Source organism: Massilia sp. 01N417 (assembly GCF_056399645.1).
Genome location: NZ_JBFTRS010000001.1, coordinates 223,165 through 279,959, shown reverse-complemented (window position 1 = coordinate 279,959; position 56,795 = coordinate 223,165). Strand labels below are relative to the sequence as shown.

The 56,795-nt window shown below is 65.9% G+C and carries 48 protein-coding genes (1 of these 48 running past the window's edge); 19 read left to right on the top strand and 29 right to left on the bottom strand.

What is annotated here, in order from left to right:
• From AC1DOQ_RS01290 to AC1DOQ_RS01275, 4 genes are all read right to left on the bottom strand, one after another.
• Positions 1–373, bottom strand: partial view of a VOC family protein gene (locus AC1DOQ_RS01290; protein WP_477359429.1) — the 5' portion only. The gene continues 26 nt to the left of window position 1, outside the view; 373 of the gene's 399 nt are visible here — the first part of the coding sequence; it begins with the start codon at positions 371–373; its stop codon lies beyond the left edge, outside the window.
• A 95-nt stretch (positions 374–468) separates the two neighbouring features.
• Positions 469–1,086, bottom strand: a complete 618-nt coding sequence (locus AC1DOQ_RS01285; RefSeq protein ID WP_477359427.1) for a glutathione S-transferase family protein — start codon at positions 1,084–1,086, stop codon at positions 469–471.
• A gap of 59 nt (positions 1,087–1,145) precedes the next feature.
• Entirely contained in the window at positions 1,146–1,838 is a 693-nt protein-coding gene (locus AC1DOQ_RS01280) for a helix-turn-helix transcriptional regulator (protein ID WP_477359424.1), read from the bottom strand.
• Positions 1,835–1,960 carry a hypothetical protein gene (locus AC1DOQ_RS01275; protein ID WP_477359421.1) on the bottom strand — a complete coding sequence of 42 codons (126 nt, stop codon included), beginning with the start codon at positions 1,958–1,960 and terminating at the stop codon, positions 1,835–1,837. Before AC1DOQ_RS01275 ends, AC1DOQ_RS01280 begins: the two co-directional genes overlap by 4 nt.
• 167 nt (positions 1,961–2,127) lie before the next feature.
• Here AC1DOQ_RS01275 and AC1DOQ_RS01270 point away from each other — a divergent pair, with 167 nt between their 5' ends.
• From AC1DOQ_RS01270 to AC1DOQ_RS01260, 3 genes are read left to right on the top strand one after another with little or no spacing between them, the layout of a single operon-like run.
• Complete coding sequence (locus tag AC1DOQ_RS01270) at positions 2,128–2,382, top strand: hypothetical protein (protein ID WP_477324833.1); 255 nt, start codon at positions 2,128–2,130, stop codon at positions 2,380–2,382.
• An 11-nt stretch (positions 2,383–2,393) separates the two neighbouring features.
• A complete protein-coding gene (locus AC1DOQ_RS01265; RefSeq protein WP_477359418.1) occupies positions 2,394–3,284 on the top strand; it encodes a sensor histidine kinase in 891 nt (296 codons plus the stop codon).
• Positions 3,281–4,081, top strand: coding sequence for a LytR/AlgR family response regulator transcription factor (locus AC1DOQ_RS01260; RefSeq protein ID WP_477359415.1), 801 nt, complete (start codon positions 3,281–3,283; stop codon positions 4,079–4,081). Before AC1DOQ_RS01265 ends, AC1DOQ_RS01260 begins: the two co-directional genes overlap by 4 nt.
• Before the next feature lie 5 nt (positions 4,082–4,086).
• On the opposite strand, the gene AC1DOQ_RS01255 is transcribed toward AC1DOQ_RS01260, so the two are convergent.
• Positions 4,087–4,857 (bottom strand): DUF2076 family protein, encoded by a 771-nt coding sequence (locus AC1DOQ_RS01255; protein WP_477359412.1) that lies wholly within the window; start codon positions 4,855–4,857, stop codon positions 4,087–4,089.
• Between the two features lie 60 nt (positions 4,858–4,917).
• Positions 4,918–6,792, bottom strand: coding sequence for an ABC transporter ATP-binding protein/permease (locus AC1DOQ_RS01250; RefSeq protein WP_477359409.1), 1,875 nt, complete (start codon positions 6,790–6,792; stop codon positions 4,918–4,920).
• 129 nt (positions 6,793–6,921) lie between these two features.
• On the opposite strand from AC1DOQ_RS01250, the gene AC1DOQ_RS01245 reads away from it, so the two are divergent.
• On the top strand, positions 6,922–7,332 hold the full coding sequence (locus tag AC1DOQ_RS01245; RefSeq protein ID WP_477359406.1) for a DUF4259 domain-containing protein: 411 nt from the start codon (positions 6,922–6,924) through the stop codon (positions 7,330–7,332).
• 30 nt (positions 7,333–7,362) lie between these two features.
• Here the strand turns inward: AC1DOQ_RS01245 and AC1DOQ_RS01240 are convergent, their stop codons facing one another.
• The 6 genes from AC1DOQ_RS01240 to xapA form a co-directional block, all read right to left on the bottom strand.
• Positions 7,363–7,767, bottom strand: coding sequence for a cytidine deaminase (locus AC1DOQ_RS01240; RefSeq protein ID WP_477359403.1), 405 nt, complete (start codon positions 7,765–7,767; stop codon positions 7,363–7,365).
• Positions 7,768–7,873: 106 nt separating this feature from the next.
• Positions 7,874–9,196, bottom strand: coding sequence for a thymidine phosphorylase (deoA, locus tag AC1DOQ_RS01235; RefSeq protein ID WP_477359400.1), 1,323 nt, complete (start codon positions 9,194–9,196; stop codon positions 7,874–7,876).
• Between the two features lie 116 nt (positions 9,197–9,312).
• Positions 9,313–11,691, bottom strand: a complete 2,379-nt coding sequence (locus AC1DOQ_RS01230) for an aldehyde dehydrogenase family protein (protein ID WP_477359397.1) — start codon at positions 11,689–11,691, stop codon at positions 9,313–9,315.
• A 15-nt stretch (positions 11,692–11,706) separates the two neighbouring features.
• Positions 11,707–12,675: a deoxyribose-phosphate aldolase gene (gene deoC / locus AC1DOQ_RS01225; RefSeq protein ID WP_477359394.1), complete on the bottom strand. Its 969-nt coding sequence runs from the start codon at positions 12,673–12,675 to the stop codon at positions 11,707–11,709.
• A complete protein-coding gene (locus AC1DOQ_RS01220) occupies positions 12,672–13,865 on the bottom strand; it encodes a phosphopentomutase (protein WP_477359390.1) in 1,194 nt (397 codons plus the stop codon). The genes deoC and AC1DOQ_RS01220 overlap by 4 nt, the downstream gene beginning before the upstream one ends.
• Before the next feature lie 79 nt (positions 13,866–13,944).
• A complete protein-coding gene (gene xapA, locus AC1DOQ_RS01215; protein ID WP_477359387.1) occupies positions 13,945–14,784 on the bottom strand; it encodes a xanthosine phosphorylase in 840 nt (279 codons plus the stop codon).
• A 290-nt stretch (positions 14,785–15,074) separates the two neighbouring features.
• Here xapA and AC1DOQ_RS01210 point away from each other — a divergent pair, with 290 nt between their 5' ends.
• Genes AC1DOQ_RS01210 through AC1DOQ_RS01200 form a run of 3 tightly spaced genes read left to right on the top strand, consistent with a single transcriptional unit; the run spans position 15,075 to position 18,031 of the window.
• Positions 15,075–16,187 (top strand): carbohydrate kinase, encoded by a 1,113-nt coding sequence (locus AC1DOQ_RS01210; RefSeq protein ID WP_477359384.1) that lies wholly within the window; start codon positions 15,075–15,077, stop codon positions 16,185–16,187.
• A gap of 2 nt (positions 16,188–16,189) precedes the next feature.
• The gene (locus tag AC1DOQ_RS01205; protein ID WP_477359381.1) at positions 16,190–17,104 is read left to right on the top strand and encodes a pseudouridine-5'-phosphate glycosidase; all 915 of its coding nucleotides are present in this window, start codon (positions 16,190–16,192) and stop codon (positions 17,102–17,104) included.
• A gap of 21 nt (positions 17,105–17,125) precedes the next feature.
• On the top strand, positions 17,126–18,031 hold the full coding sequence (locus AC1DOQ_RS01200; protein WP_477359378.1) for a LysR family transcriptional regulator: 906 nt from the start codon (positions 17,126–17,128) through the stop codon (positions 18,029–18,031).
• Here AC1DOQ_RS01200 and AC1DOQ_RS01195 read toward each other — a convergent pair whose 3' ends face one another.
• Entirely contained in the window at positions 18,032–18,499 is a 468-nt protein-coding gene (locus AC1DOQ_RS01195; protein WP_477359375.1) for a MarR family winged helix-turn-helix transcriptional regulator, read from the bottom strand. It abuts the gene before it with no gap.
• Positions 18,500–18,642: 143 nt separating this feature from the next.
• Here AC1DOQ_RS01195 and AC1DOQ_RS01190 point away from each other — a divergent pair, with 143 nt between their 5' ends.
• Both AC1DOQ_RS01190 and AC1DOQ_RS01185 read left to right on the top strand, forming a co-directional pair.
• Positions 18,643–19,650 (top strand): alpha/beta fold hydrolase, encoded by a 1,008-nt coding sequence (locus tag AC1DOQ_RS01190; protein WP_477359372.1) that lies wholly within the window; start codon positions 18,643–18,645, stop codon positions 19,648–19,650.
• A gap of 19 nt (positions 19,651–19,669) precedes the next feature.
• A complete protein-coding gene (locus tag AC1DOQ_RS01185; protein WP_477359369.1) occupies positions 19,670–20,770 on the top strand; it encodes a thioredoxin family protein in 1,101 nt (366 codons plus the stop codon).
• A 50-nt stretch (positions 20,771–20,820) separates the two neighbouring features.
• Here AC1DOQ_RS01185 and pcp read toward each other — a convergent pair whose 3' ends face one another.
• From pcp to AC1DOQ_RS01170, 3 genes are read right to left on the bottom strand one after another with little or no spacing between them, the layout of a single operon-like run.
• Positions 20,821–21,465: a pyroglutamyl-peptidase I gene (pcp, locus tag AC1DOQ_RS01180; protein ID WP_477359366.1), complete on the bottom strand. Its 645-nt coding sequence runs from the start codon at positions 21,463–21,465 to the stop codon at positions 20,821–20,823.
• 4 nt (positions 21,466–21,469) lie between these two features.
• A complete protein-coding gene (locus tag AC1DOQ_RS01175; RefSeq protein WP_477359363.1) occupies positions 21,470–22,426 on the bottom strand; it encodes a DUF979 domain-containing protein in 957 nt (318 codons plus the stop codon).
• Positions 22,423–23,154 carry a DUF969 domain-containing protein gene (locus tag AC1DOQ_RS01170; RefSeq protein ID WP_477359360.1) on the bottom strand — a complete coding sequence of 244 codons (732 nt, stop codon included), beginning with the start codon at positions 23,152–23,154 and terminating at the stop codon, positions 22,423–22,425. The genes AC1DOQ_RS01175 and AC1DOQ_RS01170 overlap by 4 nt, the downstream gene beginning before the upstream one ends.
• A gap of 183 nt (positions 23,155–23,337) precedes the next feature.
• On the opposite strand from AC1DOQ_RS01170, the gene AC1DOQ_RS01165 reads away from it, so the two are divergent.
• Positions 23,338–24,489 carry an NHL domain-containing protein gene (locus tag AC1DOQ_RS01165; protein WP_477359357.1) on the top strand — a complete coding sequence of 384 codons (1,152 nt, stop codon included), beginning with the start codon at positions 23,338–23,340 and terminating at the stop codon, positions 24,487–24,489.
• Positions 24,490–24,494: 5 nt separating this feature from the next.
• Here the strand turns inward: AC1DOQ_RS01165 and AC1DOQ_RS01160 are convergent, their stop codons facing one another.
• Positions 24,495–24,797, bottom strand: coding sequence for a YciI-like protein (locus AC1DOQ_RS01160; protein ID WP_477359354.1), 303 nt, complete (start codon positions 24,795–24,797; stop codon positions 24,495–24,497).
• 207 nt (positions 24,798–25,004) lie between these two features.
• Between AC1DOQ_RS01160 and AC1DOQ_RS01155 the strand changes: the two genes are divergently transcribed.
• From AC1DOQ_RS01155 to AC1DOQ_RS01135, 5 genes are all read left to right on the top strand, one after another.
• Entirely contained in the window at positions 25,005–26,051 is a 1,047-nt protein-coding gene (locus AC1DOQ_RS01155) for an alpha/beta hydrolase (RefSeq protein ID WP_477359351.1), read from the top strand.
• Between the two features lie 355 nt (positions 26,052–26,406).
• Positions 26,407–27,408 carry a BMP family lipoprotein gene (locus tag AC1DOQ_RS01150; RefSeq protein WP_477359348.1) on the top strand — a complete coding sequence of 334 codons (1,002 nt, stop codon included), beginning with the start codon at positions 26,407–26,409 and terminating at the stop codon, positions 27,406–27,408.
• A gap of 110 nt (positions 27,409–27,518) precedes the next feature.
• Positions 27,519–29,048 carry an ABC transporter ATP-binding protein gene (locus AC1DOQ_RS01145; RefSeq protein ID WP_477359345.1) on the top strand — a complete coding sequence of 510 codons (1,530 nt, stop codon included), beginning with the start codon at positions 27,519–27,521 and terminating at the stop codon, positions 29,046–29,048.
• Between the two features lie 11 nt (positions 29,049–29,059).
• A complete protein-coding gene (locus AC1DOQ_RS01140) occupies positions 29,060–30,151 on the top strand; it encodes an ABC transporter permease (protein ID WP_477359343.1) in 1,092 nt (363 codons plus the stop codon).
• Positions 30,152–31,117, top strand: a complete 966-nt coding sequence (locus AC1DOQ_RS01135) for an ABC transporter permease (protein WP_477359340.1) — start codon at positions 30,152–30,154, stop codon at positions 31,115–31,117.
• A 78-nt stretch (positions 31,118–31,195) separates the two neighbouring features.
• On the opposite strand, the gene AC1DOQ_RS01130 is transcribed toward AC1DOQ_RS01135, so the two are convergent.
• The 9 genes from AC1DOQ_RS01130 to xdhA all read right to left on the bottom strand — a co-directional run bounded on the left by AC1DOQ_RS01130 (position 31,196) and on the right by xdhA (position 46,889).
• On the bottom strand, positions 31,196–32,038 hold the full coding sequence (locus AC1DOQ_RS01130) for a MipA/OmpV family protein (RefSeq protein WP_477359337.1): 843 nt from the start codon (positions 32,036–32,038) through the stop codon (positions 31,196–31,198).
• A 119-nt stretch (positions 32,039–32,157) separates the two neighbouring features.
• Positions 32,158–33,219, bottom strand: coding sequence for a S1/P1 nuclease (locus AC1DOQ_RS01125; protein WP_477359334.1), 1,062 nt, complete (start codon positions 33,217–33,219; stop codon positions 32,158–32,160).
• A 36-nt stretch (positions 33,220–33,255) separates the two neighbouring features.
• Complete coding sequence (locus AC1DOQ_RS01120) at positions 33,256–34,956, bottom strand: bifunctional metallophosphatase/5'-nucleotidase (protein ID WP_477359331.1); 1,701 nt, start codon at positions 34,954–34,956, stop codon at positions 33,256–33,258.
• A gap of 134 nt (positions 34,957–35,090) precedes the next feature.
• Entirely contained in the window at positions 35,091–38,495 is a 3,405-nt protein-coding gene (locus AC1DOQ_RS01115) for a TonB-dependent receptor (RefSeq protein WP_477359328.1), read from the bottom strand.
• A gap of 688 nt (positions 38,496–39,183) precedes the next feature.
• Positions 39,184–40,683, bottom strand: coding sequence for an adenosine deaminase family protein (locus AC1DOQ_RS01110; protein ID WP_477359325.1), 1,500 nt, complete (start codon positions 40,681–40,683; stop codon positions 39,184–39,186).
• Positions 40,684–40,756: 73 nt separating this feature from the next.
• Positions 40,757–42,058, bottom strand: a complete 1,302-nt coding sequence (gene guaD, locus AC1DOQ_RS01105) for a guanine deaminase (protein ID WP_477359323.1) — start codon at positions 42,056–42,058, stop codon at positions 40,757–40,759.
• Positions 42,058–43,068 carry a xanthine dehydrogenase accessory protein XdhC gene (gene xdhC / locus AC1DOQ_RS01100; RefSeq protein WP_477359320.1) on the bottom strand — a complete coding sequence of 337 codons (1,011 nt, stop codon included), beginning with the start codon at positions 43,066–43,068 and terminating at the stop codon, positions 42,058–42,060. Before xdhC ends, guaD begins: the two co-directional genes overlap by 1 nt.
• A gap of 1 nt (position 43,069) precedes the next feature.
• Positions 43,070–45,418 (bottom strand): xanthine dehydrogenase molybdopterin binding subunit, encoded by a 2,349-nt coding sequence (gene xdhB, locus AC1DOQ_RS01095; protein ID WP_477359317.1) that lies wholly within the window; start codon positions 45,416–45,418, stop codon positions 43,070–43,072.
• Between the two features lie 13 nt (positions 45,419–45,431).
• Positions 45,432–46,889, bottom strand: a complete 1,458-nt coding sequence (gene xdhA, locus AC1DOQ_RS01090) for a xanthine dehydrogenase small subunit (protein WP_477359314.1) — start codon at positions 46,887–46,889, stop codon at positions 45,432–45,434.
• Between the two features lie 205 nt (positions 46,890–47,094).
• Here xdhA and AC1DOQ_RS01085 point away from each other — a divergent pair, with 205 nt between their 5' ends.
• From AC1DOQ_RS01085 to AC1DOQ_RS01070, 4 genes are all read left to right on the top strand, one after another.
• Positions 47,095–47,652, top strand: coding sequence for a ClpP family protease (locus tag AC1DOQ_RS01085; protein WP_477359311.1), 558 nt, complete (start codon positions 47,095–47,097; stop codon positions 47,650–47,652).
• 61 nt (positions 47,653–47,713) lie between these two features.
• On the top strand, positions 47,714–49,012 hold the full coding sequence (locus AC1DOQ_RS01080; protein ID WP_477359308.1) for an HlyC/CorC family transporter: 1,299 nt from the start codon (positions 47,714–47,716) through the stop codon (positions 49,010–49,012).
• Positions 49,013–49,312: 300 nt separating this feature from the next.
• Entirely contained in the window at positions 49,313–51,040 is a 1,728-nt protein-coding gene (gene pilB, locus AC1DOQ_RS01075; RefSeq protein WP_477359305.1) for a type IV-A pilus assembly ATPase PilB, read from the top strand.
• A 21-nt stretch (positions 51,041–51,061) separates the two neighbouring features.
• Entirely contained in the window at positions 51,062–52,297 is a 1,236-nt protein-coding gene (locus tag AC1DOQ_RS01070; protein ID WP_477359302.1) for a type II secretion system F family protein, read from the top strand.
• Here AC1DOQ_RS01070 and AC1DOQ_RS01065 read toward each other — a convergent pair.
• From AC1DOQ_RS01065 to AC1DOQ_RS01055, 3 genes are read right to left on the bottom strand one after another with little or no spacing between them, the layout of a single operon-like run.
• A complete protein-coding gene (locus tag AC1DOQ_RS01065) occupies positions 52,294–52,872 on the bottom strand; it encodes a DUF1648 domain-containing protein (RefSeq protein ID WP_477359299.1) in 579 nt (192 codons plus the stop codon). The genes AC1DOQ_RS01070 and AC1DOQ_RS01065 overlap by 4 nt on opposite strands.
• A gap of 56 nt (positions 52,873–52,928) precedes the next feature.
• Positions 52,929–54,260, bottom strand: a complete 1,332-nt coding sequence (locus tag AC1DOQ_RS01060) for a carbohydrate porin (protein ID WP_477359296.1) — start codon at positions 54,258–54,260, stop codon at positions 52,929–52,931.
• 52 nt (positions 54,261–54,312) lie between these two features.
• Positions 54,313–56,706 (bottom strand): glucose/quinate/shikimate family membrane-bound PQQ-dependent dehydrogenase, encoded by a 2,394-nt coding sequence (locus AC1DOQ_RS01055; protein ID WP_477359293.1) that lies wholly within the window; start codon positions 56,704–56,706, stop codon positions 54,313–54,315.
• Between the last annotated feature and the right edge of the window lie 89 nt (positions 56,707–56,795).

Below are 56,795 nucleotides of genomic sequence, written 5' to 3'. Positions count from 1 at the left end.
GTTCCCAGATGTGGCCGTCCAGGTCTTCGAAGGCGTGGGCGTACATGAAGCCGTGGTCCTGCGGCGCCCGCGGGGTGTGGCCGCCGGCGGCGACGGCCTTCGCCACCAGGCCGTCGACCTCTTCGCGGCTCTCGCAGCTCAGGCAGACCAGCACCTCCGTCGCCTCCTTCGCCTGCACGATCGGCTTGTCGATGAAGGTCTTGAAGAAGGGCTCGGTCAGCAGCATCGCATAGATGCTGCCTTCCGCGATGACCATGCAGGCCCCGCTCTCGTTGGTGAACTGCGGGTTGAAGCTGTAGCCGAGCGCGTTGAAGAAAGCCTTGGACTTGTCCAGGTCCTTGACCGGCAGGTTGACGAAGATCTGCTTGTTCATGACATCCCCATGTTGAAAGGTGAGTAAAAAATCGGCCCTACATTTCGACGACGAACGATGATGAACGAAATCGACAAGCGTTTGAAAATAATTTTTTACCAGACCGCTTCGGTATTGCGCCAGGCCGGCAGGGCCTCCACCCGCTCCAGCCAGGCCAGCAGGTGCGGATAGTCCTCCAGCGGCAGGCGGGCGCGTTCGCGGTACATCAGCGGCGCGGCCACCGCATAGTCGGCCAGGGTCACGCCATCCCACACCAGCCAGCGGCGGCGCGCCAGGTGCTTGTCCAGCACCGCGGCGGTGCGCGCCAGCTCGGCCGCGCCGCGCGCCAGTTCGTTCACGTCCGCGTCGACGCCCGTCACCACCTTTTTCCACACGTTTTCCCACACGATCACGCCGACCGCCGGCGAGAAATGCTGGCTGGACCAGAACATCCAGCGGTTGACGTCGGCGCGCGCCAGCGGATCGGTCGGGTAGACCGTCTGGCCCGGCTTGCTGTCGGCCAGGTACTGCATGATTGCGCAGGATTCCCACAGCACGAAGCCGTCGTCCACCAGCACCGGGATCTTGTTGTTGTCGTTGATTTCCGCGAGGCGGCGGCGGTCGGCCTCGCTCATCAGGTTGACTTCGATGAGGTCGAGCTGGATGCCGAGGTGTTCGGCCGCCATCAGGGCGCGGCGGGCGTTGGACGAATACGGGTGGTAGTAGAGCTGCATTGCCATCTCCTTCAGGTTAAGTATGTGGCAATGTTAGCGACGAGCTATGACAGATCCTGTCAGGAATGATCGGGAATGTCGTACATCGCCCGCCACTGTTTCAGCAGGGCGTGGCGCGGCGTCGGATAGCGTTCGCTGCCCAGCTCGGCGTGCACGATGCGGTCGACGCGGAAATGACGGATGGCGTCGCGCAGCTCGCACCAGGCCGCCATCACGCGGCGCTCCTGGAAGAAGGCGAGCGCGAACGGCCACACCAGGCGCTCCGTGGGCGTGCCCTGCTCGTCGCGGTAGGAAATACGCAACTTGCACTGGCGCCGGATCGCTTCGCGCGCCGGCTGCACGAAGGCGTCCGGCTGGGCACCGGCCGGCGCCACCGGCACCCACAGGCTGGTCTCGGCCATGTGGTCGCGCAGGTCGCGCGGGGTGGCGGTCGCGATCTTCGCCAGCGCGCGCTTGGCGGCCTCGCTCAGGCCGGCATCGCCCTGGTGACTCACCCAGCGCGCGCCCAGCACCAGCGCTTCCAGCTCGTCGGCGTCGAACATCAGCGGCGGCAGGAAGAAGCCGCTGCGCAGCAGGTAGCCGACGCCGGCCGATCCCTCGACCGGGGCGCCGAGCTGGGCCAGGCTCTGGATGTCGCGGTAGATGGTGCGCTCGGACACGCCCAGGCGTTCGGCCAGGGTGGCGGCCGTGACCGGGCGGCGGCTGCCGCGCAGGGCATCCATCAGCTGGAACAGGCGGCCGGTGCGGGTCATGGGTTCGGGAAGCCCGGCGGCGGCAGCTCTTCCTCCGGCAAGACGGCAGCCGCGGCGTACAGCTTGCCGTTCATCCATTGGTTGTACGAAGCCAGTTGAGAAAAATAGGCGTTGGTGGTCATGGCGTGGGGGAAATATTCCAGGTTTGCAATACTACAATATCCTTCCATTTATCTGTCTGCATGACCGGCCATCCCATGTTTCCTGCATTTCGTCGGAGCATGCTGGAACCCTGCCGCCGGCGGGATTACAGTGATTCCATCGAAGTACAACACAGGAGTCCCGAACCATGAAAAGCGCCAACTTCAAAACCTTCTGCGACAGCATGGAAGACGTCGCCCACGACATCGTCCGCGCCTGCCGCCGTGGCGCCCGCACCATCGCCGCCATGCCCTGGCCGGCCATGCTGGTCTGCTGCATCCTGCTGGCTTTCGTGATCAGCATCCTGCCGCTGGCCCTGTTCCTGTTCGTCCTGTTCATGGCCGTCAAGGTCGTGGTCGGCGCCTTCGTGATCGACCGCCGCCGCAGCGTGCGCGAGCAGTAAGGAGAAGTATCATGCGTGCCAGCCAGATCAATTCCGGGCTCGATTTCCTGCGCGATGCCTTCCGCGAAGCCAGCGTGCTGTGGTGGCGCTTCTTCGACTGGCTCGCGGTGGTCGAATGGCGCCAGCTGGCGCTCACCTGGTTCCTCGCCCTGATGGTCTGCGTGCCGCTGAACGTGCCCGAGCCGGCGGTCTGGTACGTCATCGTCTCCTTCGGCGTGAAAGTGCTGGCCGGCGGCAAGAGAAAAGCCGAGCTGGTGGCGAAGGAAGCGACCATGCAGGCCAACGTCGCCACCCTGGAACGGCGCCTGATGGAAGCGCAGATGGCGGCCCTGCAGGCCCAGGTCGAACCCCACTTCCTGTTCAACACCCTGGCCCTGATCGGCCAGCTGATCGAGACCGATCCGCCGGAAGCGGCACGGGTGCACGCCCACCTGATCGAATACCTGCGCTCGACCCTGCCGCAGATGCGCGCCCGCGACGGCGGCACCCTCGGCAAGCAGGTCGAGCTGTCGAAGGCCTACCTGGCCATCATGCAGGCGCGGATGAAGGAGCGGCTGAACGTGCGCTTCGAAGTCCCGATGTTCCTCGGCAGCGCGCCCTTCCCGCCGATGATGCTGCAGACCCTGATCGAGAACTCGATCAAGCACGGCCTGGAACCGAAGATCGCCGGCGGCACCGTGACCGTGCGCGCCTACGTCGATGGCGCCACCCTGCACGTCGAGGTCTGCGACGACGGCGTCGGCATCGACCCGCACGCCGACGACGGCATCGGCCTGGCGAATATCCGCGAACGCCTGCAGTTGCTGTACGGTAGCAGCGCCGAGCTGGTGATCCAGATGCCCCCGAGCGGCGGCGCCTGCGCCGTGATCAAGCTGCCCTACAAGATGATGGAGACCGCATGAGCATCGAGCGCGCGCTGACCGCGATGATTGCCGACGACGAAGCGCCGATGCGCGACCTGCTGCGCGCGCGCCTGGCCGCCGTCTGGCCCGACCTGCGCATCGTCGCCGAAGCGGCCAACGGCGTCGAGGCCGTCGCCCTCGGCGAGCAGCACCAGCCCGACATCGCCTTCCTCGACATCCGCATGCCGGGCATGAGCGGCATCGAGGCGGCGCGCCAGCTGTACCGGCGCTCGCACATCGTGTTCGCCACCGCCTACGACCAGTACGCGCTGGACGCCTTCGAACAAGGCGCCCTCGACTACCTGCTCAAGCCGGTGAGCGCGGAGCGCCTGGCCACCACCTGCGCGCGCCTGCGGGACCGGATCGACAAGCGCCTGCAGGCGCACGTGCCCGCCCAGCCGGACATCGGCCAGCAGCTGGCCAAACTCACCGCGCTGCTCGAAAACAAGGGCTCGCCCCAGCCGAAGAACGGCTACCTGCGCTGGATCCAGGCCCAGGTCGGTTCCAGCCTGCGCATGGTGAGCACGCGCGAAGTGCTGTACTTCCAGTCGGACGAGAAGTACACGCGGGTGCAGACGGCCGGCGCCGAATTCCTGATCCGTAAAACACTGAAGGAACTGGCCGAGGAGCTCGACCCGGACGAGTTCTGGCGCATCCACCGCTCGACCCTGGTGCGCGTGGACGCCATCGGCGAAGTCACGCGCGACCTGCGCGGACGCCATATGCTGAAGCTGCGCGGCCACCCCTTCGAGCTGGAGGTGAGCCGCAATCACACCTACCTGTTCCAGCAGATGTAGAGGGATCAGCCGAACAGGCCCTCGTCGGAACCGTCGCCGTCGAAGAAGCCGCCGTTGTTGTCCAGGCCGCCGCCATCGTCGAGGCCGCTGTCGAACAGGCCTTCCGACGCCACGTCGCCCGAGCCGCTGTCGAGCAGGCGATTGCCCGAGGAACCGACGTCGCCCAGGCCGGCCTGGTCGGCCAGCGAGCTGCCCGACTGGTCGCTGAACAGGTTGTTGCCCGGGTCGTCGCTGTTCAGCAAGTGGTTGCCGCCCTGGCCGTGGTGGCCGAACATGTTCTCGATGCCCTGGAACAGGAAATTACCGGCCGCGACACCCGCCGCCGTGGCCGCGATCGAGCCCAGCAGGCCACCGCCGCCGCCAAGGAAGCCGCCGGCGCGCGATCCGAACATGCCGCCCGACATCGGCGGCTGCTGGTATTGCTGCTGGTATTGCGGCGGCTGATACTCGCGCTGGTACTCGCGCCGCTCCTGCTGCATCGGCGCACTGGCGGGACGCGAGTCGCCGCTATTGCCCCAGGTATTCGCGTCCAGGAAGCGCCGGTCGCCCTGCTGGGCATTACGGAGCTGGTCTTCCATCTGGGCGATCTGCCCCTTGGCATTCTTCAGCGCCTGCTCCAGCAGCAGCGAGCGCTGCACCAGCAGGTAGGCGGCGTCCGGCTGCTGGGCAACCGCGCGCTGGATCAGCGCGTCGGCTTCCGCATCCTTCTGGATCCCGCGCGCCTGGATCAGCTGGCTCAGGAAATCATGCAACATCTGTGAATCTTGCGGGCTCATGGCCTTGCCTCCTCAATGTGATTCCGGATAGCCCCCATGTTGGAGGGTGTGGTCAGGATTTCAAGTCACGACCGCCGCTTCGCGTGCCGGCCGCGCCGCTTGCGGCTTGACCGCGCTGCCGGCAGCATCGCCGGCTTCGTCGGACGCGCCGCCGAACTGGAAACCGTCCGCCTCGTGCACTTCCCAGGCCCCCTCCCCCATCAGGTGCAGCACATGGGTGTGATGGCGCAGCACGGCGGGACGGTGGGCAATGCTGATCAGGGTGGCGCCGCTGTCGCGCAGGCGCCCGTACAGCGAGGCTTCGTTGCCGCTGTCGAGGGCGCTGGTCGCTTCGTCGAGGATCACGATGCGCGGCGCATGCACCAGCACGCGGCCGAAGGCCAGGCGCTGCTGCTCGCCCACCGACAGCAGCTTTTCCCAGTCCTGCACCGCCTCCAGGCCGCCGACGCGTTCGACCAGCTGCGGCAGGTGGACCTGTTCCAGGATCGCCAGCAGCTGCTCGTCGCTCAGCTCGGACTGCGCACTCGGATAGATGAGCTGGCTGCGCAAGCTGCCATGCTGCAGGTAGGGCTGCTGGGGCAGGAAGAAGAACTCTTCCAGCGGCGGATGATGGATGGTGCCGCTGCCGGTATGCCACAGGCCCGCGATCGCACGCAGCAGCGAACTCTTGCCGCAGCCGCTGTCGCCGGTGATGAGCAGCGCGTCGCCCGGCTTCAGCACCAGGCTCAGTTCCTTGATCAGCACGCGCTCGGATTGCGGCGGATGCAAGGTCAGGGATTCCAGCGCGAGCTGCCCGGCCGGATGCCGCTGGATGCGCGGATGCTGGCCGTCGCCGGCAGCGCTGTCGGGCGCCGCACCGGGCAGCACGAGTTCGGACAAGGCCTCCAGGCGGGCGATGCCCGCCACGAACCGGCTCAGGCTCTCGAAGTTGTCGACGATGACGCCGACGGCGCCGAGCACCGCGGTGAAGGCGCCGGCCGCCTGGATCGCCCGCCCGACTTCCAGTTCGCCGGACAGGACGCCGTCGGCCAGGATCACGCCCGGCAGCACCAGGGTGAGCTGGCTGAAGGTGCGCTGGAAAAGGTTGAGGGAGCGCTGCTTCTTGATCAGTCGTCCATAATTCTGGATGACCTTGTCCAGTTTACTGTCGATGTGCACCCGCTCCTGGGATTCGCCGCGGTAGAAGGCGATCGATTCCGCGTTCTCGCGCACGCGCATCAGGCTGAAGCGGAAATCCGCCTCGCGCCTCAGCTGCCAGAAATTCAGGTGGATCAGCGGGGTGCCGAATATCCACAGGGCGATGACGGTGCCGAGCGTCGCATACACGGCCAGCACGCCGACCAGCAGGTGGGAAATCGACCACAGCACGGCGCTGAAGGCCACCAGCTGCATGATCGCCCCCAGGAAGATCAGCAGGAAGTTGATCGACCTTCCCGTGAAGGTATTGATGTCTTCGCTGATGCGCTGGTCGGGATTGTCGATCTCGCTGCTCGAACCCAGTTCGTAATACCTGCGCCCTTTCAGATAGCCGTCGAGGAAGCGCCCGGTCAGCCAGCGCCGCCACTGGTTGGCGAACAGGTCGCGCATGTAGTAATAGAAGGCGTAGATCGGCACCGCGAAGGCCAGCACGAACAGGCACATCTTCACGGACCTCCAGAAACGGCCGCCATCCTTGGCCGCCAGCGCCGAGGTCATCTCGCCGGACTGGTCGTTCAGCATGACGGCGAACTTGGTCTCGGCCAGCATCAGCACGATCAGCAGCGCCAGCAGCAGCCAGGCCTTTCCCTTTTCTTCCCCCAGCCAGTAGGGTTTTGCCACGCGGATGAATTGCTTCCAGGCAGCGAGCGACAAGGGCGCAGCGCGGCGTCGTTTCTTTGGTGCCACCGGCGCATCATCGGTCTTGGCGTCGGTCTTGGCGAAGTTGGGCGTGGTCATTTCCAGGGCATGAACGTGATATCAGCCCCAGCATACGACCAGGAATGAAGCCGTTCGGTGCGGAAACGGACATAGCGGCGATTGATTACAATGAATGAAACCGGTGCCGTACACACAAGGGAGAGCCAAATGGGAGCGTGGTCTCACGAGTCATTCGGAAACGATGACGCATGCGATTGGGCAGCACAGCTCGACGAATACGATGACCTGAGCCTTGTCGAGGCGACGCTCGACACCGTGCTCGAGGCCGGCGACGACGAGCTCGAGGCACCGGAGGCGTCCGAAGCCATTGCGGCGGCTGAAGTGGTGGCTTGGCTGCAGGGCAATCCCGGCACGGCGGAAGACTTGCCGGAAGAACTCGGGGCCTGGGTGGAGCGCATCCAGCTCCTGCCCTCGGCCGACCTGGCGGCGAAGGCGCGCCGAGCACTCGATCGCGTGCTCGCCGCTCCTTCCGAGTTGATGGAACTGTGGGACGAATCCGGAGAAGCGGAGGCGTGGCAGGCCGCGGTGCGGGAGCTCAAGGGCCGCATACGCGTCTGACGACGCGCACGCAGCTCGCGGTGTGACAGCTTACTTCTGCAAATCCCAGCCGCCGAAGGCATTCGGCAGCTGGCCGGCGGCCGTGGTTTCCATCAGGTCGCCCTTCAGGTTGGTCAGCACGACCGGCAGCTCGTTGCCGCCCAGTTCGAGGGTCACCTGGCGGCAGGCGCCGCAGGGGGCGATCGGACCGTCGGTATCGCCGATCACGGCGAGGGCCGTGAAATCGCCCGGCTTGTAACCATGGGCGATGGCCGAGAAGAAAGCGGTACGCTCGGCGCAATTGCACAGGCCGTAGGACGCGTTCTCCACGTTACAGCCGCGGAAGATGCGGCCATCCTTGCACTCGAGCGCGGCGCCGACCTTGAACTTCGAGTACGGGGTGTAGGCCAGTTCGCGCGCGGCGCGGGCTTCTTCGATGAGTTTTTCGTATTTCATGGGGATGTCTCGTTAACTGTAGGGTGGGCACCCTGTGCCCACGATGTGTTTGCAGACCGCATGCGTTCCGTGGGCACGGGGTGCCCACCCTACGGTGCCAGGCGGCTTACGGACGAATCGTCTTGTAGATCATCGGCTGCGCAGCCGGCGCCTCGGCCGCGATGCGGTAAGCCGCCTGCACCTGGCGCACCGCCTGCTCCGCCGCTTCCCTGGAGCGCGCATGCACCAGCGCGATCGGCTGGCCCGCTTCGACCTTGTTACCGAGTTCGATCAGGTCGGTCAGGCCGACGGCGAAGTCGATCGGGTCTTGCGGACGCACGCGGCCGCCGCCCAGCGCCACCACTGCCAGGCCCAGACCGCGGCAGTCGGTCGAGTAAGCGTAGCCCGATTCCAGCGCCGGCACCGGCACCACGATAGGCGCCTTGGCCAGGTGGGCATCCGGCTTGTCCATCAGGTCGGCCGGGCCGCCCAGGGCGGTAACCATGCGTGCGAAGCGTTCGGCGGCTTCGCCCGAATCCAGGGCGTGCTGCAGCTTGGCGTGGGCTTCTTCGCTGGTCGCGGCCAGGCCCGAGATGACGAGCATCTCGGCGCACAGCGCCATCGTCACTTCATGCAGGCGCTTTGGTCTCGACTTGCCGGTCAGGTAGTCGATCGCGACGCGCACTTCGACCGCATTGCCGGCCGCCGGGCACAGCGACTCGTTCATGCCGGTCAGGATGGCCGAAGTGCGGGTGCCGGCGCCATTGCCGACCTTGACGATCGACTCGGCCAGCTCCACCGATTTTTCATAGGTCGGCATGAAGGCGCCGCTGCCCGCCTTGACGTCCATGACCAGGGCGTCCAGGCCCGCCGCCAGCTTCTTCGACAGGATCGAGCCGGTGATCATCGCCACCGATTCCACGGTGGCCGTGGTGTCGCGGATGCTGTAGAAGCGCTTGTCGGCCGGCGCCAGCTGGGCGGTCTGGCCGATGATGGCGACGCCGACTTCCTTCACGACCTTCTTGAACAGCTCGGGATCCGGCACGGTCGAGTAGCCCGGGATCGAATCGAACTTGTCCAGGGTGCCGCCGGTGTGGCCCAGGCCGCGGCCCGAGATCATCGGTACGAAGCCGCCGCAGGCCGCGATCATCGGGCCCAGCATCAGCGAAACGACGTCGCCGACGCCGCCGGTCGAGTGCTTGTCGACCACCGGCCCCGGCAGGTTCAGCGACTTCCACTCCATGACCTGGCCGGAATCGCGCATCGCCAGCGTGAAGGCGACGCGCTCGTCCATGCTCATGTCGTTGAAATAGACGGCCATGGCGAGGGCCGCGATCTGGCCTTCGGTGACTTCACCGTTCGGAATGCCGCGCACGAAGAACTGGATTTCTTCCTTGCTCAGGGTGCCGCCGTCGCGCTTTTTGCGGATGATTTCTTGGGGGAGGAACATAGCGTTATCGCTCTCTATAAAACTCGTAGGGTGGGCACTCCGTGCCCACGCGGATACCGGCATCGCGCCGACGTCACGCGTGGGCACGGGGTGCCCACCCTACATGAAACAAACAATCAAACGCCGTACGGAATCCAGACGTTCTTGACCTGCGACGCATGCTGCAGCACGACTTTGCCGCAAGCCTGCTTGGCATCGAACCAGTCGCGGCCCTTGGCGCCGCCGGTCCAGGTACGCTTCAGCGACTCGCTCGAGAGGCGCTCGACTTCCGCGCAGCCTTCCGCCGAACCGTCGTGGCGCCACACGGCATCGACGTCGAAGTGCGAAGCCAGGGTACGCGCCAGTTCGTCGGCGGAACCGGTGACGATGTTCAGCGCGCCGCCCGGCAGGTCGGAGGTGTCCAGCACCTGGTACAGGTCCAGCGCCGACAGCGGATGCGCTTCCGACGGCACCGCGATCACACGGTTGCCCAGCGCCAGCGCCGGGGCGACCAGCGAGATGAAGCCCAGCAGCGGGTTCTCGTTCGGGCAGATGATACCGATCACGCCGACCGGTTCGTTCAGCGCCACGGTGATGCCGTGCATCGGCGGCTGGTGCGCCAGGCCGTCGTACTTGTCGGCCCAGGCGGCCCAGTAGAACAGGCGCTCGATCGAGGCCTGCACTTCGGCGGCGGCGCTCTTCGAACCGGTTTGCTGGGCGATACGCGAGGCGAATTCGTCGGCGCGCACGGCCAGGTTCTCGGCGATGTAATACAGCACCTGGGCGCGGTTGTGCGCGGTGGCTTTCGACCAGCCGGCCGCCTTGTGCGCGGCTTCGACGGCGTTACGGATGTCCTTGCGGTTGCCTTCGCCGATGTCGGCCAGGAACTGGCCGTTCGCGCCGTTGATCGCGCGGCTGTAGGCGCCGTCCGGGCGGGCCTGCTTGCCGCCGATGTAGAGCTTGGCGGTGCGGTCGACGGCAAACGGGCTGCCCTCGTCGAGCTGCTTCACCTTGCCCTTTTCAGGCGCAAGCGGTGCGGCCGGGCGGCGGTCTTCCGCCAGCGGGGTCAGGTACTCGTACATGCCCTCCTTGCCGCCTTCGCGGCCGAAGCCCGATTCCTTGTAGCCGCCGAAGCCGCAGGCGGCGTCGAACTGGTTGGCGGTGTTGATCCACACGACGCCGGCCTTGATGGCGGGGGCGACGTCCAGCGCCAGGCTGATCGACTCGGTCCACACGCAGGCGGCCAGGCCGTAGACGGTGTTGTTGGCCAGCTGGACCGCTTCGCCCGGGGTGCGGAAGCTCATCGCCACCAGCACCGGGCCGAAGATTTCGGTCTGGGCCACGGAGGCCGAGGTCGAGGCGCCGGTGATCAGGGTCGGCAGGTACCAGGAGCCGGCGGTCGGTGCTTCGCAGGCCGGTTGCCAGACCTCGCAGCCCTCGGCGCGGGCCGATTCGACCAGGCCGTGGATGCGCTGCTGCTGCACCGGATCGACCAGGGCGCCGATGTCGTTCGATTTATCGAGCGGCGAGCCGACGCGCAGGTTCTGCATGCGCGCCTTGACCTTTTCGATGAAGCGCGGGTAGACCGATTCCTGCACCAGCAGGCGCGAACCTGCGCAGCAGACCTGGCCCTGGTTGAACCAGATCGAGTCGACCAGGCCTTCGACGGCGGCGTCCAGGTCCGCGTCTTCGAAGACGATGAAGGGCGACTTGCCGCCCAGTTCCAGCGACAGCTTCTTGCCGGTGCCGGCGGTGGCCTTGCGGATGATGCGGCCGACTTCGGTCGAGCCGGTGAAGGCCAGCTTGTCGATGCCCGGGTGGTTGACGATGGCTTCGCCCACGCGGCCGTCGCCGGTGACGATGTTGACCACGCCGGCCGGCACGCCGGCCTGCTGGCAGATCTCGGCGAACAGCAGGCTTGTGAGCGAGGTGAACTCGGCCGGCTTGAAGACGATGGTGTTACCCGCGGCCAGGGCCGGGGCGATTTTCCACGCCAGCATCAGCAGCGGGAAGTTCCACGGCACGATCTGGCCGACCACGCCGACGGCGCGGTAGTCGGCGAATTCTTCCGACTGCAGCTGGGCCCAGCCGGCGTGATGGTAGAAGTGGCGCGCGGCCAGCGGCAGGTCGGCATCGCGGGTTTCGCGGATGGTCTTGCCGTTGTCCAGGGTCTCGAGCACGGCGAACAGGCGCGAGTGCTTCTGCAGCAGGCGGGCGATCGCGTACAGGATCTTGGCGCGGCCGTGGCCGCCCATGGCGACCCAGGCCGGCTGGGCGCGGCGCGCGGCTTCGACGGCGCGGTTCACGTCGTCGCTCGTCGCTTGCGTGACTTGCGCGAGTTCATTGCCGTCGGCCGGATTGAAGGAGCCGAAGGTCTCGGTGGCTTCAGTCCAGGCGTTGTCGATGAAAAGGCCGAAACGGCGGCCGTGCTGGTCCAGCCACGCTTGCGCTTCCTTGGTGCTTTCGGGTGCGGGACCGTAATCCATAGTTTGCAGAATCTCTTTGATAGTAGGCATGACGAATCCGTGTTCTTAGGGTTGCGCGTGGCGGTGGGCGGCCGAGTAGTAACCGGTCACGTGGTGCTCGAGCTGGCGCTCGATGTCGGTCAGCAGGCTGGATGCGCCGATGCGGAACAGGTGCGGCTGCAGCCATTCATTGCCCAGCTCTTCCTTCATCACGGTCAGGTACTGCAGCGCGGACTTGGCGGTGCTCACGCCGCCCGCCGGCTTGTAGCCGACCTTGAAGCCGGTGCGCTCGTAGTACTCACGGATCGCACGCACCATCACCAGCGACACGGGGATGGTCGCGTTCACGCCTTCCTTGCCGGTCGAGGTCTTGATGAAGTCGGCGCCGGCCATCATGCAGACCCAGGAGGCCTTGGCCACGTTTTCCAGGGTGACCAGGTCGCCGGTCGCCAGGATCGCCTTCACGTGCGCTTCGCCGCAAGCCTGGCGGTAGGCCAGCATCTCGTCGTACAGCGCCTGCCAGTTACCGGTCAGGACGTGCTGGCGGGTGATCACGATGTCGATCTCGGTCGCGCCCGCGGCCACGGAGAGTTCGATCTCGCGCAGCTTGGTTTCCATGCTCGACAGGCCGGCCGGGAAGGCGGTCGACACCGCGGCGATCGGCAGCCGGCCTTTCAGCACCTGCACGGCCGGGGTGATCATCTCGTGGTACACGCAGACGGCGCCGGTGGTCAGCGAATCCAGGCCCAGTGCCTGCATCAGGTCCGCGCGCAGCGGGCGCATCGCCTTCATGCACAGGCGCTCGACGCGGCCCGGGGTGTCGTCGCCGGACAGGGTGGTCAGGTCGATGCATTCGATCGCCTTGACCAGCCAGGCGGCCTGGTAGTCCTTCTTGACCGTGCGGCGGTTCGCCAGGCTGGCGGCGCGGCGGTCGGCGGCGTTGCGGTTGACCTTGAGGTGGTTGATCCAGCCCAGGTCGAGGCCGATGGCCGTGTTACGCGCATTGATCACATTAGAGTCGAGGTTCGGGCTCATAAAAGGGCAGTTCCGTTCGAGAGGGGTTTGACGCCGAGGTGTTTGGCGAGCGTTGCGCCGATATCGGAGAAGGTGTCGGCAATCGGCAGTTCTTTGCTCGGCGCGGCCGGGCCGAAGAACAGCATCGGGATGTGTTCGCGGGTGTGGTCGGAGCCGGGCCAGGTCGGGTCGCAGCCGTGGTCGGCGGTGATCACGACCAGGTCGCCTTCCTTGAGCTTGGCCATGAATTCCGGCAAGCGCGCGTCCAGTTCGTGCAGCGCGTTCGAGTAACCGGCGACGTCGCGGCGGTGGCCGAAGTGCATGTCGAAGTCGACGAAGTTCACGAAGGTCAGCGACTTGTCGCCGGCGGTGTCCACGACTTCCAGCAGGCGGTCGAACAGCGCCATGTTGTCGGCGCCCTTGATCAGCCGGGTCACGCCCTGGCCGGCGAAGATGTCGCTGATCTTGCCGAGCGCGATGACCTCGCCGCCGGCATCCTTGACGTGGTCCAGCAGTGTCGGCGCGACCGGCGGCACCGCATAGTCGTGGCGGTTGCTGGTGCGCTTGTAATCACCGTTGCTGCCGGTGAAGGGGCGCGCGATCACGCGGCCGATGTTGTAGGGCTTGACCAGCTCGTACGCGGCTTCGCAGACCTGGTACAGGCGCTCCAGGCCGAAGTGTTCTTCGTGCGCGGCGATCTGCAGCACCGAGTCGGCCGAGGTATACAGGATCGGCTTGCCGCTGGCGACATGCTCGTCGCCCAGTTCGTTGATGATGGTGGTGCCGGAAGCGTGGCAATTGCCCAGCCAGCCCGGCACGCCGGTCAGCTCCTGCAGCTTGTCCGTCAGCTCTTTCGGGAAGCTCGGCACGGTCTTGGGGAAGTAGCCCCAGTCGAACAGCACCGGGACGCCGGCGATCTCCCAGTGGCCGCTCTGGGTGTCCTTGCCGGTCGACTGCTCGCGGGCGACGCCCCAGGCGCCGCTGAAGCCTTCGCGTTTCTCGAAACCGGCCGGCCATTCGCCGCTGGCTTTATGCGCCGCGGCGCCGAGGCCGATGGTTTCCAGGGTCGGCAGCGACATCGGCTTGCCTTCCCTGGCGGCCCATTCCGCGATGTGGCCGAGGGTGTTGGCGCCAGTGTCGCCGTACTTGCCGGCGTCGGGCAATGCGCCGAGGCCGAAGGAGTCAAGCAGTAGGATGAATGCGCGTGACATATAGTTATCTCACATAAAAATTGCTGGCTCGTCGCCCCCGCGCAAGAATGACGGTTGGTCGCGGGAACGACGGAGCAGGTTAAGCAGCCGTCGCAGTCGAACCCAGACGTTCAATAAACGCATGCATCAACGCCACCAGATCCTTGGCCGCCACCGCAGCATACTTCAGGGTCTGCTCGTGCGACAGCGGGAACGGGGTCAGGCCTTCGGCCAGGTTGGTGATGGCGGACACGCCGGCGACTTTCAGGCCGCAGTGGCGGGCGGCGATCACTTCCGGGACCACCGACATGCCGACCACGTCGGCGCCCATGGTGCGGAAGGCGCGGATCTCTGCCGCCGTTTCGAAATGCGGGCCCGGGGTCGACAGGTAGACGCCTTCGTGCAGGGTGATGCCCTTCTCTGCCGCCACGGTCTTCACCAGTTCGCGGGTTTCATGGTCGTAGGCATTGGCCATGCTGAAGAAGCGCGGGCCGAAGCGGTCGTCGTTCGGGCCGGCCATCGGGCTGCCCGGCAGCAGGTTGATGTGGTCGGTCAGCAGCACGATGCTGCCGGCGTCCACTTCCGGACGCAGCGAGCCGGCCGCGTTGGTCACGAACAGCAGTTCGCAGCCGATCAGTTTCAGGGTGCGGACAGCGGAAGTCATCACGCTGGCGCCGTAGCCTTCATAGAAGTGGCCGCGACCCTTCATGCAGGCGACCGGCACGCCGGCCAGGGTGCCCAGCACCAGTTCGCCGGCATGGCCGTGCACGGTGCTGATCGGGAAGCCAGGCAGGTCGGCGTAGCTGATCGCCACCGCGTCCGTCATCTGCTCGGCCAGCACGCCGAGACCGGAGCCGAGGATGAGCGCCACACGCGGCGTGAAACCGGGCTTGCGGGCGCGGATGACGTCGGCGGCTTCGAATGGGGTGTTGCTGAGCATGGATGGCTTCCTTGTGATATCGCTGGATTGGAGTGTCTTGCTGGATGACCGGAGAGGCTGTTACTGCAGAAGCTGCACAGAAAGCGGGAGCCCGGTGCACCAAATAAACCAAACTATGCATTATCGTGGATTGGTATGGCAAATACCAAATTTTTGCTCGATTTATACTTAGAAGGTATAAATGAACTATGCTGCCTGTTAGCGCCCGGAGACAGCGATCGATTGACGCCGGCCAAACAAATGTTTAAGATCAAAAACAATTGTTTATACCTTCTTGAATCGGAACCACCGTGAGCGAACACTCAAAAAAACAACAGTTGCTTGAGCTGATCCGCGCGAACCCCTTCATTTCGCAGCAGGACCTGGCCGCCAGCCTCGGGCTGTCGCGCTCGGCCGTGGCCGGCTATATCGCCGGCCTGATCCGCGAACGCAAGCTGCTGGGACGCGCCTACGTGCTGCCGGACCGCCGCCCCGTCACCTGCATCGGCGCGGCCAACCTCGACCGCAAGCTGCGCTCGCTGGCCGGCATCGCCATGCACACCTCGAACCCGGCCGTCCAGAGCGAATCCTTTGGCGGCGTCGCCCGCAACATCGCCGAGAACCTCGCGCGCATGGGCACGCCGGCCGCCCTGCTGACCGCGACCGGCAAGGACAGCTCGGGCGCCGCCCTGCTCGCGCATGCGCAAAGCCTGGGCATCGACATCGGCGGCACGCTGCAGCTGCCCGACCTCGCCAGCGGCACCTATACCGCGGTGCTGGACCAGGATGGCGAGATGGTGGTCGCGCTCGCCGACATGGCCCTCTACGACCGCCTCGATCCCGCCTTCATCGACAGTTGCCAGACCCGGCTCGCGACCAGCGCGCTGGTGGTGGCCGACCTCAACCTGCCGCTCGACACGGTCGACGCCGTGATCGCCGAAGCGCGCCGGGCCGAGGTGCCGCTGGTGCTGGTGGCGGTGTCCGAGCCGAAGATGGCGCGCCTGCCGCGCGACCTGTCGGGCGTGCGCCTGTTGATCCTGAACCGCGGCGAACTCGCGGCGCGGGTCGGACGCGAACTCTCCAGCGAGACCGAGCTCGATGCCGCGGTGGCCGAAGTGCGGGCCCAGGGTGCGCGCGACCTGATCGTCACGCGCGGCGCCGACGGCGTACTGTTCACGCGCGGCAGCACCGGTGAAGACCAGATCGTCCGCCTGTACGCGCCCGGCACCGAGGTGGTCGACGTCACCGGCGCCGGCGATGCCTTCGCGGCCGCCGTGTGCTGGTCGCTGGTCCACGACGGCGAAGACCTCGAACTGGCCTGCCGGCGCGGCCTGAAACTGTCGGCGCTGACCCTCGGCGTGACCGAGACGGTGCATCCGCGCCTCGGCCCGGACACTCTTACGAACATGAACCACCAGGACTGACCATGCAAGCCTTTCTCCAGTTTTCTCCCGAAGTGCAGGCCGCCCGCGCCGCCGGCAAACCCGTCGTCGCCCTCGAGTCGACCATCATCTCGCACGGCATGCCCTATCCGCAGAACGTGCAGACCGCGCGCGAAGTCGAACAGGTGATCCGCGACGCCGGCGCGGTGCCGGCCACCATCGCCATCATCGACGGCCGCATCTGCATCGGCCTGTCCGACGACCAGCTCGAGCAGCTGGGCCAGTCGAAAGACGCCATCAAGGTCAGCCGCCGCGACCTGGCCTACGTGCTGGCCACCAGGAAGCTCGGCGCCACCACCGTCGCCGCCACCATGATCTGCGCGAAGCTGGCCGGCATCGAAGTCTTCGTCACCGGCGGCATCGGCGGCGTGCACCGCGGCGCCGAGACCAGCTTCGACATCTCGGCCGACCTGCAGGAACTGGCCCGGACCGGCGTCGCCGTCGTCTGCGCGGGCGTGAAGTCCATCCTCGACATCGGCCTGACCCTCGAGTACCTCGAAACCCACGGCGTGCCGGTGGTGAGCGTGGGCCAGGCGGCCTTCCCCGCCTTCTTCACGCGCGACAGCGGCTTCAAGGCCGACTTCCAGCTCGACACGCCGGAAGAACAGGCGCGCTTCATCCGCACCAAGTGGCAGCTCGGCCTGGAGGGCGGCGTGGTCGTCAGCAATCCGGTGCCGGAAGTCTCGGCGATGAAAGGCGAAGAGATCGACGCCATCATCGCCCAGGCCCTGGGCGAAGCGGACCGGCAGGGCGTGAAGGGCAAGCTGGTGACGCCCTTCCTGCTGGCGCGCATCAAGGAACTGACGGGCGGCCGCAGCCTGGCCACCAACATCGCCCTGGTCAAGCACAATGCCCTGGTCGGCACCAAGCTGGCCGTGGCGCTGCACGCCACCCATTAACGACAGCCTGACGGGTTCTCCATGTCGATCGACCTGAAGCAGTTGAAGTATTTCCTCGCGGTGGCCGAAGAGAAAAGCTTCAGCCGCGCCGCCGAGCGCCTGCACATCTCGCAGCCGCCGCTCTCGCAGCAGATCATGAAGCTGGAGAGCGAGCTGGGGGTGCGCCTGTTCGCACGCACCACCCGCAGCTTCGAACTGACGGTGGCCGGCAAGGCCTTCATGCAGGAAGCCTCGGACCTGCTGGGGCGGATGCGGATGGCGGTCGACACCATCCGCCAGATCGACCGCGGCGAAGTCGGGCGCCTGCGCGTGGGCATCGTCGGCTCGGCGATGTGGGGACCGATCCCCGGCCTGCTGGAGCAGTTCCAGAGCCAGTTCCCGCGCGTGACCTGGACCATCCACGAACTCGGCCCGAACGAGCAGTGGGACGCCCTGCGCGGAAAACAGATCGACGTCGGCTTCTGGCGCGAACCGAAGCGCGACGAGGACGAACTGAAGCACGCCAGCCTGCGCCAGGACCTGTGCTTCCAGGAGAATTACTGCGTGGCGGTGAACGTCCAGCATCCGCTGGCGCGCAAGGACCGCATCGAGCTGACCGACATCGCCGGCGAGCCGCTGCTGATCCTGCACCTGGACCAGTCGGCCGAGCCGCGCTACCTGATCCAGTGCTGCGTGAACGCCGGTTTCCAGCCGACCATCTTCCAGGAAGCGGCCGAGCCGCAGACCCTGCTGGCGATGGTGGGCGCGGGCCTCGGCGTGGCCCTGATGCCGGAGACCACCGGCCGGATCGGCTGGCCGGGCGTGCGCTTCCTGCCGATCAAAAACCATCCGCCGTCGGCGAACCTCTACATCACCTATCCGATCCAGGACGATGCGCCGGTGGTGCGGGCCTTCCTGAAGATCGTCAATCCGGAAGGCGAATCCTGATCACCCCGGCGGGCCGGCCGCATCCACCAGGTTGGTCCGCAGCTTGACGATGGCCTTCTGCAGGGTCCGGAACTCTTCCGGCGTCAAACCCGCGGCCTTGGCCGTGATCTCGCGGTAGTCGAAGGCTTTTTCGCGCAGCTGGCGTCCGGCCTCGGTCAGGGACACCCGGACGCTGCGCTCGTCCTCCGCGTCGCGCTCGCGGCGTACATATCCCATCGCTTCCAGGCGCTTGAGCATCGGCGTGAGCGTGCTCGGCTCCAGGAACAGGTTTTCGCTGAGGCCCTTCACCGTCTGCCGGTCCTGCTCCCAGAGCGCGATGATGGTCACGTACTGGGGATAGGTCAGCCCCAGTTGCTCGAGCACCGGCTTGTAGACGCGCGAATAGGCCAGGTTGGTCGAGTAGATGGCAAAGCACATGAAATCGCCGAGCTTTGCGGCGTTTTTGCGCTTCTGATCGTCCCTGCTCATTTGACATCCCCAAAAATTAATTATCGCGATAACGATTATCGTACTTGAAAAGCGCCGAAGCTTCGTATAAATTTACGATCATAATGATTATCGTCGCAAGTAATTTTCAGCAACTTCTCCTTCAACCGTCATCGGAGTCAAGCATGAGCAAGCACGACAAGCAGTCCGGCATCCGCGTCCTGGCAGCGGCAACCGCCCTGGCCGCCGCATCCTTCGCCCTGCCCTGCGCGGCGCAAGCGGCAACGCCGGCACCGGGCTTCGCCTCGGTCAAGCAGGTGGACGCGGGCGTCCTGAATGTCGGCTACGTGGACGAAGGCCCGGCCACGGCCCCCGTCGTGATCCTCCTGCACGGCTGGCCCTACGACATCCACAGCTACGTCGACGTCGTTCCCCTGCTGACCAGGGCCGGCTATCGCGTGATCGTGCCCCACCTGCGCGGTTATGGCAGCACCCGCTTCCTCGACGCCCATGCCGTGCGCAACGGCGAACCGGCGGCGCTCGCGACCGACGTCGTCGCGCTGATGGATGCGCTGAAGATCGACCGCGCGATCCTGGCCGGCTACGACTGGGGCGCGCGCACGGCGGACATCGTCGCCGCCCTGTGGCCGCAGCGCGTCAAGGGCCTGGTGTCGGTGAGCGGCTACCTGATCGGCAGCCAGGAAGCCGGCAAGCAGCCGCTGCCGCCCGCCGCGGAACAGCAGTGGTGGTACCAGTTCTATTTCGCCACCGAGCGCGGCCGCGCCGGCTACGCAAAGAACCGCCGCGATTTCGCCAAACTGATCTGGCAGACGGCCTCGCCCCGCTGGCACTTCGACGACGCCACCTTCGAACGCAGCGCCGCCTCACTGGACAACCCGGACCACGCCGCCATCACGATCCACAACTACCGCTGGCGGCTCGGCCTGGCGGACGGCGAAGCCAGATATGCGGGGCTGGAAGCCAGCCTCGCCGCATCGCCCGCCATCACGGTCCCGACGATCACCATGGAAGGCGACGCCAACGGCGCGCCGCATCCGGAACCGGCCGCCTACGCCAAGCGCTTCACCGGCAAGTACAAGCATGAACTGATCCGCGGCGGCATCGGCCACAACCTGCCGCAGGAAGCGCCGCGCGCCTTCGCCGACGCCGTGATCGAAGTCGACCATCTCTGAGACGGAAAGGAAACCCGCCATGTTCGCATTCGAACGCATGCTTCGCCATCCGCTGCGCCGGCTGTCCGGCGCCGTCCTTGCGGCGGCCGCGGCCGGCGCCGCCGTCTCGATGATGCCGGCGGCCGGCGCCGCCGGCACCGACTATCGCAGCGACCTGCCGGTACTCGGCACCCTGCCGCCACTGGACGGCGCCGTGACCTGGCTGAACTCCCCTGCCCTCACCGGCAGGCAGCTGCAGGGCAAGGTGGTGCTGGTCGACTTCTGGACCTATTCCTGCATCAACTGCATCCGCACCTTGCCCTACCTGCGCGCCTGGGAACGGAAATACCATGACCAGGGCCTGGTCGTGGTCGGCGTCCACACGCCGGAGTTCGACTTCGAGAAGGACCTCGCGAACGTCAACCAGGCGCTTGCACGCTTCATGATCGACTACCCGGTGGCCGTGGACAGCGACCGCCGCATCTGGACCGCCTTCCGCAACAATGCCTGGCCCGTGTTCTACATTGCCGATGCGCGCGGCCGGCTGCGCGCGCGCGTCGTCGGCGAAGGCAACTACGAGAAGACCGAACGCATCATCCAGTCCCTGCTGGCGGAAGCGGGCAAGGCCGGCGCGCCGGACACCCTCGTCACACCGCGCGCCGCCGGCGAACAGTCCGCCCCCGACCTCGCGCACCTGGGATCCGGCGAAACCTATCTAGGCTATGCGCAGGCCGCCAATTTCGCCGGCGGCAGGCGGCTCGAACGCGATGTGGCGCACGATTACGCGAGGTCGGAGGTCGGATCGAACCAATGGAGCCTCGGCGGCAACTGGACCGTCGGCGCCGAGCGTGCCCGCCTGAACAGCCCGGACGGCAGCATCGCCTACCGCTTCAGCGCGCGCGACCTGCACCTGGTGCTGGGACCGGGCCCCGGCGGCAAGCCGGTGCGCTTCCAGGTCCGCATCGACGGCCGCGCGCCCGGAGCGGATCACGGCTCGGACACCGACGTCGACGGTAACGGCAGCATCGGCGAGACGCGGCTCTACCAGCTCGTCAGGCAGTCCGGCGCGGTGAAGGAACGCCTGTTCGAGATCCGCTTCCTCGACGCCGGCGCCAGCGCCTTCGCGTTCACCTTCGGCTAAGACTTTCGCCCGTCCCCAGCCATCCGCCGAATGGCCGGGGATCGGAAAACTCAATGCGTCGCCCCACCCGCCAGCGCCACGTCGGCATCCACTTCCAGCGCCACCTCGACCGCAAGCCGCAAGCCCGCCACGATCTCCTCCAGTTCCATCGACGGTGTCGGCTCGGGCCAGGCCGCGGCCTGCTCGGGCAGGAAGGGCACGTGGATGAAGCCGGCCTTCACGCCCTGCCCGCGCAGGTGGTGCATCAGTGCATAGAACACGTGATTGCACACGAAGGTGCCGGCGGTCTGGGACACGCCCGCCTTCAGGCCCTGCTCGCGCATCGCCGCCACCATGGCCTTGATCGGCAGGGTCGTGAAATAGGCGGCCGGGCCGTCCTCGACGATCGGCACGTCGATCGGCTGCTGGCCGGCGTTGTCGAGGAAGCGCGCGTCGTCGACGTTGATGGCGATGCGCTCCACCGAGATCTCGGGGCGTCCGCCGGCCTGCCCCACCGCGATCGCGATGTCGGGACGGACGTCGTCGACGAAGCCGAGCAGCGCCTCGGCGGCGCGGCCGAACACGCAGGGCAGCAGGCGCACTTCGACCTTGAAACCATCGCCGGACCAGCCTTCCAGCAGGCGCACGGCTTCCCATGCCGGGTTGATGGATGCGCCGTTGAAGGGCTCGAATCCGGTGAGCAGAACAGTCTTCATGAGATCATCGATACATCAGGAAATAGAGCAGGACGATATTTGCCAGCAGCAGCGGCAGCGCGGTCGGCAGCTGGGCCTTGATCACGGCGTTCTTGTCCGGCAGCTCGAGCAGGGCCGCCGGGACGATGTTGAAGTTGGCGGCCATCGGCGTCATCAGGGTGCCGCAATAGGCGCTGAACATGCCGATCGCCGCCATCACGGCCGGATTCGCATGATACACCCCGACCAGTATCGGAATCCCGATGCCGCCGGCGATGACCGGGAAGGCGGCGAAGCCGTTGCCCATCACGACCGTGAACAGCGCCATGCCGATGCAGAAGGCGGCGCAGGCCACCAGCCGCGAATCCATCGGAATATAGGAGGTCGTGATGTGGGCCACGGCCTTGCCGACGCCGGCTTCCGAAAACAGCAGGCCGAGCACGGCCAGCATGTGCGGCAGCACCACCGCCCAGCCCATCGCGTCGATCAGGCGGCGCGCCTCGCGCACGCCCTGCAGCGGCGTGGCGCGCGTCAGCCAGCAGGCCAGCGCCAGGGCGACGATGGAACCGCAGCCCATGCTCACCAGGGTCAGGTTCTTCGGATCGAGCAAAAAGGCGGCATCGATGCGCACGTCCTTCAGCAGGGTCGAGCCGATCATGGTCACCACCGGAATCGCCAGTGCCGGCACCAGCAGCTTGTGCCCGAGCCGGGCCGCGCTGGCGCGGCGCGCGTCTTCCGGCGGCGGATTCGCCTTCCCTCCCCTCACCAGGCCGACGCCCGCCACCAGCGCCATCGCGACCATGAGCAGGCCGGTGGCGGCCGGCGGCATGCGCCCGCCTGCCAGGTAGAGCAGCGCATACAGGCCCCAGAACAGCGCGCTCGTGAAACGGCGCGGATTGCTGCGGTCGCGCAGGTTCATGATGGCCGTGGCCGCGAACAGCAGGCCGACCACCACGTAGAAATCGTCGAGCGCGAGGATCATTGCGTCACTCCATCGGCCACGCGGCGCGGCGTGTTCGTGCAGCGCAGGATGCGGGCGTCGAGCCGGCGCAGGTTCCAGGCGTGGATGAGGAAGGCCGTGACCGCGGTCGGGATGCCCCACAGCGCCATGTGCAGGGGATCGACTTCGAGCCCTTCGGCGCGCAGGATGGTCTGCATCAGCACGATGGCGCCGAAGGCCACGAACACGTCCTCGCCGAAGAACAGGCCGACGTTGTCGGTGGCGGCGCTCATCGCGCGGATGCGCTGGCGCATCGCTTCGTCGAGGTTCAGGTTTTTCTCGTGATAGCGCGCTTCGGCGGCCGCCTCCGCCATCGGCGCCAGCAGCGGCCTCACCATGTTCGGATGGCCGCCCAGGCTGGTCAGGCCGAAGGCGGCGGCGAGTTCGCGCACCAGCAGGTAGACCGTCAGCAGGCGCCCGGTGGTGGCGGAGCGGATCTTCGCGATGCTGGCCTGGGCGTGTTCGCGCAGCCCGGCGCGCTCGAGCAGGCCGATCGCGGCCAGCGGCAGCAGCAAGATCAGGGGCAGGTTGCGGGTCTTGACGAAGGCGGTGCCGAGCGATTCCAGCAGGTGGACCAGGGACAGGCCGCCGGCCAGCCCGGTCACGCCGCAGGCGGCGATCACGACCAGCACCGGATTGGCGCGCAGCAGGAATCCGGCGACGACAACGGCAATGCCGAGCAGCGGCCACAGATTGACAGCGGTGTGCATGGGTCTCCGTATGGATTTTTTTATCGTGGAGATATTACCTCAGCAGGGGGCGCGTCCAGCGAATGGATGAGATCCGCCATCGCAGCCGGCGCCGGCGTGGCTTTTATATCGGACGCATTGCGTGTGCACATGACAGGCCGGCGCCCACCCGCTATGCTCGGTGGGTCACCCAAGGAGGCAGCCATGAATTCGCTATTGCGCAGGGTCTCGCTGCTGGCCGCGCTTGGCCTCGCCAGTTGCGGCGGCGACGTCGGCTTCGGCATCGGGGTCGTCTGGCACGACGGCCCGGAACACCCCTGGCCCAACCACCCCGACTGGCCCAGCTGGCCCGACCGGCCGCAGGGCGCGACCGGGCTCTTCCCCATTGCCGGGGACGTCTGCGGCGTCTGCAGCGGTTCGAAGGACGGTACCGGCTCGGCGGCCCGCTTCAATGCGCCGGAAGGCATCGCCGCCGACAGCGCCGGCAACCTGTATGTGGCGGAACCGGCCAGCGCGACCGTCCGCAAGCTCACGCCGAAGGGCGTGGTCACGACCCTGGCCGGCAGCCTCGGCGCGGTCGGCTATGCGGACGGCAGCGGCGGCGCGGCGCGCTTCAACGGGCCGAGCCGGCTGGCGGCGGATACCCAGGGCAATGTGTACGTGACCGACACCGGCAATTCCGTGGTGCGCAAGATCACGGCGGCCGGCCTGACCGGCACGGTGGCCGGCAACGGCACCTGCGGCAGCGCCGACGGCCGCACGACGTCGGCCCAGTTCTGCAATCCGAAGGGCATCGCGCTGGACCGCCGCGGCAACCTGTGGATCGCGGACACCGGCAACCACACGGTGCGCCGCATCGACATCGACGGCAAGGTCAGCACCGTGGCCGGATCGCCGGGCGTGTGCGGCAGCGCGGACGGACGCGGCGGTGCGGCCCGCTTCTGCAATCCGCAGGACGTGGGCGTGGACGAATGGGACAACGTCTATGTGGTCGATACCGGCAATTCGACCGTCCGCATGATCAAGTCCGACGGGACGGTATCGACCCTGGCGGGCCAGGCCGGCCAGTGCGGGGCGGTGGACGGCAGCACCACCGTGTCGCGGCTGTGCGCGCCGAGCGGCATCGCGGTCGAGGGCAACGACTTGTATATTGCGGACACCGGCAACGCCACCATCCGCAGGATCAACCTCGACAACGTGACCAGCACGGTGGCGGGCGTGGCCGGCCGCCAGGGCATCCAGCTGGGTGCCCTGCCCGGCGGCCTGGACCGGCCGATGGGGGTGGCGCGCGCACCGGACGGCTCGTTCGCGCTCACGACCCATAACCTGGTCGTGAAGCTGTTGCCGGCGAAGTAGAAAGACTAGTCGGGGTGAACCGGGTTGAAGGCATCCTTGCCCACCACCGTGGTCCAGGGACGCACGCGCCAGCTCGTCACCAGGCCCTGGACGACGTAGGGGTCGGCCTTGGCGAAGCGCTCGGCGACTTCCGGCGCGTCGCCGCTGAACAGCAGGACGGCGGTGTCGGCCGGATCGGCCAGGGCGCCGGCGATCACGAGCTCGCCGCGCTGCTCGGCCTCCCAGGCCAGTTTCAGGTGTTCGTTGCGGCATTCGCCGCGGCGCGCCAGGTAGTCGGGCGCCAGTTCATACATCAGCAGGTAGTGCACGGAGTCTCCCGGAGTGGATTCGACAGGACCGAGGCATCTTAACGCATCCGAATGCGGGCACGGCGGCTGAGTGGGCCCTGCCTGCAGCTTTGCGCCAGCCATGTTATCGTTGCGACATGGCAACGTCGCTTGGGTAAATATTCCGCCTCCATGGCTTTGTACCTCAGCGCACAGAACGTTTCAGGATGGCAGAGGTAGACTAGTAGCATGGACACCAGGAAAAAAGTAGCGGCAGGGATGGCTGGCTTTGCCAGCATGCTGTGGCTGGGCCTCACGGCTGCGGTCGCGGCCAACCAGCGCCGCCTCGTGTTCAATCCTACCGTCGAGCGCGAAGTCAAGAGCCCGCGCAGCAGCGGCCACCGCACCCGTCCCGTGGTGCTGCGCGCCGCCGACGGCACCCGTCTCTGCGGCTGGTTGATGACCCCGCAGATTCCTGGCCCGCATCCCGCCGTCGTCTATTTCGGCGGCCGCTCCGAGGAAGTCTCCTGGGTGGTGCGCGATGCCGGCAAGCTCTTCCCCAACATGGCCGTGCTGGCCGTGAACTACCGCGGCTACGGCGATTCGCACGGCGACCCGGCCGAGATCCACATGATCGAAGACGGCTGCATGCTGTTCGACTGGATGGCCGCGCGCGCCCACGTGGACGCGCGCCGCATTGCCGTGGTCGGCCGCAGCCTGGGTTCCGGCGTCGCCGTGCAGGTGGCCAAGGAGCGTCCGGTGCATTCGGTGGTCCTGATCACGCCCTACGATTCGATCCTGGCGATCGCCAAGCGCAAGTTCCGCGTGATGCCGATCGAGTACATGCTGCGCCACCGCTTCGAGTCGATCAAGTACGCCCCTGCCCTGAAGGCGCCGACTTATGTATTGCGCGCGGAAAGCGACGACGTGGTCCCGCATTCGCATACCGACCAGCTGGTGGCCAAGCTGGCCCAGTTGTGCGGAGACGACATCGTGCCCGGCTCGGACCACATGAACATCCCCTATCTGGAAGGCACCCAGAGCCGCATCGCCGGCTTCCTGAGCGCCCAGTTCGCCAAACCGCTGGAACAGGCCGCGTCGAGCGCGCCGATTCCGGCACCCGGCATCGCCTCCGTCGCCACCGACGGCGCGCCGGCGCCTCTCATTCCCGTCCCCGCCGCGGCGATTCCCGTCGCGGCCGCCCTTCTTCCCGACCCGGCCGACGCCATCCCGCTGCCCGCCCTGGACGCCGGCCCCAGCCTGGCCGCGCTGCCGATCCAGGTCGCCGGAAAGTAAGCGGCAAGCTGGTCCGCAGCGGCCCCGGCAAGCCTTTCGCAGCTGTCAAGACCTGTGGTTTTCTGCAAGAAACCACCGAAAAGTGGCACTATTTATATTTCCAGTAAATAAATTGCGAAGTAAAATCGTATTTGCCACGAATAAACAGACTGATGCATAGTTAAACGTCAAGGACGAATACGAAGCTCAGCTGCGGCCGACTCTCCGGTCTTGCCCGCCTCGGCCAGATTACATAATCGACACCATAGATTCACCAAGGTTTGACACAGTCCGCGAGGAGACCCGCGGATGGCTGGTCCTTGCTTTGCCGCGTAGCGCGCAAGCTTGCAGGTCCTTCCAGATTCAGGAAAAACAGATGAAATTCAAGCAACTCAGTCTGACGATCGCGGCACTTTGCTTCAGCGCCAGCGCATCGGCCGACATCGCCGGCGCCAAGCTGGCCATCGTCTACGACGCTGGCGGCAAGTTCGACAAGTCCTTCAACCAGTCGGCGGCCGAAGGCGTGACGCGCTTCACGAAGGAAACCGGCATCAAGGTGTTCGAAGCCCAGGCAAACTACGACACCCAGGCCGAGCAGGTGCTGCGCGCCCTCGCGCGCAAGAAGCTGAGCCTGATCGTGTCGATCGGTTTTTCCCAGACCCAGCCGGTGCAGAAGATCGCCGCCGAATACCCGAACGTCCATTTCGTCATCATCGACGGCAATGCCCAGGGCAAGAACGTCAACTCCGTGCTGTTCAAGGAACAGGAAGGTTCCTATCTGGTCGGCGTGGCCGCCGCCATGGCGTCCAGGACCAAGACCATCAGCTTCGTCGGCGGCATGGACATCCCGCTGATCCGCGCTTTCGCCTGCGGTTACGTGCAGGGCGCCCGATCGGTCGTCCCGAAGATCCCGGTCCTGCAGAACATGGTCGGCACCACCAGCGCGGCCTGGAACGACCCGGCCAAGGGCGGCGAACTGGCGCGCGCGCAATTCGACCGCGGCTCCGACGTGGTGTTCGCGGTGGCCGGCGGCTCCGGCATGGGCGCCCTCCAGATGGCCAAGGAAAAGGGCAAGCTGGCGATCGGCGTCGACTCGAACCAGAACTACCTGTATCCGGGCACCATGCTGAGCTCGATGGTCAAGCGCGTCGACAACGCCGCCTACGACGCCTTCATGAAGGCGAAGAACGGCCAGTTCACCTCCGGTATTACCTATGAGGGGCTGAAGGAAGGCGGGGTCGACTGGGCGCTCGACAAATACAACCGGGCCCTCATCACGCCCGAGATCGAGAAGCGCGTGCTCGCCGCCAAGGACGACATCATCAGCGGCAAGATCAAGGTGGTCGACTACCGCGCGTCGAATTCGTGCCCGCAATAGGCGAATGCTTGTTTTACGTAGGAAGCGCGCCGCGCCGGCCTGAAACCGGCGCGGCGCGCTTTTGAATGAATGCTTTTCATAATTACTTTGTCTAACGAAAACGGATCGCTATGCAGCCAGCCGTAGAATTCCGCAATATCAGCAAGGCCTTCGGGGCGGTACAGGCGAATGCCGACGTCAGCTTCTCGATCGCCAAGGGTTCGATCCACGGCGTGATCGGTGAAAACGGCGCCGGCAAGTCGACCCTGATGAGCATCCTGTACGGCTACTACAATGCCGACAGCGGCCAGGTCCTGATCGACGGCCAGGCGCAGGATATCCGCACCAGTAACGAAGCGATCGCCCTCGGCATCGGCATGGTGCACCAGCACTTCATGCTGGTCGAGAACATGACGGTGCTCGACAACGTCATGCTCGGCGCCGAAGGCGGCTTCAAGCTGGCCGCGCACCGCGCCGGGGTCGAGGCGAAGCTGCGCGAGATCTGCGAGCGCTACCGCCTCGACGTCGATCCGCTGGCCACCGTCCACGACCTGTCGGTGGGCGCCCAGCAGCGCGTCGAGATCCTCAAGCAGATCTACCGCAGCGCCAACATCCTGATCCTGGACGAGCCCACCGCCGTCCTGACCGCCCAGGAGACCGCCTCGCTGTTCGAGATCCTGCGTCTGTTCAAGGAACAGGGCAAGACCATCATCCTGATCACCCACAAGCTGCAGGAGATCATGGAGATCACCGACGAGGTGACGGTGATGCGCGCCGGCCGCGTGGTCGGCGCCGTCAAGACTCCGGAAACCTCGAAGGAACAGCTGGCCAACATGATGGTCGGCCGTCCGATCCAGAGCGAGCTGCCGCGCGCGCCCTACAATCCGGGTGCCGAAGTGCTGAAGGTCTCGAACGTCCAGCTGAAGGACGCCAACGGCGTCGCGCTGCTGTCGGACATCGACTTCACGCTGCGCGCCGGCGAAGTGGTGGCGATTGCCGGCGTGTCCGGCAACGGCCAGAGCGAGCTGCTCGAGATCCTGTCCGGCATGCGCCTGCCGACGTCCGGCAAGGTCGAATTCCTGGGCAAGGACCTGCCCTACGCCGGCCGCGCGAACGCCGACGGCCTGCCGGCCACCTTCCGCAACCTGGGCATCGGCCACGTGCCGGAAGACCGCCTGCGCGACGGCGTGATCAAGGATTTCTCGGTCATGCAGAACACCGTGTTCGGCTACCAGGACCACGTCAAGAACCGCTGGGGCCTGTTCGACTTCAAGAAGATCGCCCAGCGCTGCGCCGGCCTGATGCAGGCTTTCGACGTCCGTCCGAACAATCCGGACCTGCGCATCGGCCTGCTCTCGGGCGGCAACCAGCAGAAGGTCGTGATCGCGCGCGAAGTCGCGTCCAGGCCGAAGATGATGCTGGTCGGCCAGCCGACCCGCGGCGTCGACATCGGCACCATCGAGAGCATCCACACCCAGCTGCTGCGCCTGCGCGACGAGGGCGTGGCCATCCTGCTGTCCTCGGTGGAACTGGAAGAAGTGCGCGCACTCGCCGACCGCATCCTGGTGATGTCCGGCGGCCGCATCACCGGCATCCTGCCGATCGATGAATTCGACACTACCCGCATCGGCCTGCTGATGGGCGGCTTGCACAAGTCCTGACGGTAAGAGACATGAAAAAGACTGAACTTCCACGCTGGGCCACGGGTTTCGCCCTCCCCATCCTGAACCTGCTGTCGGCGCTGCTGGTGGCGGGCCTGGTCATCCACCTGCTCGGCGAAAGCCCGTCGGAATCGCTGCACATCCTGGTCGACAGCGCGATCCTCGATCCGGAAGGCCTGGGTTACACCCTGTTCTATGCCTCGACCTTCATCTTCGCCGGCCTCGCGGTGTCGATCGCGATGCAGGCCGGCCTCTTCAACATCGGCGCCGAAGGCCAGATGTATGTCGGCGGCCTCGGTCTCACGCTGGCCGTGCTGGCCTTCGATGCCCACCTGCCGGGCTGGCTGATGATCCCGGTCGCGATGATCGGCGCCGCCCTGTTCGGTGCGCTGTGGTCCTTCCTGCCGGGCTACCTGCAGGCCAAGCGCGGCAGCCACGTGGTGGTCACGACCATCATGTTCAACTTCATCGCCGCCAGCCTGATGAACTACGTGATCCTGAAGATGATCCCGGAAGGCCAGCAGAACCCGGCCTCGCGCGTGTTCGCCGACAGCGCCGCCCTGCCGCTGCTGAACAAGATCTTCCCCATGTTCGGCGACACCCCGCTCAACATCAGCTTCCTGCTGGCGATCCTTGCCCTGGTCGTGTACGGCGTGGTCGTCTGGCGCTCGTCGTGGGGCTACAAGCTGCGCGCGACCGGCCTGAATACCCATGCCGCGCACTACGCCGGCGTGCGGATCGACCGCATGATCATCGTCACCATGCTGGCCTCGGGCGCACTGGCCGGCCTGGGCGCGGTCAATTCGGTGATGGGCTCGACGCACTACCTGTCGCTGAACTTCCCGGCCGGCGCCGGCTTCGTCGGCATCGCGATCGCGCTAATGGGACGCCAGCACCCGGTCGGCATCTTCCTGTCGTCGGTGCTGTTCGGCGCCCTGATCCAGGGCGGCTTCGACCTCTCGCTCGAGAAGCCGAACATCCCGCAGGAGACCTTCATCTTCATCCAGGGCCTGATCATCCTGTTCTGCGGTGCGATGGAGAATTTCTACGCGCCGGCGCTCCTGAAACTGATCAACCTGACCCGCACCAGCAAGGAAGCATAAATGGAAGACTTTCACATCGCCAGCATCGTGGTGTCCATGATCCGCAACGCGCCGGTGCTGATGTTCGCCGCGATGGCCGGCCTGTTCGCCGAACGTTCCGGCGTGGTCGACATCGGCCTCGAAGGCAAGATCCTGGCCTCGGCCTTCGTCTCGGCCTCGGTCGCCTACGTCACCCAGAACCCCTGGCTCGGCATCCTGGCCGGCGTCGGCGTCTCGAGCGCCCTGGCCATGGTCCAGGCCTTCGTCTCGATCACCCAGAAGGGCAACCAGCTGGTGTGCGGCATCGCGATCAACATCGCCATGAGCGGCCTGACTTTCGTGCTCGCCCAGTTCTTCTTCCATGAAGGCGGCCGCACCCCGGACCTGCGCGAGGCGCGCCTGTTCGACATCGTCCTGCCGGGTACCGCCGCGCTGGACAACATCCCGTTCATCGGCTGGCTGTACGGCCACCTGATCGGCGGCCAGTCGGTGCTGGTGTACGTGGCCTTCCTGCTGGTGCCGGTCGTGCACTGGGTGATCTACCACAGCCGCTTCGGCCTGCGCCTGCGCGCCTGCGGCGAGAACCCGCACGCGGCCGACGCCGCCGGCGTCTCGGTCGAGCGCACCCGCTACCTGGCGATGCTGGTGGCCGGCGTGCTGTGCTCGTTCTCGGGCGCCTATCTCGCCATCGTCCAGAGCGGCTTCTTCCTGCGCGACATGTCGGCCGGCGCCGGCTACCTGGCCCTGTCGACCCTGGTGTTCGGCAACTGGCGTCCGCTGCATACCGTGCTGGGCTGCCTGATGTTCGGCCTGTTCGGCGCGATCCAGATCCAGCTCGAAGGCGTCGAGCTGCCGGTCGTTGGCAGCATCCCAGGCTCGCTGGTGCAGATGATCCCGTATGTGGTGACCGTGATCGTGCTGGCCGGCCTGATGGCCAAGTCGGTGGCGCCGAAGGCGATCGGCAAGCCGTTCGTCAAGTCGCGTTGATGACGCGTGGGCTCGGAGAGCCCACCCTACGGGAATGCACGTCATCGTAGGGTGGGCACCCCGTGCCCACGAGTGCTTTCATTCGGACGCGCGCGCTCTTTCCGAAGAGCGCGCGAAGGTCCACGCAAATCCGATACCGGCCGATGTGCCGGTATTTTTTTTCATCAGCGGACTGTCCTGGTTCGCCGCGCCCGAGTAGGTTTCGTAGCGGACGAAGCCGAACATCCTCAGGTCCGGGTTCAGGCGATACGTGCCGAACAGCCCCGTGCGCACCAGCAGCAGGCCGGACTCCGCCTTGTAGGCCGGCCGCTCCGCGGTCGCATACTGCGGCTGCACTTCGTAGAAATAACGGTTGATGCGGCCGTCGCCGAACACGGCGCCGAGCTGGGCTTCCATGGTCCAGCGCGCGGCCTCGCCACGCTTTTCCCACACCAGGCGCGGCTCCATGGTCCAGCCCTGGCGCCGCAGTCCGCCCCTGGCCTCGATCACGGCGCGCAGCGGCAGTTCGAATCGCAGCCTGCCGCGCTCGCCCAGGTCGGCAAACTTGACCTTTACGCGCGGGCCGAATTCGACCAGGGTGCCGAGGTCGGGCATGCCGCGCCGCGCCTCGACGTCGTTCGAGTGCGCGGGCAGCGAGCCGGCGAAGCCGACGTCGAATTCGACCTTGTCGGTGTTCACCAGGCGTGCGCCGATGCCGTTCTGGTCGGCGCGGAAGACCTTGCCGCGGTAGATCAGGTAAGGCAGGGCCAGGCCGCGGTTCGAGCGGTCCGATGAACCCGGATAGGCTGGCGTACTGAAGGCGGCGGCGCCGATGCCGGCTTCCCACAGCGGCAGGTTGCGCTCTTGAGGCTGGGCCTGGGCGGCGGCGATGCCGGGCAGGATGGAGGCGGCCGCGAGGGCCAGGAGGGATAGTTTGTGCATGGGCGCCATTTTAGCGGCGCCTGCGAGCGAATGGCGCGGGAAGTTGTATCGTGGGCACCGTGTGCCCACCCTACGTTATCGATGGTTCGTAGGGTGGGCACACCGTGCCCACGCCAACATTATTGGTAGATAGCCTGCAGCACCTGCGCCAGGTGATAACCGCCCTTGATCAGCTGGGTCTTGGCAATCGCGGAGCTCGGCACCGGATAGTTCTGCGGCACTTCCAGGCTCCAGGTGTAGTAGGTCTCGCCCTTCTTGCCGGTCTGCGGCGTGATCTTGCCGACGGTGACGCCGTCGAACACCTGCTTCGACACGGCCAGCGCATCGTCCGCCCATTGATACGGCCAGGTGGCCAGGTCGCCGGTCGAGCGGGCGACGTCCGGCTTGCTGTCGATCGCGGCCTGCGCAAACTTTTCCGGCGTCTTCGTCTGGATGCGGCGGAAGGCGTAGTTGACGGTGGTACTGTCCCAGTAGGAGTGGAAGGGCTTGGTCAGCGCCTTGGGCACGCCTTCCTTGACCGGCCTGGCTTCTTCCGGCGGGATCACGCTGGACAGGTTGGCGACCAGGCCGGCGAGCTTGGCGTCGTCCATCAGCAGGTTGTTGCCGCCGCGCGAATCGAAGATCGCGGTCTCGTCGATCTCGGCCTTGGTCTTCGGCACCACGAACTTGCCGTCCTTGTCGACGAAGGCGGCGCCCACGTGCAGCGGCTGGTGGATGTCGCCGGTCATGTGGGTCAGCAGGATCAGGGCCTGGCGCGGGGTGAACTTGTGCGGATTGGTGGCCGGGGTGTCCTTGCCCTGCAGGACGGCGATCGCCTGCTTCAGGGTCTGCACGATGTCGTCGTCGGCGGTGCCGGCGGCGCCGTCATGGTAGTGGTCCAGCTGGAACGGCACGTCGGTGTAGTGGTACTCGCTGTGCTTCGGGTTGGCGTTCACGTAGTCGACCATGTCCGGGGTCTGCGGACCGCACCAGTTACCCTTCACGCAGTCGGGCCAGGTGGCGATCGATTCCAGTGTCTCGCCCGGCAGCAGGATGGCTTTCACCTGCTGTTCGGCCTTGGTGCCCTTGATCAGCTTGTCGGCGATGGCGCCGACCGCGCGGTGACCGTCGTTGCCCCAGGCGAGGGCGTCGGCCGAAGCGAAGGCGCCGGCCAGCGCGAGTACACAAGCGAGTTTTTTCATGATGGTTCCTTGTCTGGACGTTTCATCGAACGGTGCTCAGCGCACCTTGTTGATTCGGGGCTGGGGCGCGGCCATGCCGGTCGCGCCGATGCCCGGGGTCTGCTTCAGGTAGGCGATCAACGCGTCGAGGTCGCGCATGCCGGTGTCGTGACGGTTGACGCCCTGGGCCAGTGCCGGGAAGTTGTCGCCGCCTTCGGCCAGGAAGTTGTTCGCCACGATGCGGTAGGTCTTGCCCTCTTCGACCGGCTTGCCGTCCACCTTCAGGCTGCCCGGCACCAGGCGCTGGCCGACCGGACGGGTGCTGTCCCACGAATAGGACAGGCCGCGCGAGACCTGCAGCATGTACTGGCTGTTGCCCGGACGGTCCCACTGCTGCTCCAGCATGGCGCGCAGCTGGGCGCCGGTGATGTCCAGCACCACCAGGGTATTCCCGAACGGGAGCACGGCCTGGGCCTGGCCGAAGCTGACCACGCCGCCCTCGCCCGCTTCCAGGTCCTTGCGGATGCCGCCCGGGTTCATGAAGCCGAGCAGCACGCCCTGGTCGCGGGTCGCCGCCACCGCGGCGTCGGCGATCACGTCGCCCAGCGGCGATTCGCCGGCGTCGCTGTCCTTGCGCGACACGCCGGACGCGGAGATGCGCGCGATCGGCCTGGCCAGTTCGGCGGCGCTGCGGGCACGCACGTCCTGCAGGTAGGCCGTCATCTGCGCATCGGGGGTGAACGCGCCCGGCGCCATGACGACGTTGCGGACCTGGATGTCGTCGACCTTGCCGCTGCCCGGCTCGACCGTCATCTTGATGCGCGACAGCACGTGGCCGGCATAGTCGGCCTGCGTCACCACGCGGCCGTCGACCTTGCACAGGTAACCCTTGTGCGAGTGGCCGGTGATGACCAGGCGGATCGCCGGATCGAGCTTCTTGACGATGCCGACGATCGGGCCTTCGAGGCCGTCGCAATAGGTCTTGTCGAAGGGTTCGCCGGTGTGGCCGCCCTCGTGGATCAGGACCACGAATACCTGCGCCCCCTGGGCGCGCATGGCGGGAATGACTTTATTGATGGACTCGGCCTCGTCGAGGAAGGACAGGCCCTTGATCGAGGAAGACACCGTCACCGATGGCGTGTCCTTCAGCACGGCGCCGACCAGGCCGACCTTCACGCCCTTGACGTCGACGACGCGCCAGGCCGGCACCAGGTTCTTGCCGGTGCTTGCGTCGACGACGTTGGCGGCCAGGTAGGTAAAGCCGGCGCCGAGGAAATCCTTCGACAGCCGGCAGGCCTTGTCCGGGCGCGGCGAATCGCAGCCGCCGTGCTGCTGGCGCAGCAGTTCCTTGCTGCCCGGGTCGAACTCGTGGTTGCCGAGCGAGCTGGCGACCAGGCCCATCCGGTTCATCGCCTCGATGGTCGGCTCGTCCGCGAACATCGAGGACACCGCCGGGCTCGCGCCCACCAGGTCGCCGGCGGCGACGAACAGCAAATCCTTGTCTTCCTTGCGGAAGGCGTCCAGCGCCCCCTTCAGCACATCGATGCCGCCGGCGCGGATGTTCTCTTTCTTGTCGCTGCCGGCCGGCGCATAGCTGTAGCGGCTGGGTTCCAGGTTGCCGTGGAAATCGTTGATGGCGACGATATTGAGTTCGATCGGGCCGCGCGGCGCCGTTGCGGGCGCGCTCGCGCAACCCGCCAGCGCCAGGCCGGCTGCCAGCACGGTGAGGCCGGTGCGGAGGGGACGGGAAACGGTCATGAAGTGGTACACCTTATCTTGTTGCGATGGATTGCAAGCCGAAGATTATTGCATGTAATCCAGTCACTGCGGGAAAGAAAAACGGCCGGTGTCGCCACCGGCCGTCTCGATCATCCAGCTACGAATTCAGCAGATCAGAAGTCGTAGTGCAGGGAGATCTGCGCCGACCACTGCGATTCGCCCTTGTTCTGGCGGATGCTGTAGTCGTCGTTCTGGGTGCGCACGGCGTAGACGTAGTGGCCGTTTGCATCCAGGCCGGCGTAGTCGACGAAGCCGCGGGTCTGGCCGCCCGAGGACGAGAACGGCATCTCCATGATGTGGCCCCACTTCTTGTTCAGCAGGTTGCCGACGTTCATGATGTCGAAGTCGATACGGCCCTTGTTGCGTGCGAACAGGCCCGGGATCTCCTGGCTGAACTTCATGTCGACGCTGTTGGTCCACGGTGCGAAGTCGCTGTAGCGGCCCACGACGCCACCGGCGGAATTCTTCAGCGCCTTGTTGGCGTTAACGATGTCCCAGAAGCGCTGCTCGTTGGCATGGCTGGTTGCGGTATCGCCGGCGAACGTGACTTCACCCGAACCGAAGGCTTTCGGGATGTACATCAGGTCGTTGGTCGAGATGCCGTCGCCGTTCATGTCGTTCTTGAAGGTCCAGCTGTACGGCTTGCCCGAACGGCCTTCGTAGAACATGCCGAAGCGGGTCTTGTAGCCGGCCAGGAAGGCCTTCTCGAAGCTCACGTTGGCGTTGATGCGGTTCTTGACCAGGTAAGCCGAGTTCGAGGCGACGTTTTCGTTCGGGTTGAACACCGAGCGCGCGCCGAAGTTGGAGCTCGAGGTCGACGAAGTCAGGTTCGACACTTCGGTTGCGTAGGTGTGGGTCGCGGAAATCTTCCAGCCCAGGCCACGGGTCATCGGATAGGCCAGCGCCACGGTCTCGACACGGCTTTCGCCCTTGTCGGTGCCGGTTGCCATCAGCACGTTACCGTAGTTCAGGTTGCTCAGCGCCTTGTTGGTGGTGGTGCAACCGGTCGCGGTGCTGACCGAGTTGTTACCCACGTTCCAGCAGCGCTGCAGCAGGCCGCCGTTGGCGTTCCAGAACAGCTGGCGGCCGTCGGTGCCGGTGGCGGTCGGGGCGCCGATGTTCAGGTTCTGGTAGAAGATGCCATCCTTGGTCTTGATGTACAGGGCTTCAACACCCGCCACCAGGCCATACCACGGCAGTTCCATGTCGAAGGCCAGGTTGGCCTTCCAGTTGGACGGCTGGCGCAGGCTCGGGCTCAGCAGGTCGACACCGGCGGTCGACGGTGCACCGTTGACGCTCTTCTGGGCGTCAACGTTCGGGGTGAAGGTGCCGTCCGCGTTCGGGCAGCGGGTTGCGCCCGAGCCCGAGCACTGGATCGAGCGGGTGGCGATACCGGCGTTCTGGTACGGGTTGGCCAGCCACACGCTCAGGGCCGCGCCCTGGAACAGGCCGGCGCCGCCGCGCACCTGCATCATGCGCGGGGTGTCGAAGCGGTAGTTGAAGCCGAAGCGCGGCTGGAACAGCTTGGTGCCGTCCGGGGTGTAGTTATTGGCGAGACCAAAGCCGCCGGTCTGGCGGCCGCCGTTGACACCGGCGACGAGCGGGGTCGCGAAGGCGGCGTTGGACGGCGGGGCCTTGTCCACGCCCACCTGGTCGACACGGAAGCCGTAGTTCAGGGTCAGTTGGCGGTTGACGCTCCAGGTGTCCTGCAGGAACAGGCCGGTGTTTGCCATCGAGAACGCCGAGATCGCGTCGTTCAGGGTGTAGCCCGCAGCGGCGGTTTGCAGGGTATACGAGGACGGACGGCCGTGCTGGAAGTTCTCCAGCACTGCAGCTTCGACCTGGGACAGCGACGCGGTGCCGCAGTTGATCGAGCCGAACGAGTACGTGAAGTTGTTGTCGCAGGCAAAGGTGTAGTTGCCGTAGACGTTCTGCAGGAAGGCGTTGTAGATCTTGTTCTTCTGGTAGTCCAGGCCGAACTTGATCTCATGGTCGCCGCGGGTCCAGGTGGCGCCGCCGTAGTAATCCTGGGTGGCGGTACCCAGCACGTTCTGCTGGCGCGAGTTCTCGGTACCGGCGTTCAGGAAGCGGTTGCCGGTGCGGGTGCCGCCCGGCGCGTCCGACGGCAGCGGGCCGCTGAACTGGAAGCCCAGCGTCGGCAGGCGCGCATTGTTCTTCGGCACCGAGTCGTAGTCACGCTTCGAGGCCTTGAACTCGGTCGCGAAGGTCGGCGACCAGTCGGAGAAGACCTGGGCAACCACGGTCTCGATCTGCTTCTTCTGGGTGTACAGGAAGGAGCTCAGCGAGATGCCGGTGTTCGAGAAGCTCGGGTAGATCGGCTCGGACTGCGAGGTACGCTGCAGGCGCAGGTTGGCGCGGTGGATGTCGCTGATGTTCCAGTCGACTTTCAGCATCTGCTCGCGCGAGCTCAGTTCGCTGCCGCCGGCAACCGGGTTGCCGAGGTCCATGCCATAGGTGTTCTTGGCGATGTTCTTGACGCGGTCGATCTCGCTCTGGGTGATGCCGACGGTGGTGCCCAGGCCCTGGCCGATGTAGCCGAAGTCCGGACCGGCCTTGCTGGAGCTGGTTTCTTCGCTCAGGGCGTAGAAGAACAGCTTGTCCTGGATCACCGCGCCGCTGGTCCACACGCCCTTGGTGGTTTCGGTGAACTTCGGCGCATCGCTGTATTCGCCGCTGGAGACGTTCAGGCGCTTGCCCGACAGCTGGTCGTCACGGTAGACGTAGTAGACGCCGCCCTTCCATTTGTTGGTACCGGACTTGGTGACGGCGTTGACGTTACCGCCGATGTAGCCCTTCTGGGTCACGTCGTAGTTGGCGACGTTGACCTGCACCGACTGGATCGCTTCGATCGAGATCGGCTGGCGCGCGGTCGGGCTGCCGCTGGCTTCCAGGCCGAAGGTGTCGCTGACGTTCACGCCGTCGACGGTCATCGTGTTGAAGCGCGAGTTCTGGCCGGCGACGGACATCTCGCCGCGGTCCTTGTCGGTCTGCGAGACGCGCGGATCGGCACGTGCGAAGTCCTGCAGGTTGCGGTTGATCGAGGCCTGGGTCTGCAGGTCGGCGTTGCTGATCGAGGTGCCCGAACCCATGTTGCTGCGGTTGAAGATGTCGGCGCGCGCGCGGCTGCCGGCCACGGTCACGGTCTGCATCGGGGCGCCGATGGTGGCGTCGACGGCAGCGGTTTCGGCCAGCTGCAGGTAGATGCCTTCACGCTTCTCGGTGACGCCGTTCTTCGTGATAATGATCGTGTACGGACCGCCGGTACGCAGGCCGCGTGCGACATAGCGACCTTCGGCGTCGGTAGTGACGTTGCTGACCGAACCCGACTCGGTGTGGATGATTTGCACCGCGGCGCCGGCGGCAGGCTTGCCGTCCGGACTCGTGATGCGACCGCCAACTGCCGAAGTCGTGTTCTGGGCAAGAGCCGGTGCTCCTGCCAGTGCAATCGACAAAGCCAGCGCCAGCTTGGTCAGCTGGATCCGTTTTTGATAGATCATTGGATTAACCCCAAAAAGACTAATTTTATTTATAAGGGAACGTCGTTCCCTCTCTCACAGTACTGCAACCCTTGGAAGCGACCGCTCTTCGCCGTCGTCCAGACATTCTGTACAACCCGCTCCCGCCCTTACCAAACAATCAAGAACAAAGGCGGCGCACGCGATTCTAGCGGTCAAATATTTCCCGGCCGTTACAGCCATTGCTTGCCAGCTTCGTCTTTGCCATTGGTTAATAAAAGACCAATATGCATGAAGGCAAATCTGATAGCAAATACGTTTTCTCTTGGGAATTTATAGCTTGCGCGTATAAGTTGATGAAAAAACGGGCAGGAATTCGCGTGTGGGGCGGCTTTCCCCTAGGAAAAGCGCACGGCGGGATTATAAGGGAGGCATTCTGTAGAAAAATTGTTTCGCTTGTTTTTTGGGCAAAGCAGTGAAGAAAGCGTTATTTTTGTAGCGAGTTGACCACAGCGCCAGCATATACATATGCATTTTTTGGGTAGTTACGTAGACCAAAATACGTCGTCCCCGCGGAGGCGGGGACCCAAGCTCTGCTTATGCCGTCGAAACGCATGCAAACTTGGGTCCCCGCCTTCGCGGGGACGACGGATTTGTCGCGGGGACGACGGATTTGTCGCGGGAACGACGGATATGTCGCGGGGACGACAGTATTCCTGCTAACTGATTATCAGCGCTTCGCCGCAGCCTTATCCAGCCCGGCAATCTCCGCCTCGAACCTCGCGAAGCGCTGGTCCAGCTGTTTGGTCAGGCGCGCCTTGTCGGCCGCATCCAGGAAGGAATAGCGGATGCTGTTGTAGGAAGCCTTCTTGAGCTCGGCGTAGCCCGGCTTGTAGCGGCTGGCGAACAGCACGTATTCGTTGGCCAGGTTGTGGCGGGTCACGCCGGCGTCGTCGGTGGAGATGACGTAGGGGACGCCGTACTTGCGGTACAGGGTGACCGGGTGGTTCTCGCCTTGCACGCCGTTGATGAAGGCGTTCGAGGTCAGGTTGATCTCGACCGGGATGTCCTTCTCGCGCATGCGCTGCATGATGGCGACCGCATTGCTTTCGTGGGCCAGGTCGATGCCGTGGCCGATGCGGTCGGCGCCGGCCAGGTTGACCGCCTGGTCGATGTGGAACTGCAGGTCTTCCGGCGGGACGTCGCCCAGGGCCAGCTCGCCGGCGTGCATCGCCACCTTGACGTTCGGGTAGACCGACTTCAGGAAGCGGAACATCTTCATGTGCAGGGTGTAGTCGCGCATCGACACCATCTGGCTCTCCTGCCCGACGATGTTGACGCCGACGATCTTGCTGTCCTTGCCGGCGGCCTTGAAGCCGGCGAGCATCGAGGAGAACACCTGCGAGGGGTTCAGCAGGCGCAGCACATAGGTCTGGTAGCGCATGGTGAAGCGCTCGTCGTCGATGCCGGCGGCGGCTTCGTCGATCCTGGCCGTGAAGTCGGCGATGGCCTGGTTGAACTTCTGGTCCGCGTCGAGCTGGGTCATCCAGGCGCGCATCTGGGCTTCGAAGGCCTTGTCGTCGTGGGCGTTCTGCCAGGACTGGGCGTCGAAGTCCTTGTTGGCGACGAAGGGCGACATCTTGAACATGGTCTCGATGTAGCTGACGTTCTCGCGGATCGCGCGCTCCTTGATCTCGACCAGGCCTTCGTGGAAGTTGGCGTTCGAGACCGGGCCGAAGTAGCCGAAGGTCTGGAAGAACTGGCGGTCCGGCGGCGCCTGCAGCGCGCCGTGGTTATGGAAATCCTTGCTCGACCAGCGCTGCAGCAGCTCGCGGTAGGTGAAATCGTCGGCATAGACGTCGGCGGTGCCCAGGCAGTTGCGCTCTTTGGCCGGCTTGGCGCGCTCGGCCTCGACCAGCGCCTTGTCGGTCTCGATCCTGTAGGTCTGCTTGTTGACGCAATAGCCCTGCTTGTCGAGGAAGTCGACATAGGTCTCGGCGTAGACGGCGCCGGAATAATGGTGGTGCAGGTCGCCGCCCTTGGGCATCTGGGTGAAGAACATGGTCAGCTCGGCCGTCTTCGGCTCGGCGCCCGCGATCAGGGCCGCGTAATGGCGGGCGGTGGCGGCCTCGTTGGCATTGGCGGCGGTCGGGCGCGCGCCGGCATTGGCGGCCAGGGCCAGGCCCAGTGCGACGGCGAGCGGGAGGCGGCGGCTGAATGTGTTCTGCATAAAGTTCTCGTGGCTGGTCCAGGGGCGAAACGTCTAGTAAACCTCAGGGCAGCGTCCGCTCGTGGACCGCGACTCATGCCACTGGCATGAGTCGCCCAGCCGCGTAGGTGGCGCGGATGGCACGGTCGTCGCCCAGCAGGGCCAGCGCAAACAGGGTTTCCTCGAGCGTATTGCTGTGCGCGGTGCGGCGCTCCAGCAGCGGCGTGGCCTTGGGGTCGAGCACGATGAAATCGGCTTCAAGCCCCGGAACGAAATTCCCGATCGTGCCCTCGAGCTGCATGCTGCGCGCGGCGCCCAGCGTGGCGAGGTAGAACATGCGCAGGGCCGGGAGGTAGCTGCCTTTCAGTCGCGCAACTTTATACGCTTCATTCATGGTTTGCAACATCGAGAAGGAAGTGCCCGCCCCCACGTCGGTGCCCAGCGAGACCAGCGCGCCGGCCTTGTCGGCGCGCGCCATGTCGAACAGGCCGCTGCCCAGGAACAGGTTCGAGGTCGGGCAGTGGGCGATCGCCGAACCGCTTTCGGCCATGCGTGCGACGTCGGCATCGTCCAGCCAGATGCAGTGTCCATACATGGCGCGCTCGCGCATCAGGCCGTAGTGGTCGTACACGTCCAGGTAGCTGCGGCGCTGCGGGAACAGCTCGCCCACCCATTTGCACTCGTCCCTGTTTTCCGAGACGTGGGTCTGGATGAAGGTGTCCGGATAAGCGCGCGCCAGTTCGCCGGTGGCGGCCAGCTGGGCCTCGGTCGAGGTCGGGGCGAAGCGCGGCGTGATCGCGTACATGTTTCTCCCCTGCCCGTGCCAGCGCTTGATCAGTTCCTCGCTCTCGCGCAGGTCGGCGGTGTCCTGCAGGAAGTCCGGGCAGTGGCGGTCCATCAGCACCTTGCCGGCGCCCATGCGCAGCTCGCGCGCCGACGCCGCCTCGAAGAAGGCGTCGACCGACTCACGGTGCACGCTGCAGTAGACCAAGGCCGTGGTGGTGCCGTTCCTGAGCAGCTCGTCGAGGAAGAACTCGGCGGTGGCGCGCGCGTGCACGGGGTCGCCGAACCTGCGCTCGGTCGGGAAGGTATAGGTCTCCAGCCAGGGCAGCAGGCCCGGCGCCGGCGAGGCGATCATGTCGGTCTGCGGGAAATGCAGGTGGGTGTCGATGAAGCCGGGCGTGATGATTTTGCCGCGGTAGTCGGTCACCTCGACGCCGGCCGGCAGGGTCGAGGCCAGCTTCGCGTAGTCGCCGGCCGCCTTGACGCGGCCGTTCTCCACGACCAGCAGGCCGTCCTCGTGCCAGGCATGGGCGGACTCCAGGAAGGCCGGATCCGCGTGAAAGTGCAGCAGGCTCGCGCGGTAGGCCTGCAGGTTCTGGGTGTCGATCGACATTAGATTCTTCCTGTTGAAGCGATTGTGGCGGCGTGGGCTTCCCACACCATCAGCAGTTGGGCGGCGACGGCGGCCGCGATCACGGCGGGCTGCTTGCCTTCGATGCCGGGCACGCCGACCGGGCAGACCATGGCATCCAGGCGACCGGCGTCCACGCCGCGCTCGCGCAGGCGGTGCTCGAACTGCTTGCGTTTGGTATTCGATCCGATCAGCCCGAACCAGTCCTGATCGAAGGACGGGCGTTTCAGGATCGTTTCGGCCAGGCGCTGGTCGAGCGCGTGGCTGTGGGTCATGACGAGGAAACTGGTGCCCGGCGCGGCGCTTTCCGCCAGCGCCTCCGGGATATCGGTGGCTTCGGCGGCGACGTTGGACGGCAGGCTCGCGGGGAACAGGTCCTCGCGCTCGTCGACCCAGGTCACGCGGCAGGGCAGCTCGGCCAGTGCGCGCACGATGGCCGCGCCCACGTGGCCGGCGCCGAACAGCACCAGGCGCGCGCGCGGCGCTTCGACGGCATCCGCCAGCCAGCGGCGGCCGTCCGGCCCGCGCATTATATGGGTAGCGGCGGGGCCGCGTGCAAATTCCGGCGCCGCGCCGCCGTGGACCAGCCGTCCGTGCGCGTCGAACAGGGCCAGGTCCGGCGCGCCGTCCAGCGCCACCAGGCGCCAGCTGTCCTGGTTGGCGCGCGCCGCCAGGGCCGCCAGGTGGCCGGCGTCCGCCAGCTCGAAGGCGAGGTGCACCACGCCGCCGCAGCACTGGCCCAGGCTGGGGCCGAGCGGGAAGCGCTCCAGGCGCCGGGTCTCGCCCGCCGCCAGCATGGCGCGTGCGGTCTCGACGCCGCGCAGCTCCAGGTGGCCGCCGCCGACCGTGCCCCACTGGCGCAGCGCATCGACCAGCATCTTCGCGCCGGGTTCGCGCGGCACCGAGCCTTCGACCGCGGCCACGGTCACCAGGACCTTCGGCGCGGCATCAGGCCCGGCATCGGATGCCGCTGCGGACAGCCAGTCTTCCATCTCAGCCTGCCCGGGTGGCCGCTTCGACGGCAGCGACGGCGTCGAGGATGGCTTCGCAGGTCGCCGGCGCGTTCAAGGGCGGATTGACCTTGTGGCCGCCGACGCTGGAAATCGCATCGCGGATCGCGAAGAACACCGAGAACGGCAGCAGCAGCGGCGGCTCGCCCACGGCCTTCGAGCGGTGGATCGAATCCTCGACGTTGCGGTTCTCGAACAGGCGCACGCGGAAGTCTTCCGGGCAGTCCGACACCGCCGGGATTTTATAGGTCGACGGGGCGTGGGTCATGAGCTTGCCGCCCTCGTTCCACCAGAGTTCTTCGGTGGTCAGCCAGCCCATGCCCTGGATGAAGGCACCCTCGACCTGGCCGATGTCGATCGCCGGATTCAGCGACTTGCCGGCATCGTAGAGCGCATCCGCGCGCAGCAGCTTCCATTCGCCGGTGAGGGTGTCGACGATCACCTCGGACACCGCGGCGCCGTAGGCGAAATAGGAGAAGGGTCGGCCGGTCATGGTCTTCGGATCCCAGGACAGGCCGGGGGTCGCGTAGTAACCGTCCGACCACAGCTGGGTGCGCGCCAGGTAGGCTTTCGCCACCAGCTCGCCGAAGGGGATCTCGGCGCCGTTCGCGAACACCGTGTCGGCCGCGAAGCGCACGTCTGCCGCTGCGCCGCCGTGCTGCTTCGCCGCGAATTCCGCCAGCCGCTCGCGGATCTGGCGCGCCGCATCCTGGGCCGCCTTGCCGTTCAGGTCCGCGCCGGTTGAGGCCGCGGTTGCCGAGGTGTTCGCGACCTTGCTGGTATTGGTGGCGGTGATGCGCACCCGCGACAGGTCCACGCCCAGCTCATGCGCCACCACCTGCATGACCTTGGTGTTGACGCCCTGCCCCATCTCGGTGCCGCCGTGGTTGACGAGGATGGAACCGTCCACGTACACGTGCACCAGCGCGCCGGCCTGGTTCAGGTGGGTGACGTTGAAGGCGATGCCGAACTTGACCGGCGTGAGCGCCAGGCCCTTCTTCAGCACCGGGCTGGTGGCGTTGAAGGCGTCGACGGCGGCGCGGCGGGCGCGGTATTTGCTGCCGGCTTCCAGCTCGTCGACCAGCTCGTGGATCACGTTGTCGACGATGACCTGGCCGTAGGGCGTGACGTTGCGATCCATACCGTCACCACTGCGGCCGTAGAAATTCAGCTTGCGGACGTCGAGGGCGTCGCGGCCGAGATTACGGGCGATCTCGTCGAGGACGTACTCCATCGCGATCGCGCCCTGCGGACCGCCGAAGCCGCGGAAGGCGGTGTTCGACTGCGTATTCGTCTTGCCGCAGGCGGCGCGGATGTCGACGTCGGACAGGTAGTAGCTGTTGTCGAAGTGGCAGACGGCGCGCGTCGCCACCGGGCCGGACAGGTCGGCCGAGAAGCCGGCGCGCGAGACCATGTCGACTTTCGCGCCGATGATGCGGCCTTCGTCGTCGTAGCCGACTTCGTATTCGTAGTGGAAGCAGTGGCGCTTGCCGGTGACGAGCATGTCGTCGTCGCGGTCGGCGCGCAGCTTGACCGGACGGCCGCACAGCCTGGCCGACACGGCCGCCGCCGCCGCCCACAGCGCCGACTGCGATTCCTTGCCGCCGAAGCCGCCGCCCATGCGCCGGCATTCGACCACCACGTGATGCGAGTGCAGGCCCAGCGCGTGCGCGACCACGTGCTGCATCTCGCTCGGGTGCTGGGTCGAGCACAGCACCAGCATGCCATCGTTTTCCTGCGGGATGGCGTAGGCGATCTGGCCTTCGAGGTAGAACTGTTCCTGGCCGCCGGCGTGCAGCTCGCCCTTCACCCGGTGCGGCGCGCGCTCGAAGGCCGCCTGCGCATCGCCGCGCGCCAGCCGCATCGGCGGCAGCACATAGCTTTGCGCGGCGCGCGCGGCCTGCGGCGTCAGGATGGCCGGCAGCTCGTCGTAGGCGACCACGCCTTTCTTCGCGGCGCGGCGCGCGTTGTCATGGCTGTCCGCCACCACCACGAACAGCGGCTGGCCCACGTACTGGACCAGGCCGTCGGCCAGGATGGGGTCGTCGTGGATGATGGGACCGCAATCGTTGGTGCCGGGGATGTCCTGCGCGGTATAGACGGCGACCACGCCGCGGCTGGCACGGACCGGCGCCAGGTCCATCGAGACGATCTTCGCATGCGGCTTGGCGGAGAGACCCAGGGCCGCGTGCAGGGTGCCGCGCACCTCGTCGATATCGTCCGTGTAGTCGGCCTGGCCGAGCACGTGCAGGCGGGCCGATTCGTGGGCCCGCGAAACGCCGACCGCGCTCCACGCCGCCGTGTCCAGTTCCGGTGCGCTCATGTCGTTCATGGTCAGTGTCTCCTTACGCGAATACGTTGACTGCTTCGGCCGGCAGCGGATTCTCGGCCCGCGTTTCGAGCCAGAAGCGGCGCAGCAGATTCTGCGCGCCCCGCATGCGGTAGGTATTCGAGGCGCGCATGTCGGTCAGCGGCGCATAGTCCCTGGCCAGCGCCGCCATCGCATCGGCCAGCGCGGCCTCGTCCCAGGCGCGGCCCTGCAGCAGGGCCTCGGCCGTCGCCGCGCGCTTCGGTGTCGCGGCCATGCCGCCGAAGGCGATCCGCGCCTGCCTGACGGCGCCATCGTCGAGCTCGAAGGCAAAGGCGGCGCACACCGCCGAGATGTCCTGGTCGAAGCGCTTGGCCAGTTTATAAGTGCGGAAAGCGACGCCCTCGCGCGGCAGCGGAATCCGCAGCGCCTGCACGAACTCGCCCGGCTGCAGGTCCTTCTGCTGGTAGCCGAGATAGAAGTCTTCCAGCGCCAGCTCGCGTTCGCCGGCCGGGCCGCGCAGCACCAGGCGGCTGCCGAGGGCGATCAGCCAGGGCATCGAGTCGCCGATCGGCGAACCGTTGGCGACGTTGCCGCCGAGGGTGCCGGCGTTGCGGATCGGCAGGGAAGCGAAACGCTGCCACAGCTCGGACAACTCGGGATAGCGCGCGCAGATCGCCGCATAGGCATCGTTCAGGGATACGCCGGCGCCGATCTCGAGCAGGCCCCCGTGTTCGCGCACGGATTTCAGTTCCTCGACGTGGCCGAGGTAGACGATGTCGGTGAGTTCGCGCATCTGCTTGGTGACCCAGAGGCCGACGTCGGTCGATCCGGCCAGCAGCACGGCTTGCGGATGGGCGGCGCGCGCGGCCACCAGTTCGTCGACGGTGCGCGGGGCGTGGAAGGTCTGGCCCTGTGCGCTGTAGACGGCGCCCGCTTCGCGCTGCAAGCCGCGCAGGGTGGCGGCCAGCGCCTCGCGGTCGAAGTCGACGCGCGGCAGTTCGGTCATGCGGCGGGCGGCGTCGATGATGGGACGGTAGCCGGTGCAGCGGCACAGGTTGCCGGACAGGGTATCGTCGATCTCGCGGCGCGAGGGACAGCCCTGCCCTTCGCTCTTCAGGTACATCCCCCACAGCGACATCGCGAAGCCAGGCGTGCAGAAGCCGCACTGCGAGCCGTGGCACTCGACCAGGGCCTGCTGCACGGGATGCAGGGCGCCGCCGGCCTGCTGCAGGTCTTCGACGGTGAACAGGGCCTTGCCGTCCAGGGTCGGCGTGAACTGGATGCAGGAGTTCACGGCCTTCATCTCGAGCCGGCCGTTTTCCAGCGAACCGATCACCACGGTGCAGGCGCCGCAGTCGCCCTCCGCACAGCCCTCCTTGGTGCCGGTGCAATGCAGGTCTTCCCGCAGGTGCTGGAGGACGGTCTGCGTGGGGGCGGCGCCGTTCACTTCATGGACGGCCCCGCGGTAGAAGAATCGGATCGGTGTGGACATTGTTGCCTCGGATTTAACCCAGCGTGCGAGATTAACATCGGCGGGGGCGCATGATATATCCGATTGATGATTTTGAATATCATCAATATAGAATAGTTCAACCAAAGCTCTCATCCCAGTATATTCCCGGTGCGGGCCCGTCGGCTGAACGAGACGAGGCGAAACGCCGGAACTTGCTATGCTTGAGCCGTCTCGAGGAGGAAGCATGGCGCTGCACATCGTTCATTTCATTGGTCCCATCAACGCCAACTCGGCCTGCACGGTGCGCAACCTTTGCCTGCAAGCCCTGCAGAGCGGCGCCAGCGAAATCGAACTCCATATGTCGACCGAGGGCGGCAACATGACGGCCGGCTTCGCCCTCTATTTCTTCCTCAAGTCCCTGCCGCTGCCCCTCACCACCTGGAATGTCGGCAGCGTCGAATCGGTCGGCGTCGCGATCTTCCTGGCCGGCCAGAAGCGCTACGCCTGCCCCGGCACCCGCTTCCTGATCCACCCGCTGCACTGGGGCTTCGGCAACCTGGTGGCGGCCGATCACGCCCGCATCTCGGAATGGCGCGACTGCCTGGATTTCGACGCCGAGCGCTATGCCTCGATCTTCGAAGACGCCACGCACGGCGCCCGCAAGCCCCAGGACATCCGCGGCTTCCTGACGGGCAGCTCGCGTATCTACACGGCCGAGCAGGCTGCCGAGGCGGGGATCGTCCACGATGCGCGCCAGGCCCGATTGCCGGAGGCGGGTACGACTTCGCATTGGTGGAACTGAACTTGCAGCCCCCACCCCCGTACCTTAGAATCGACCTCTCCCCGATTCTTCACGGTAAACCTTGGAATCCGTACCCCTTTGGGCGCTCGTCCTCGCCCTCGTTCTCCTGATTCTCTGCTCGGCCTTTTTCGCGATGGCGGAAACGGCCCTGATGGCAGCCAATAAATACCGCCTGCGCCACCTGGCCAAGCGCGGCCACCGCGGCGCCGTCACCACCCTGTGGCTGCTGGAGCGTACCGACAAGCTGCTGTCGCTGGTGCTGATCGCGAATACCCTGATCAATGCGATGGCCACCGCCCTGGTGACGGCGATCGCGATCCTGTTCTTCGGCCACGAGGAAAGCGTCATCACGATCGCCACCGCCAGCGTGGCCTTCCTGCTGATCGTGTTCGCCGAGATCGCGCCGAAAGTGATCGGCGCCACTTATCCGGAACGCATCTCGCTGGGCACCAGCCTGGTGCTGCGGCCGCTGATGAAGCTGGCCAAGCCGGCCATCTGGTTCGTCAACCTGTTCGTCTCCGCTCTCTTGCGGCCGCTGGGCATCCGCGGCGGGGCCGACGCCCACCAGCAGCGCCTGTCGCCGGAGGAATTGCGCACCGTCGTGCTGGAGGGCGGCAACTTCATGCCGCAGAAGCACAAGAGCATCCTGCTCAACCTGTTCGACCTGGAGAAGATCTCGGTCGAGGACATCATGACCCCGCGCAGCCAGATCGAAGCCCTGAACCTGGCTTCACCGGTCGAGGACATCGTGGCCGAGCTGACCACTTCCTACCACCGCAAGCTGCTGGTCTATGAAGGCGAGATCAACAAGGTGGTCGGCATCCTGGCGGTCCGCAAGGCGGTCCGGCTGCTGAACGAGGCGGACGAGCTGACGGTCGACCACATCCGGGGATTGCTGAACGAGCCCTACTTCATCCCCCAGGACACGGACGTCTTTACCCAGCTTCAGTATTTCCAGGAAAACAAGGAAAGGCTGGGCATCATCGTCGACGAATACGGCGAAGTGCAGGGCCTGGTCACGCTCGAGGACATCATCGAGGAAATGATCGGCGACTTCACCACCTCGACCCCGAGCAATGCGCGCGCCGACGCCATGGCCTGGAACACGAAAGGCGAATGCCTGCTCGAAGGCAGCACACCTCTGCGCGACATCAACAAGAAGCTGGGCCTGGAATTGCCGCTGGACGGGCCGAAGACGGTCAACGGCCTGCTGCTGGAACTGCTGCAGGAAATTCCCGAGTTTCCGATTGCGCTGAAGGTGGGCCAGTGCGTGATCGAAGTGGTGCAGGTGCAGAATCAGTCAATCAAGATCGTGAAACTGTTGCGGCCGGCTGCCGTCAAACGGTGGCTGGCGGCCTGAAAAGCCGCCACGTCGCCCCCGCGAAGGCGGGGGCCCAGGTTTGTATGCGTTTCCTTAGCTCAAGCAAACTTGGATTCCCGCCTCCGCGGGAACGACGATGTGCTTTTGCCCACCCAGGAGCCGCAATGACCCCAGCCACCAGCTTGTCACCTCAGCAATACCATTCCGTCTACGTGGTATGCACGCCTCTCTCCCGACGCCAATCTCTTTACAAATTTGATGCCTGCGGGCATGATCCCAAGCAGCCGCCGGGCATCACCGTCCAGCCCGGCCCCTTGTCGCCACTCCGTCCCTGATCCTATGGCAGCAGTCCTCCCCAACACGACCGCAGGCACCGCATTGCCCGGGTTGGCGCGCGCCCTGGTCCAGGCGGGGCGATTGACGCTACCGCAGGCGGACGGCCTCCAAAAGAAGGCCGTCGCCGACAAGGCTGGTTTCATCGACACCTTGCTCGGCGCCGGAATCATCGATGCGCGGGGCCTGGCGGTATTCTGCGCCGAGACCTTCGGCTATCCCCTGCTCGACCTGTCCACCTTCAGCGTAGACTCCCTGCCCACCAACGCCATCGACGCCCGCCTGATGCAGGGCCAGCGCGTGGTGGCGCTGTCCAAGCGCGGCAACAAGCTGTCGGTGGCGCTGTCCGATCCGACCAATTCCCAGGCCCTGGACCAGATCAAGTTCCAGAGCGAAGCCTCGGTCGAGCCGGTGATCGTCGCCCACGACGTCCTGCTGGCCCTGCTGGCCGGCCTGTCGAAGAACGCCGAACAGAGCATCAGCGAGCTGGTCGGCGACGATGCCGAGATCGAATTCGCCGACGACGAACCGCAGGCCGCGGCGGTCGAAGCCGCCGCCACCGAAGTCGAGGACGCGCCCATCGTGCGCTTCCTGAACAAGGTGCTGATGGACGCGATCACGCTGGGCGCCTCGGACATCCACTTCGAGCCCTACGAAAAGCAGTACCGGATCCGCCTGCGCGTGGACGGCGTGCTGCGCGACCACCTGGCGCCGCCGCTGTCGATCCGCGACAAGCTGGTCTCGCGCATCAAGGTGCTGGCCAAGCTCGACATCTCCGAAAAGCGCGTGCCGCAGGACGGCCGCATGCGCCTGGTGCTGTCGCCGACCAAGTCGATCGACTTCCGCGTCAGCACCCTGCCGACCCTGTTCGGCGAAAAGACGGTCATGCGTATCCTCGACGCCACCCAGGCGCAGATGGGCATCGACTCGCTGGGCTACGACCCGGACCAGAAGGCGCTGCTGATCGACGCCATCACCCGCCCGTACGGCATGGTGCTGGTGACGGGGCCGACCGGCTCCGGTAAAACCGTGTCGCTATATAGCTGCCTGAACCTGCTGAACAAGCCGGGCATCAACATCTCGACGGCCGAAGACCCGGCCGAGATCAACCTGCCCGGCGTGAACCAGGTCAACGTCAACGAAAAGGCCGGACTCACCTTCCCGGTCGCCCTGAAAGCCTTCCTGCGCCAGGATCCGGACATCATCATGGTCGGCGAGATCCGCGACCTCGAAACCGCCGACATCGCCATCAAGGCCGCCCAGACCGGCCACATGGTGTTCTCGACGCTGCACACGAACGACGCGCCGTCGACGCTGACGCGCCTCATGAACATGGGCGTGGCGCCCTTCAACATCGCCTCCTCGGTGATCCTGATCACGGCCCAGCGCCTGGCGCGCCGCCTGTGCACCTGCAAGCAGCCGCTCGACATCGAACGCGACGTGCTGAAGGCGGCCGGCTTCCGCGACAGCGACCTGGACGGCGAATGGAAGCCCTACGGCCCGGTCGGCTGCGAACGCTGCCTGGGTTCCGGCTACAAGGGCCGGGTCGGCATCTACCAGATCATGCCGATCAGCCCAAGCATCGAAGCGCTGATCCTCGCCAACGGCAACTCGATGGAGATTGCCGCCCAGGCCGAAAGCGAAGGCGTGAACTCGCTGCGCCGCTCCGGCCTGATGAAGGTGAAACAGGGGCTGACCAGCCTCGAAGAAGTGCTCGGCTGCACCAACGAGTAGTAACTCAATACGGGAAAACACATGGCAACTTCGGCCCAAGTCCGCACCGCTGGCGGCGCCCAGATCAAGGAGCATGTCTACGCCTGGGAAGGCAAGGACAAGACCGGCAAGACCGTGCGCGGCGAGATGCGCGCCGGCGGCGAAACCATCGTCAACGTGACCCTGCGCCGCCAGGGCATCATGGTCACCAAGGTCAAGAAGAAAGCCTATCGCAGCGGCAAGAAGATCGTCGACAAGGACCTGACCCTGTTCACGCGACAGCTCGCCACCATGATGAAGGCCGGCGTGCCGCTGCTGCAATCCTTCGACATCGTCGGCAAGGGCCACGCGAACCCGTCGATGTCCAAGCTGATCATGGACTTGCGCGCCGACATCGAGACCGGCACCAGCCTGAACAACGCCTTCCGCAAATACCCGCTCTACTTCGACCCGCTGTTCTGCAACCTGGTGGGCGCCGGCGAACAGGCCGGTATCCTGGAAGACCTGTTGACGCGCCTGGCGATCTACAAGGAAAAGACCCTGGCCCTGAAGGGCAAGATCAAGTCGGCCCTGATGTACCCGATCTCGATCCTGGCGATCGCCTTCATCGTCACCGCCGTGATCATGATCTGGGTGGTGCCGGCCTTCAAGGAAGTGTTCACCACCTTCGGCGCCGACCTCCCGACCCCGACCCTGGTGGTGATGGCGATGTCCGACTTCGTGGTGAAGTGGTGGTACATCATCTTCGGTTCGCTGTTCGGCGCCATCTACTTCTTCTTCCAGTCCTGGCGCCGCTCGCTGAAGATGCAGCAGGCTATGGACCGCCTGATGCTGCGCCTGCCGGTCTTCGGCGACGTGATCCGCAAGGCGACCATCGCCCGCTGGACCCGCACCCTGGCCACCATGTTCGCGGCCGGCGTGCCGCTGGTCGAAGCCCTCGACTCCGTCGGCGGCGCCTCCGGCAACGCGGTCTACCTGGACGCGACGAGAAAGATCCAGACCGAAGTCAGCACCGGCACCAGCCTGACGGCGGCCATGCAGAACGCCAACGTGTTCCCGAACATGGTCACCCAGATGGTCGCCATCGGCGAAGAATCCGGCGCCCTCGACGGCATGCTGGGCAAGGTTGCCGATTTCTACGAAGAGGAAGTCGACGAGGCGGTGAGCGCGCTGTCTTCGTTGATGGAACCGATGATCATGGTGATCCTGGGGGTGCTGATCGGCGGCCTCGTGGTGGCGATGTATCTGCCTATCTTCAAGCTGGGGTCGGTGGTTTAAGGCCTGCCGCGACTCACGAAGCGAGAATGGAGCACCGCCACCAACGGTGCTCCAAACGCCAGCACGAACACCCCCAGCACCTTGTCCCCCCGCTCCAGCCCGAAGGCGGCAACCAGCATCCCAAGCCCGCTCAAAACAAAAATCCAGCGCCCGGCCTTGCGCGATTTGTCGAGTGCCCCGATCGCGATATAGAGCATGCCCAGCGCAAGGGCAATATAGTTGCTGGTATCGACCTCACGCCCCAGCGCATGAATCGCGATGACGGCCTGGATTGCAAGCTGGACGAACAGCAGCCGCGAAAACACGGTGCGCCGGACCCGTGCCGGCGGGACCGACTCTCCCGACGACGAAAAGCCCTGCGGCGAGACGGACATCAGGAACCACACCACACAGGCGACGATCGGAATGATGAAAAGGCCTGCCCACTCCCCGACCCAGGCGTCCGGCCTGCCATCCGAACCCCAATGAATCACGACCTGCCCACCGGCAGGCAGTTCGTGGATCGTCCAGAGCGCAATGCCGAACATGGCGGCAATGAGAATCGCATTCAGGGCTGCAGCGAAAAGCTTGTTCAATTTTTCCCTTGCAATCAGTTAGCGCTTCCAGAATACCAGCTCCCACCCTGCGCGCATTAGAACCTGATGCTCGATTTCAGGCCGATCACGAAAGCGTTGCCGTTGCGTGTGGTGCCGCCCGGATGCACGATGTACTGCAGGTTGGGACGCAAATATACCGAGGGCAACGGCACCCAGGAGTAATACAGCTCGCCCACGTATTCGTAGCCGTCGCCCGCGACGGTGTCCTGGCCGGTGCGGGCATTGTTCTGGCGCGTGAAATCGGCGAAGCGCCCATTGTTGTGGGTGGCGCCCACGGCAAAGCCGATCGAGTCCTGGGCGCGGCTCCCGAACGGGCCCTTGTACTGCACGCCCAGTGTGAGCTGGTGGTCCAGCTGGGCTGTGTCGTGGTCGGCCTGCGTGAAGTTCAGGAACAGCGTCGCGCCGCTGCCCTTGGCCGTTCCGCTCACCTTTTGCTGCAGGCTCAGGTAGGCGCCATACTGGCCGTCGCCCTCGAGCGGCTCCAGTCCGGTCAGGCCGCGCGGGTTGTGGTTGCGGTCGAAGAACAGGTCCTTGCCATCCGACGTGTTGTACCAGGCGCCCAGCTTGTAGGAGCCCGGCAGGCCCTGCCAGTCGGGCTGCCAGCCGACTTCCAGCGGGATCAGGGCGCCGGTCGTGCCGCTCGGGTTGTTCGGCTTCCAGCCGTTGTGGCGCGCGTAATTGTCGTCCACGTATTTCGGATTGACCTGGTAGACGCCCAGCTGCACGTAGCTGTCCTCGGATGGGTGGTATTTGATGCGCGTGGCCCATTGGCTGGTCGGCCAGTTGACCCAGTAGTTGCCGACCAGGTTGCCCGGCTGGGCGCTGCAGAAAGTCAGGTTCTGGAAGTCGCAGGAAAAGCTGAAGAAATCCTCGCTGAGGGTCATGCGGCCGAACTTGAGTTCGAAGCGGTCGTCAAGCAGCTTCTGGTTCAACCACAGCTGCGTCAGGTGCCAGGTCTGGCCGCGTCCATAGACTTCCTGGATCAGCATGTCGTTGCCGATGTGCGCGTCCGCGCCGAGATTGCGGCCGTTGCGGTCGGTCATGGTGAACTGGAAGGTGCCGCCGCGCCAGCCCCAGCGCTTGTCCATGTCCACCGTGGTGCCGAATTCCCACTGGTCGGTGTCGCGCGTCAGGTGCTCGGTGCCGCCGCTGAAGTTGTGGGCCAGCTGGTTGCCGTAACCGAGGTTGAACACCACGCCGCGGTCGGCCAGCTGCTTGCGCAGGCCGCCCCAGTCGCCGCTCAGGTTGGGTCGGGTCGTGATGTCATCGGCGTGGACGGTGACGGGGCCGAGCAAGGCCGCCATGGCAAGGGCGCCGGACCGGACCAGGGAGCGTCGGGAACGGAAAAGCCTGTCTAGCGTCGCCATGGGTCCTCCCTGCTTTGAAACTTTGGAGTCGCATCGGGGCGATGGAGTTCACCTAGGGCAGCGCGTAGGCGATCACATAATCGCCCAGTCTGGTGCCAAAGGAACCGTGACCGCCCGCGGCGATCACGACGTACTGTTTGCCGTCGACGGCATAAGTCATCGGCGTGGCCTGGGCGCCGGCCGGCAGGCGGGCTTGCCAGAGCTGCTTGCCGGTGTTCACGTCGAAGGCGCGCAGATAGTAGTCCGCGGTCGCGCCGATGAAGGCGACGCCGCCGGCGGTCACGATCGGGCCGCCCAGCATCGGCATGCCCATCTTGAAGGGCAGCGGCAGCGGCGAGCTGTCGCGCACCGTGCCGATGCGCTTCTTCCACACGATCCTGTCGGTCTTCAGGTCGATCGCGGCGATATAGCCCCAGGCCGGCTGCTTGCACGGCAGGCCGATCGGCGAGAGGAAGGGGTTCAGGGTCACGCCGTAGGGCACGCCGTATTGCGTCTGCAGGCCCAGTTCCGAGCCGCCGCCCTTCGCGCCGGGCACCGGTTCCACCGGATTGTCCGGGCCGCGCGGCACCAGGCGCGAGACGAAGGGCAGCGCGATCGGATTGGCGATGGCGATCTGGCGGTCGGTGTCGACGGCGATGCCACCCCATTCGAACATGCCGAGGTTCCCCGGGAACACGAGCGTACCCTGCACCGAGGGCGGCGTGAAGGTGCCTTCGTAGCGCAGGCGGTGGAAGATCACGCGGCACACGAGCTGGTCGTACATGGTCGCGCCCCACATGTCGGCATCGGTGAGCAGCTTCTGCGGGCGGAAGCTGAGTTCGGAGAAGGGCTGGGTCGGCGACACCCGGTCGCCGGGCGCCGCGCCCTGCGGCACCGGCCGTTCGGGCGCGGGCACGACCAGCGCGCCGGTACGGCGGTCGAGCACGAACAGGTTGCCCGTCTTCGTCGGCGCGAACACGACCGGGATGGTCTTGCCGTCCTTGCCGGTGATGTCGGCCAGCGTGGGCTGGGACGGCAGGTCCATGTCCCACAGGTCGTGGTGCACGGTCTGGTAGAACCAGGCCAGCTTGCCCGTCGACGCATGCAGCGCCAGCAGGCCGGAAGCAAAGCGCTCCTGGTCGGGCGTGCGGTTGCCGCCCCAGATATCCGGCGTCGATACCCCCATCGGCAGGTAGACGATGTCGAGCTGCGCGTCGTAGGCGGCGGGCGCCCACGAGTTCGGCGAATTCCATGTGTAGTGTTCGCCGGGGCCCGGAACCCTGTTCGGATCGGGCGCACCCGGATCGAAGGCCCACAGCAGCTCGCCCGTCCTGACGTCGAAGCCGCGGATCACGCCCGAGGGTTCGCGCGTGGAGTAGTTGTCCTCGACCGCCCCCGCCACCACGATCACCTTGCCGGTGACGACCGGCGGCGAGGTCGGTTCGTACATATTCCTGGCCTGGTTCGTCACCGGCATGCCGTGCTGGAGGTCGAGGTCGCCCTTGTCGGCGAAGTCGGCGCAGCGCTCGCCGGTGAGCGCGTCGAGGGCGTAGAGGTGGCCGTTATTGACCGGCAGGAGAATGCGGCGCGTGCAGGCCGGTGCCGGACCGGCAGCTGGAGTCTCGCCCTGCGCCAGGTCGACATGGGACACGCCGCGGCAGGTCACGTGCTGGAAGCTCGGGTCGGTCCGCAGTCCCGGATCGAACTTCCACTTCAGCGCGCCCGTCTTCGCATCGAGGGCGAACAGCTTCTGGTGCGGCGAGCACAGGTACAGCAGGTCGCCGATCTTGACCGGCGTGACCTCATCCGTGATCTCGGCGGGGTCGCCCGGCCCCTTCATGTCGCCGGTGCGGAAGGTCCAGGCCACCTGCAGGTTGCTGGCGTTGTCCGGCGTGATCTGCCGCAGCGGCGAATAGCGCGTGCCCTCCTGCGTGCGGCCATACGCGGGCCAGTCGGCTGGATCATTGGCGCCGGTATTCACGTTGGCGTTGGCGTTCGCCGCTTGCGGTCCGGCGGCCGCGGCGAAGCGGCCGTCGACGGCCTGCGGATCGCTGAAGGCTGCGTAGAGCAGCACGCCGGCCCAGATCAGCAGCGCCCCAAGCAGCGCGCCGCTGTCGAACCTGGGCGGCGCCACCGGACGCAGGCTCACCAGCAGCAGCCAGACGCCGAAGACGACCAGCACGCCCGAGCGCGGCGCGAGCGCCCAGAAATCGGGTCCCGACTCCCACAGCGACCAGGCCGCCGTGCCGACCAGCACCAGGGCATAGAGCGCGAGCGCGCCGGGGCGGCGGCGCAGCAGCAGCCATGCCACGCCGAGCAGCACGATGCCGGTGATGAGGTAATACGCCGATCCGCCCAGCGACAGCAGCCAGGCGCCGCCGATCAGCAGATACAGCCCTGTCAGCACGGTGAACAGGAGGCTGACGGCGCCGGTGAATCCCAGCGGCCTTGCTTGTTCTGTGGACATGATGATCTAGCGCTTGAGCCTATGCAGACAGGATCAGCTTACACCTCACGCGGGAATTGGCGCGCGCCAAACCATCTCAACAAAACGAA

Coding starts and splice junctions, on each gene's coding strand:
- AC1DOQ_RS01285 (WP_477359427.1), bottom strand. CDS start 1,086: ATGCAGCTCTACTACCACCCGTATTCGTCCAACGCCCGCCGCGCCCTG.
- AC1DOQ_RS01280 (WP_477359424.1), bottom strand. CDS start 1,838: ATGACCCGCACCGGCCGCCTGTTCCAGCTGATGGATGCCCTGCGCGGC.
- AC1DOQ_RS01275 (WP_477359421.1), bottom strand. CDS start 1,960: ATGACCACCAACGCCTATTTTTCTCAACTGGCTTCGTACAACCAATGG.
- AC1DOQ_RS01270 (WP_477324833.1), top strand. CDS start 2,128: ATGAAAAGCGCCAACTTCAAAACCTTCTGCGACAGCATGGAAGACGTC.
- AC1DOQ_RS01265 (WP_477359418.1), top strand. CDS start 2,394: ATGCGTGCCAGCCAGATCAATTCCGGGCTCGATTTCCTGCGCGATGCC.
- AC1DOQ_RS01260 (WP_477359415.1), top strand. CDS start 3,281: ATGAGCATCGAGCGCGCGCTGACCGCGATGATTGCCGACGACGAAGCG.
- AC1DOQ_RS01255 (WP_477359412.1), bottom strand. CDS start 4,857: ATGAGCCCGCAAGATTCACAGATGTTGCATGATTTCCTGAGCCAGCTG.
- AC1DOQ_RS01250 (WP_477359409.1), bottom strand. CDS start 6,792: ATGACCACGCCCAACTTCGCCAAGACCGACGCCAAGACCGATGATGCG.
- AC1DOQ_RS01245 (WP_477359406.1), top strand. CDS start 6,922: ATGGGAGCGTGGTCTCACGAGTCATTCGGAAACGATGACGCATGCGAT.
- AC1DOQ_RS01240 (WP_477359403.1), bottom strand. CDS start 7,767: ATGAAATACGAAAAACTCATCGAAGAAGCCCGCGCCGCGCGCGAACTG.
- deoA (WP_477359400.1), bottom strand. CDS start 9,196: ATGTTCCTCCCCCAAGAAATCATCCGCAAAAAGCGCGACGGCGGCACC.
- AC1DOQ_RS01230 (WP_477359397.1), bottom strand. CDS start 11,691: ATGCCTACTATCAAAGAGATTCTGCAAACTATGGATTACGGTCCCGCA.
- deoC (WP_477359394.1), bottom strand. CDS start 12,675: ATGAGCCCGAACCTCGACTCTAATGTGATCAATGCGCGTAACACGGCC.
- AC1DOQ_RS01220 (WP_477359390.1), bottom strand. CDS start 13,865: ATGTCACGCGCATTCATCCTACTGCTTGACTCCTTCGGCCTCGGCGCA.
- xapA (WP_477359387.1), bottom strand. CDS start 14,784: ATGCTCAGCAACACCCCATTCGAAGCCGCCGACGTCATCCGCGCCCGC.
- AC1DOQ_RS01205 (WP_477359381.1), top strand. CDS start 16,190: ATGCAAGCCTTTCTCCAGTTTTCTCCCGAAGTGCAGGCCGCCCGCGCC.
- AC1DOQ_RS01200 (WP_477359378.1), top strand. CDS start 17,126: ATGTCGATCGACCTGAAGCAGTTGAAGTATTTCCTCGCGGTGGCCGAA.
- AC1DOQ_RS01195 (WP_477359375.1), bottom strand. CDS start 18,499: ATGAGCAGGGACGATCAGAAGCGCAAAAACGCCGCAAAGCTCGGCGAT.
- AC1DOQ_RS01190 (WP_477359372.1), top strand. CDS start 18,643: ATGAGCAAGCACGACAAGCAGTCCGGCATCCGCGTCCTGGCAGCGGCA.
- AC1DOQ_RS01185 (WP_477359369.1), top strand. CDS start 19,670: ATGTTCGCATTCGAACGCATGCTTCGCCATCCGCTGCGCCGGCTGTCC.
- pcp (WP_477359366.1), bottom strand. CDS start 21,465: ATGAAGACTGTTCTGCTCACCGGATTCGAGCCCTTCAACGGCGCATCC.
- AC1DOQ_RS01175 (WP_477359363.1), bottom strand. CDS start 22,426: ATGATCCTCGCGCTCGACGATTTCTACGTGGTGGTCGGCCTGCTGTTC.
- AC1DOQ_RS01170 (WP_477359360.1), bottom strand. CDS start 23,154: ATGCACACCGCTGTCAATCTGTGGCCGCTGCTCGGCATTGCCGTTGTC.
- AC1DOQ_RS01165 (WP_477359357.1), top strand. CDS start 23,338: ATGAATTCGCTATTGCGCAGGGTCTCGCTGCTGGCCGCGCTTGGCCTC.
- AC1DOQ_RS01155 (WP_477359351.1), top strand. CDS start 25,005: ATGGACACCAGGAAAAAAGTAGCGGCAGGGATGGCTGGCTTTGCCAGC.
- AC1DOQ_RS01150 (WP_477359348.1), top strand. CDS start 26,407: ATGAAATTCAAGCAACTCAGTCTGACGATCGCGGCACTTTGCTTCAGC.
- AC1DOQ_RS01145 (WP_477359345.1), top strand. CDS start 27,519: ATGCAGCCAGCCGTAGAATTCCGCAATATCAGCAAGGCCTTCGGGGCG.
- AC1DOQ_RS01140 (WP_477359343.1), top strand. CDS start 29,060: ATGAAAAAGACTGAACTTCCACGCTGGGCCACGGGTTTCGCCCTCCCC.
- AC1DOQ_RS01135 (WP_477359340.1), top strand. CDS start 30,152: ATGGAAGACTTTCACATCGCCAGCATCGTGGTGTCCATGATCCGCAAC.
- AC1DOQ_RS01130 (WP_477359337.1), bottom strand. CDS start 32,038: ATGCACAAACTATCCCTCCTGGCCCTCGCGGCCGCCTCCATCCTGCCC.
- AC1DOQ_RS01125 (WP_477359334.1), bottom strand. CDS start 33,219: ATGAAAAAACTCGCTTGTGTACTCGCGCTGGCCGGCGCCTTCGCTTCG.
- AC1DOQ_RS01120 (WP_477359331.1), bottom strand. CDS start 34,956: ATGACCGTTTCCCGTCCCCTCCGCACCGGCCTCACCGTGCTGGCAGCC.
- AC1DOQ_RS01115 (WP_477359328.1), bottom strand. CDS start 38,495: ATGATCTATCAAAAACGGATCCAGCTGACCAAGCTGGCGCTGGCTTTG.
- AC1DOQ_RS01110 (WP_477359325.1), bottom strand. CDS start 40,683: ATGCAGAACACATTCAGCCGCCGCCTCCCGCTCGCCGTCGCACTGGGC.
- guaD (WP_477359323.1), bottom strand. CDS start 42,058: ATGTCGATCGACACCCAGAACCTGCAGGCCTACCGCGCGAGCCTGCTG.
- xdhC (WP_477359320.1), bottom strand. CDS start 43,068: ATGGAAGACTGGCTGTCCGCAGCGGCATCCGATGCCGGGCCTGATGCC.
- xdhB (WP_477359317.1), bottom strand. CDS start 45,418: ATGAACGACATGAGCGCACCGGAACTGGACACGGCGGCGTGGAGCGCG.
- xdhA (WP_477359314.1), bottom strand. CDS start 46,889: ATGTCCACACCGATCCGATTCTTCTACCGCGGGGCCGTCCATGAAGTG.
- AC1DOQ_RS01085 (WP_477359311.1), top strand. CDS start 47,095: ATGGCGCTGCACATCGTTCATTTCATTGGTCCCATCAACGCCAACTCG.
- pilB (WP_477359305.1), top strand. CDS start 49,313: ATGGCAGCAGTCCTCCCCAACACGACCGCAGGCACCGCATTGCCCGGG.
- AC1DOQ_RS01070 (WP_477359302.1), top strand. CDS start 51,062: ATGGCAACTTCGGCCCAAGTCCGCACCGCTGGCGGCGCCCAGATCAAG.
- AC1DOQ_RS01060 (WP_477359296.1), bottom strand. CDS start 54,260: ATGGCGACGCTAGACAGGCTTTTCCGTTCCCGACGCTCCCTGGTCCGG.
- AC1DOQ_RS01055 (WP_477359293.1), bottom strand. CDS start 56,706: ATGTCCACAGAACAAGCAAGGCCGCTGGGATTCACCGGCGCCGTCAGC.